This is a genomic window from Sphingomonas sp. (assembly GCF_965200135.1).
Classification (GTDB): Bacteria; Pseudomonadota; Alphaproteobacteria; order Sphingomonadales; family Sphingomonadaceae; genus Sphingomonas.
The window spans coordinates 273,876-329,458 of record NZ_CBDATK010000004.1 but is presented as its reverse complement, the minus strand read 5'-3'; the positions used below and the strand labels follow the sequence as shown (position 1 = coordinate 329,458).

Genomic DNA, 55,583 nt, shown 5'->3' with positions numbered 1-55,583 from the left:
TGGTCGTTCGGTCACCTGGCCGCGTGGCGGCGGTGATGGTCTCGCTATCGGCCGCGGGTACGCCCAGATGGGCGTTATCATGGCGCGGCAGACCGGTACTCGATCCGGCCCCGCTCCGGCTGCGCCGCGCCGATCGCCCGACGCTGCCCCTGAAACTCGCGGGCTCCGTCCGCCGCTCCTCCGGCGACGCGCTGGTAACCGGCTTGCTCGGCAAGGCGAGCAGTGCACGCGACCGCTACAACGAAGTCGTGGTCACCATGACCGATGGCAACGAGCCCCTAGAACTGGTCGTTCGCGCCTACGACGACGGCGTCGCCTACCGCTGGCGCTTCCATACGTCTGGCGACTTCGCCATCGCCGACGAGGACGCCGGATTCGGTGTCCCCGCATCCGCGCGCGTTTGGGCGGCGCCGGCAGGAAGTTTTACGTCATCCTACGAGGCCTATTACCGCACCGGAACGCTCGATCGGGCGGCAGCGGAGGGTAGGCTCATCACCTTGCCCCTGCTGGTCCGGCGCGGCGCCGTCTGGGCGGGGATCACCGAGGCGGCACTGCACGACTGGGCGGGACTGTACCTGGTGCGCCATGCCGGCAGGCCGGGGTTCGGCTCGCGGTTGTCGCCGCGCCCCGGTCGACCCGGAGTCGCGGTGACCGGCGGCCCCGGCGATCACGTGTCACCATGGCGCGTGGTGATGCTGGGCAACACGCCGGGAAGCTTGATCGAGTCGAATCTTGTGACCCTCCTCAACCCGCCGCCCGACGATCGCGACTGGTCTTGGGTAAAGCCGGGCAAGACCAGCTTTCCCTGGTGGAACGACTATGTCTGGGCTGGGCAGAAGTTCGCGCCCGGCCTGAACACCGCCACCATGCTGGCGTATATCGACTTCGATGCCGCGCACGGCATTCCCTATCACACGCTCGACGGGGTCAACGGCCAAGCTTGGTATGCCGGCCCGATCGCCCCCGACGGGAACGTCCAGGACCTCACCCGCGCCCGCGCGGGGATCGACATGGCCGCGATCTTGGCCCGCGCTCGCCTGCGTGGTGTGCGGCTGCGGCTATGGACGCACTGGGTGCCGCTGAAGGCGCAACTCGATGCCGCGCTCGACCAGTGGCAGCGATGGGGCATCGAGGGATTGATGGTCGACTTCATGGATCGAGACGATCAAGACATGGTCGCCTTCTACGACGAGATCGCACGCAAGGCGGCAGATCGCCAAATGACCGTCGTCTACCACGGTGCCTACAAGCCTACCGGTGAGAACCGGACCTGGCCGAACATGTTGAGCCGTGAAGCGGTTCGCGGCACCGAGTACGACAAGTTCGCCGACAATCCGGGCAGCACGCCGGAACATGAGGTGACTACGCCGTTTACGCGAATGCTTGCCGGGCCGATGGACATTCACCAGGGTGGCTTCGACGCGGTTTCGCCCGGCGACTTTCGCAACCGCAACAGTGCGCCGCAGGTGATGGGTACGCGAGCGCGGGCGCTGGCGACGTATGTGGTGGTGGAGAACGGGCTGCCGATGGTCGCCGACACCCCGGCACGGTACGTTGGCGCGCCCGAGTTCGGCTTCGTCGCCGCAACCCCGTCGACCTGGGACGAGACGCGCGTGCTGGCTGGCGAGGTCGGTAAGTATATCGTGATCGCTCGGCGAAAGGGCAAAGACTGGTGGCTGGGCGCGATCACCGATCGCAGGGCGCGCACCCTTACCGTCCGACTCTCGATGTTGAGGGGGGCCGGCTGGACGCTCGACGGCTATGCCGACACCGCAAACCGCAACGTCACCGGTCATATCGCCGCGCGGGTGGACGCCGGTCGACCATTGGTGATGCGGCTTCTCGGTGCGGGCGGCTATGCGGCGCGGCTCACCCAAGTCAGGTGAGTCGCGCCGGGTCGAGTACGATGTGCCGAATGCGCCGACGATCCCAGTAGGTGACGTGCACGAGCCCGTCCCGGCGTTGGATGACCGCCGGATAGGCATAGCCGTCGTGAAGCGGCGCGCGCTCCAAGGTCGGCGCTTGATGCCAATGAAGGCCATTGACGGAACGCGCGATGCCCAACGCCGGCCGCCGTCCTTCGGGCGATCGGGCAAATCTGCGCTGGGATGTAGACCAGCTGCTGTCGCCCGTCGGACGGGGTCACGACGTTGGCTGCCCCCTCCTCACTTCCCCCGAACCATGCGACGGCAATCGTGCCGTCCGCCAGGTCGACGATCGTCGAGGCGTGACACTGCGCGTAAGAGTGATGCCGGATCGATGGATTCGGAGGAACGGCCGGATCGGGCATCGCTCCACCGACTGCCGTAGCCGCGACGGACGGCATGCCTGCCGCCGTCAGCATTCCGCGCCGGTCAAGACCGACGTCATGTCTCCCTTCTAACGACCTGATCGGGCGGACACAGGGGTTCGCCGATGCCGCTGCGTGAAGCGGCGCGAAAAATGCGCGGCGCTGCGGAAGCCGCAGGCCATCGCGACCTCGGTGACGGACAGGCCGGTCGAACGCAGCAACTCCAGGGCACGATCGAGGCGTAGCGTAATGTAGACCTCGCCGATGCCGGCGCCGAGTTCGGCCTGACACAGTCGTTCGAGTTGGCGCAGCGATATGCCCGCCCGTTCGGCCAGATCGCTCCGCGACAACGGCTCTTCGATCGCTGCCTCCATCGCCGAGAGCATCGGCAGCAGCCGTCGGTTCGCCGTGTCGTGGCGAACGGCGACATCGGTCCGCTGGGCATCATGAGCACCGCGCAGCCCGGGCCGGATGAACCACTCACCCACCTGTTGCGCGAGCAGCCCGCCGTGATCACGCTCGATCAGAGCGAGCGCGAGATCGAGGCCCGCGGTGCCGCCCGCACAGGTCATGCGGCTACCGTCGATCACATAAAGGCCCTGTTCGAGCCGCAGGTCGGGAAACTCGGTGCGCAGTGCTGCGGCGTGTTCCCAGTGGATGGCCGCGCGCCGCCCGGCGAGCAGCCCGGCCCGCGCGAGCAAGAAGGGTCCGCCCGAAATGCCGCCGATGGCGACGCCGCGTCGCGCCTGCGCGCGTAGAAAGCCGAAGCAGGCCTCGTCGCGGAAACGTGCCGGATCCCCACCGGCGAAGACGAACAGCGTCTCGTGATCGCCGGCGTCGGCGATGCTGTGGTCGGCCACCAGCCGTGCGCCGTTCGACGCGATCACCTGGCCGTCGGTCAGCGCGATATGCTTCCAGTCGTATAGCTTGGTGCCCGCCAGCACGTTCGCGGCGCGAAACGGCTCTATCAGGGCAGCGTAGGACATGAGGGCGAAGCCGTCGATCAGCAGTAGGCCGATATGAGAGACGGCGTTGGTGGACATGCCGACGACGCATATAGACAAGCAGCGCAACGCCGAAGAAGTTACTTTCGACTTAGTGACGAAACGATACTCGATCCTCTCGCTCGCTGCCCAGGCGCTCGGCGGCAACCGCGGCTGGCGGCCGGTGTGGCGGGACGCGAGTCCGGCCGAAGGCTATGACATCATAGTCGTCGGTGGTGGCGGTCACGGTCTTGCGACGGCCTATTACCTTGCCAGGATGCATGGCATCCGCCGCGTCGCGGTGATCGAAAAGGGTTGGATCGGCGGCGGCAACGCCGGCCGCAATACCACTATCATCCGCTCCAACTATCTCCTGCCCGGCAACGTGCCGTTCTACGAATGGTCGATGAAGCTATGGGAGGGGCTCGAGCAGGAGCTGAACTATAACGCGATGGTCAGCCAGCGCGGTGTGCTCAACCTGTTCCACTCCGACGGCCAGCGCGACTCCTACGCCCGGCGCGGTAACGAGATGCGGTTGCAAGGGGTCGAATCCGACCTGCTCGATCGCGATGCGGTACGTCGACAAGCACCATTTCTCGACTTCGATACGGAGCGTTTTCCCATCGTCGGCGGACTTTACCAGGCACGCGGCGGCACGGCGCGGCACGATGCGGTCAATTGGGGCTACGCGCGCGCCGCCTCGGCGCTTGGCGTCGACATCATCCAGAATTGCGAGTTGACCGGATTTCTGCGCGATACGGCGGGGGCGGTAGTTGGCGTCGAGACGACGAGGGGCCCGATCCGTGCGGGCAAAGTGGGCATGGCGGTCGCGGGCAACAGCTCGCGTGTCGCTGCGATGGCGGGGCTCCGTCTGCCGATCGAGAGCCACGTCCTGCAGGCATTCGTCAGCGAAGGCCTGAAACCGATCATCCCCGGCGTGATCACCTTTGGCGCCGGCCATTTCTACATCAGCCAGTCGGACAAGGGTGGGCTTGTCTTCGGCGGCGATATCGACGGCTACAACAGCTACGCGAGCCGCGGGAACATGCCCGTGGTCGAGGGCGTGTGCGAGGGCGGGATGGCGCTGATGCCGATGATCGGTCGTGCCCGGCTACTCCGGAGCTGGGGCGGGGTCATGGACATGTCGATGGACGGCTCACCGATAATCGACACCACCCCGCTGTCCGGTCTCTATCTGAACGCCGGCTGGTGCTACGGCGGCTTCAAGGCCACGCCGGCCTCCGGCTGGTGCTTTGCCCATCTGCTCGCCACCGGTCGTTCGCACGACACCGCCACCGGCTTCCGGCTTGATCGGTTCCGCTCCGGGCACTTGATCGACGAGAAGGGGGCCGGCGCTCAGCCGAACCTGCATTGAGGCGAGAACGATGAGGATCCCCTGCCCCTATTGTGGCGATCGCGATGCGCAGGAGTTCGTCTACCGAGGCGATGCGGCGCCCCAGCGCCCTCACGACGAGGCGGCGTTCTTCGACTATGTCTATATTCGCGATAATCCCGCCGGGCCGATGCGCGAGCACTGGTATCACGCCCTGGGCTGCCGCAACTGGATGGTGGTTATGCGTGACACGCGCACCCACGAAATCCACGGCGCGGAGCTGACGCGATGAGCCGCCGGGCGAAGGGTGGGCTGATCGATCGGACGCAACCGCTGTCGTTCACCTTCGATGGCAGCCGGTATTCGGGTTTCGAGGGCGACACGCTCGCGTCGGCGTTGGTGGCGAACGATGTGCGACTGGTTGGCCGATCGTTCAAATACCATCGCCCCCGCGGCATCCTGACCGCCGGGTCGGAAGAGCCCAACGCGCTCGTCACCCTGCGCACCGGTGCGCATGCCGAGCCGAACACGCGGGCGACCACCATCGAGCTGTTTGACGGGCTGGTGGCGTACAGCCAGAACCGCTGGCCGAACCTGCGCTTCGACGTGATGGCAGTGAACCAGTTGTTCGGACCGATCTTTGCCGCAGGCTTTTATTACAAGACCTTCATGTGGCCGGCAGCCTTGTGGGAAAAACTGTACGAGCCGCTGATCCGCCGCGCCGCCGGCCTTGGCGCGCTCTCCGGCTTGCCGGATCCCGACACCTACGACCGCGAGCACGGCTTCTGCGACCTGTTGGTGATCGGCGGCGGCCCTGCGGGTCTGGCCGCCGCGCTGACCGCCGGACGCGCCGGCCTGCGCGTCATATTGGCCGAGGAGGACACTCGCCTCGGCGGACGACTGCTCGGCGAGCGTCACGAGATCGACGGGCAGGCGGGCGCGACCTGGTCGGAACGGATCGCCGGCGAACTGGGCGCGCTTCCCACCGTCCGCGTGCTTTCCCGCACGACCGTCGTGGGCGTATATGATGGGCCGGAATATGTCGCCGTCCAGCGCCTTTCGGACCACCTGCCCTCTTCGCCCGCCGGTCAGTCTCGCCAGCGGCTGTGGAAGATAGTCGCAAAGCGGGCCATCGTCGCAAGCGGCGCTTTGGAGCGGCCGCTGGTATTCGGCGGCAACGACCGACCGGGTGTGATGACCGCTGCGGGCATATCCACCTACGTCAACCGCTTCGCCGCGCTGCCGGGTCGGCGCGCGGTGGTGTTCACCTGCAGCGACAGCGGCTGGCAAACCGCAGCGGATCTGATGACTGCGGGCATCGAGGTGGCCGCCGTGATCGACCCGCGCGACACGGCGCCGCCGCAGGTAGAAGTGCTGCGCCGAGGGGGTGCCGAAATCCTGCTTGGCGCGGTCGTGACCGATGCGATCGGCGCGCCTGTCCGCAGCGTGGCGGTGAGGCTCGCCGGCGGCCGCACCCGCCGGATCGCGTGCGATCTGGTCGCGATGAGCGGCGGCTGGAATCCTGCGATCGGCCTCGGCAGCAACATGGGCGCGCGGCCGGTCTGGTCCGATGCGTTACAGACCTTCCTGCTGGACACGACATCGCCCGGCCTCGCACCGGCCGGAGCGGCAGCAGGACACTACTCGCTGGCCCGCGCATTGAACCACGGCGCCTCCCAGGCCGTCGCCGCTGCCGATGCGCTCGGCAAGGCGGCAACCGCACCGTCCTTCGCCGTTGCCGACGAGCCGGCCGGAGTCCGCCCGCTGTGGCACACGCCGGGTCGCGGCAAGGCGTTCGTCGATTTTCAGCACGACGTGACCGACAAGGACATCGCGCTGTCCGCGCGCGAGGGCTTCGTCTCGATCGAGCATCTCAAACGCTACACCACGCTCGGCATGGCGACCGACCAGGGCAAATCCAGCCAGCTCAACGGCCATGCGCTGCTCGCCACGGCGACAGGGAAGTCAATCGCGGAGGCGGGCACGGTGCTGTCGCGCGCGCCCTATCAACCAGTCGCGATCGGCGTGCTCGCCGGTCGTCATCGCGGCACCAGCTTCCAGCCGGAGCGCCGCACCGCCAGCCACGATTGGGCGGCCGTGCAGGGAGCCAGTTTCGTCGACGCGGGGATGTGGAAGCGCGCGCAGTGGTTCTCGCGGGCAGGCGAGCGCGACTGGCTCGATAGCGTCAACCGCGAGGTGACGGCGACCCGCGGCGGCGTCGGCATCTGCGACGTATCGACGTTGGGCAAGATCGACGTGCAGGGGCCGGACGCGGGCCTGCTCCTCGATCGGCTGTACATCAATACCTTTTCCACCCTGCCGATCGGCAAGGCACGTTACGGCGTGATGCTCCGTGAAGACGGGTTCGTGATGGACGACGGCACCACCACACGCTTTGCCGAAGACAGTTTCTTCGTCACGACAACGACGGTGAACGCCGCAAGGGTGATGCAGCACATCGACCATGCCCGCCAGGTGCTCTGGCCCGAACTCGACGTTCAGGCGACGTCCGTGACGGAGCAGTGGGCGACGTATTCCGTCGCCGGCCCACGATCGCGTGCGCTGCTTCAGGTCGTGCTCCCGGACGTGGACCTGACGACCGCGGCCTTCCCGTACATGGCGGCGGCGAGGATCCGCTGGAACGGTCTGCCGGCACGGCTTTTCCGCTTGTCGTTCTCGGGCGAATTGGCGTTCGAGATCGGCGTGCCGGCCGCTCATGGCGAGGCATTGCTGCGCCGCCTGTTCGAGGTCGGCGACCTGTTCGACGCGGTGGCCTACGGCACCGAGGCGCTCGGGGTGATGCGGATCGAAAAAGGACATCCGGCGGGTAGCGAGCTCAACGGCACCACCACAGCTACGGATCTCGGGATGGGCCGAATGATGTCGACGAAAAAGGATTTCATCGGCCGGGTCATGGCGGCACGTCCCGGTCTCGCCGATCCGACGCGACCGGCGCTGGTCGGGCTGCGACCGGTCGATCGCACGGCGAAGATCAGGGCCGGCGGGCACCTTCTTCGCACGGACGCGCCGCGCACCGCTGCCCATGACGAGGGGTACGTGACCTCCGCCGCCTATTCGCCGACGCTCGGCCACGGAATCGCGCTGGCGCTACTGACCGACGGCCCAGGGCGGCATGGGGAACGGATCGCGGTACACGATCCGGTGCGAGGCGCCGACGTCGAGGCGGAAGTCTGCCATCCCGTGTTCGTCGATCCCGAAAGTGCTCGCGTCCGTGGCTGAGGCCCTCGTCGTCACCTGTCGCGACGGGCTGGGGATCGCCGCCGTGATGGCGCGCAAGGGCATCGACGCGGCCGCGATCGGCGCAGCGCTCGAGATCGAGATGCCGCGCGGACCGCGAGCGATCTTCGCCGCCGATCGCACGGTGATCGGGACCGGCCCCGGCACCTGGCTTCTCCTCGCCAGCCCTGCCAGCGCCGATCACGCCGAGGTGGTGGCGCGGACGCTGACCGGCCTCGCCTCGGTCGCCGACCAATCGAGCGCCTATGTCGTGCAGCGGCTGTCGGGCGCGGGCGCGCGCAAATTGCTCCAGCGCGGCGTGGGCATCGATCTGCATTCCGACAGGTTCGGCGCCGGTTCGGCCGCGAGCACGGTGATCGCGCACATCGGGGTAATCCTGTGGCAGGTCGACGAGCGCCCGACTTACGATATCGCCACGTTTCGCAGCTATGCCTCGAGCTTTCGTCGCTGGCTCGACCACACCACGCCCACCCTCTGACATCCCCGTTCATCGCCGAGGACCCGATGGCTGCCGCCTATCTGCTCACCCTCTCCTGCCCCAATCGCCCGGGGATCGTCACCAGGGTCACCGCCGAGCTGTTCCGCCACGGCGGCGACATCAAGGAAGCACATCAGTTCGACGACGTGGAGACCGGCCGCTTCTTCATGCGTATCGCCGCCGCGCTGCCATCCGTGGAGGACGCCGCGGCGTTCCGGCGGGGGTTCGAGGCGTTGGCGGCCGAATTGAGGCTGGATTGGGCGTTCCGCCCCCGGGACGAGCAGCGCCGGGTGTTGATCCTCGCTTCGAAATTCGACCATTGCCTGGTCGACCTGCTCTACCGCCATCGCATCGGCGAACTAGCGATGCAGGTGGTCGGCATCGTGTCGAACCACCCGCGTGAAACTTACGCTGACACCGACCTCGGCACCATTCCGTTCCATTTTCTTCCTGTTACGGCGGAGACGAAGCACCAGCAGGAAGCCTCGATCAAACATATCGTCGAGGCGACGGGTGCGGAACTCGTGGTGCTCGCCCGCTATATGCAGATCCTGTCGGACGATCTCGCCGGTTTCCTCGAAGGACGCTGCATCAATATCCACCACAGCTTCCTGCCGGGGTTCAAAGGGGCCAAGCCTTATCATCAGGCGCATGCGCGTGGCGTCAAGCTGATCGGTGCCACCGCGCATTATGTGACCGCCGACCTGGACGAGGGGCCGATCATTGAACAAGACGTCGAGCGAATCAGTCACGCCGACAGCGCGGATGATCTGGTCCGTAAGGGCCGCGACATCGAGCGGCGTGTGCTGGCCCGCGCGGTCGCCCTGCATCTCGAAGGCCGCGCGCTCGCCAATGGCCAGAAGACCGTCGTTTTCCGGGATTGACCATGCCGCTGATGACATGACCTCTCGCTCCAACTAGACACTGTTTCGGTTGTGCCGGTGGAGCATCAGGTCATCTCAGTTCGATCGTTCTCTGGAGAAGGCGACGACCTTCCGACCGGATCAGCGGCACCGGCGGTCCCGGAACGGAACCTTGAAAAGGCGCTCGGCAATCAGGTCCGGACCGTGCGCCGGCAACATGATCTCTCCGTCGCCGATCTTGCCGCGGCTGCCGGCATCTCGAACGGTATGCTGTCGAAGATCGAGAACGGCGGCATCTCGCCGTCGCTTTCCACACTGCAGGCCATCGCCGCGGTGCTACAAGTACCGCTGTCGTCGTTATTCGCCTCCTTCGAGGAGCGGCAGGACTGCTCGTATGTCCCCGACGGCAAGGGTTTGACGATCGAGCGTCGCGGTACGAAGGTGGGGCACGTCTACCAATTGCTCGGGCACGTACTTCGCGGCGACGTCGCGGTCGAACCTTACCTCATCACCTTGCGCGAGAATGCCGCCGCACACACGGGCTTCCGCCATGCCGGTGTCGAGTTCCTCTACATGCTCAAGGGCTCGGTCGATTATCGCCACGGATCAGAGGTCTATCATCTTGCCCCAGGCGACTCCCTCCTGTTCGACAGCAGTGCGCTGCATGGACCCGAAACGCTGGCCAGCGAGGAAACTCGCTACCTGTCGATTATCATCTACCCCCGCAGCGAAATCTGAGTGCTGGCAGTTTCTTCACAGGAAAATGATATTCGTGAAGATTGACCGATCTCCAAGCAGAGGTTAGGCGTCAGGTTCACCTCCCAAGGACCTCGCGCAATGTGCGGCATCGTCGGTCTGTTTCTGAAAGACTCCGCGCTGGAGCCGCAACTCGGATCGCTGCTCGCCGGGATGCTTGAGGTGATGAGCGATCGTGGGCCGGACAGCGCCGGGTTCGCTGTGTACGGCGCGGGTGACCCCGGCCGTATCAAGCTGACGATACGTGGTGCCGATCTCGACAGTGTCGCAACCGCAATCGGTAGCGAGGTCGGAGCGGTGGTGCGCGACAGTCATCTGGTGCTGAGCTTTCCCGGCGACCAAGAGCAGCAGGTACGCGCCTGGCTCGCTGCCGAGCGACCCGACCTCGTCGTCATCGGTGCCGGGCAACGAATAGAGCTCTACAAAGAGGTCGGCAGACCGGCCGATGTCACCAGCCGGTTCGGGCTTGCGGGCATGGCGGGCACGCACGGCATCGGCCATACCCGCATGGCCACCGAGAGCGCCGTCACGACCGATGGCGCACACCCCTTCTCAACCGGCGCGGACCAATGCCTGGTGCACAACGGCTCGCTCTCGAACCATCGCTCGCTGCGCCGGATGCTCGAGCCTCAGGGCATCGCGTTCGCCACCGACAACGACAGCGAAGTCGCCGCCGGTTATCTCGCTTGGAAGCTGCGCGAGGGTTCCACTCTTGCCGAGGCGTTGGAAGATAGTCTCGGCGACCTCGACGGCTTCTTCACCCTCGTCGTCGGCACCGAGGGCGGCTTCGCCGTGGTCCGGGATCCGATCTCGTGCAAGCCGGCGGTCATGGCCGAAACCGACCGGTACGTCGCCTTCGGCTCCGAGTATCGCGCGCTGGTCGGGTTGCCAGGTATCGAGCATGCTCGCGTGTTCGAACCCGAACCGGCGCGCGTCTACGCTTGGGAACGCGCTCGATGATGGTGGTCGACCTTGCGGCCAGCACCAGGCGGGAACTGAACGAGCAGCTTCACCGGCTGCCCGCCGACACCAACCAGACCTTGTGGCGGGTCGAGAACCCCCACGGCCAGCACGCATTGGCCGTCGGGCTGAATACGCCGGTCACGGTCGAGATCGCCGGTCACGCCGGTTACTACTGTGCGGGGATGAACAGTCGCGCCACTGTAGTCGTCGAGGGTAATGCCGGGGTCGGGGTCGCCGAGAACATGATGTCGGGCAAGGTGCACGTGAAGGGCGACGCCAGCCAATCGGCAGGGGCAACCGCCAATGGCGGCCTGCTGGTGATCGATGGCGACGCGTCTGCACGCTGCGGCATTTCGATGAAGGGCGTGGACATTGTGGTGAAGGGCTCGATCGGACCGATGAGCGCGTTCATGGCGCAATCCGGAAATCTCGTCGTGCTGGGTGACGCGGGCGATGCGCTCGGCGACTCGATCTACGAGGCAAGGCTGTTCGTGCGCGGCAAGGTGAAGAGCCTAGGTGCCGACTGTGTCGAGAAGCCGATGCGCGACGAGCATCTCGTCGAACTGCGCCGGTTGCTCGAAGCTGCGGGCGTGACGGCCGTGCAGCCGGGCGACTTCAAGCGCTATGGTTCGGCGCGCCGGCTTTACAATTTCCACGTCGATCATGCGTCGGCTTACTGAGGCGCCGATGGACACCGACAAGATCCCACAAACGTTGCCTCGTCAATCGGCGACGTTCGATCCCTATACCTTGTCCGAAATCCGCCGTGCCGCGGCGACCGGCATCTACGACATTCGCGGCGCCGGCACGAAACGCGCGCTCCCGCACTTCGACGACCTGCTGTTTCTCGGCGCCTCCATTTCGCGGTATCCGCTTGAAGGTTACCGCGAGAAGTGCGCCACCGACATATGGCTCGGCACCCGCTACGCGAAAAAGCCGATCCATCTCGCCATCCCGATCACCATTGCCGGCATGAGCTTCGGTTCGCTGTCCGCCCAGGCAAAGGAAGCGTTGGGGCGGGGGGCCGGCGCGGCGGGCACTTCGACGACCACCGGCGACGGCGGGATGACACCCGAAGAGCGCAGCCAGTCCAAGATTCTCGTCTACCAATATCTGCCCTCGCGCTACGGCATGAACCCGGAGGATTTGCATAGGGCGGACGCGATCGAGGTGGTGATCGGCCAAGGTGCCAAGCCCGGCGGTGGCGGCATGCTGCTCGGCCAGAAGATCTCCGATCGGGTCGCGCAGATGCGTAACCTGCCGAACGGGATCGACCAGCGTTCCGCCTGCCGGCATCCTGACTGGACCGGACCCGACGATCTGGAGATTAAGATCGAGGAACTGCGGGAGATCACCGATTGGGAAAAGCCGATCTACGTCAAGGTCGGCGCGACTCGGCCCTATTACGATATCGCGTTGGCGGTGAAGTCAGGCGCCGACGTGGTCGTACTCGACGGGATGCAGGGTGGCACCGCGGCGACGCAGGACGTGTTCATCGAGCATGTCGGCATCCCGATCCTCGCCGCGATCCGCCCGGCGGTGCAGGCGCTCCAGGACCTGGGCATGCACCGCAAGGTGCAGCTGATCGTATCGGGCGGCATCCGCAACGGTGCCGATGTCGCCAAGGCGCTCGCGCTGGGTGCCGATGCGGTCGCGATCGGCACGGCGGCGCTGGTAGCGCTCGGAGACAACGATCCGGCTTTCGAGGACGACTATCGCGCGCTGGGCACCACCGCCGGGGCATATGACGATTGGCAGGAGGGGCGCGACCCGGCCGGCATTACCACGCAGGACCCGGTGCTGGCGGCCCGACTAGACCCGATCGCCGCGGGACGTCGGCTCGCCAATTACCTCGCCGTGCTGACGCTGGAGGCGCAGACGATCGCCCGCGCGTGCGGCAAGAGCCATCTGCACAATCTCGAACCGGAAGACCTCGTCGCGCTCACCATCGAGGCGGCGGCGATGGCGCGGGTGCCGCTCGCCGGCACCGACTGGATACCGGGCAAGTTCTGACGAAACGGGGGCGGCACGAATGACCATCGATCTGGCGAGCGTCGCCGAACAACAGGGCATCAAGTATTTCCTGATCTCCTACACCGACCTGTTCGGCAGCCAGCGCGCCAAGCTGGTGCCGGCCGCCGCGATCGGTGGCATGCAGAAGGCCGGAGCGGGCTTCGCCGGCTTCGCCACCTGGCTCGACATGACGCCGGCCGACCCCGACCTGTTCGCCAGGCCCGATCCGGACAGCCTGATCCAGCTGCCGTGGAAGCCCGAGGTGGGCTGGCTCGCCGCCGACCTGTGGATGAACGATTTACCGGTCGCGGCCTCTCCACGCAACGCACTCAAGGCGCAGATCGCCAAGGCGGCCGAACAGGGCCTGCAGATGAAGACGGGCGTCGAGTGCGAGTTCTTCCTGATCGCGCCCGACGGCACCGGCGTCGCCGACGTCGCCGACACCCAGGTGAAGCCCTGCTACGATCAGCAGGCGCTGATGCGCCGCTACGACGTGATCACCGAAATCTGCGACTGCATGCTCGCGCTCGGATGGCGACCGTACCAGAACGACCACGAGGACGCGAACGGACAGTTCGAGATGAACTGGGAATATGACGACGCGCTCGTCACCGCCGATCGGCAGGCGTTCTTCAAATACATGGTCAGGAGCATCGCCGAGAAGCATGGTCTACGCGCGACCTTTATGCCCAAGCCGTTCGTCCATCTGACGGGCAATGGTTGCCACATGCACGTCTCGGTGTGGAAGGGCGAGGACAACGCCTTCGTCGGCGGCGACGACGGTCTCTCGCCGTTGGGCCTGCGCTTTATCGGCGGCGTGATCCACTCGGCCGATGCGATGGCGGCGATGACCAACCCGACCGTCAACAGCTACAAGCGCATCAATGCGCCGCGGACGCTGTCCGGCGCGACCTGGGCGCCCAATTCGGTGACGTGGACGGGCAACAACCGCACGCACATGATCCGCGTGCCCGAAGGCGACCGTTTCGAACTGCGCCTCGCCGACGGGGCAGCCAACCCGTACCTGCTCGCCGCGGTGACGTTGGCGGCGGGGCTGGACGGCATCGCCAACCATCGCGATCCGGGCGCACGGCTCGACATCAACATGTACACCGACGGCCACATGATCGCCGATGCCAAGAAGCTGCCGCTCAACCTGCTCGACGCGTTGCGGTCGCTGGAGGCTTCGACGGTGCTGCGCGACGCGCTCGGCCCGGTCGTGCCGGCCTACCTGAAGCTCAAGCATGGCGAATGGAACGATTATGCGCGCCACCTGACCCAATGGGAGCGCGACACCACGCTCGATTGCTGAGCGGCGATCCGTCGAACGAAAGGGCTGAACGTGAAGGTCAAGGTGGGGATCATCGGGTCGGGGAACATCGGCACCGACCTGATGATCAAGATCCTGCGTCAGTCCGACGTGTTGGAGATGGCAGCGATGGTCGGAATCGATCCGGCGTCGGACGGGCTGGCGCACGCCGCGCGACTGGGCGTGGCGACCACCGCCGACGGGATCGACGGCCTCGTCGCCTTGCCCGTCTGGCCTGATATCGAAATCGTCTTCGACGCGACGTCGGCCGGCGCCCACCGGCGCCACAGCACGGTGGTTACAGATGCCGGCAGAGTAATGATCGACCTCACCCCCGCCGCGATCGGGCCCTATGTGATCCCGGTGGTCAACGGCGACGCCCATCTGGACGCCGCCAACGTCAACATGGTGACCTGTGGTGGTCAGGCGACGATTCCGATCGTCGCCGCGGTCGCGGCGATAGCGACCGTGCATTATGCCGAGATCGTCGCGTCGATCGCCTCGAAATCCGCGGGCCCCGGCACCCGCGCCAACATCGACGAGTTTACCGAGACCACCAGCCGCGGCATCGAGCAGGTCGGCGGCGCCGCTCTTGGCAAGGCAATCATCATCCTCAATCCAGCCGAGCCGCCGATGCTGATGCGCGACACGGTGGTCACGCTTTCCACCGGCGCGGACGAGGCCGCGATCGCCGCTGCGGTCGAGGCGATGGTGGCGAAGGTCAACGCCTACGTCCCCGGCTATCGGTTGAAGCAGCGCGTGCAATTCGAGCGCTTCGGCGCGAACAACCCGGTACGGATACCTGGCCATGGCATCTTCGAGGGGATCAAGACGACGGTGTTTTTGGAGGTGGAGGGCGCCGCGCACTACCTGCCCGCTTATGCCGGAAACCTCGATATCATGACCTCCGCTGCCCTCGCCACGGCCGAAAGGATCGCGACCCATCAGCTGATGAGGGAAGCGGCGTGATGTTCGATCCGACCTCGACCAACCTCTATATTCAGGACGTGACGCTGCGCGACGGGATGCATGCCATCCGGCACCGCTACGGCCTCGATCACGTCCGCAGCATCGCACGCGCGCTTGACGCCGCCGGGGTCGATGCGATCGAGGTGGCGCATGGGGACGGGCTGGCGGGATCGTCGTTCACCTACGGCTTCGGCGCGCATACCGACTGGGAATGGCTGGAGGCGGTAGCGGAGGTGCTGGATCGCGCAGTGCTGACGACTCTGCTCATTCCAGGCATCGGCACGATCGAGGAGCTGCGTCACGCGCATGCGCTGGGCGTACGATCGGTGCGGATCGCTACGCATTGCACCGAAGCCGATATCGCCCGCCAGCACATCGGTGCCGCGCGCGACCTCGGCATGGACGTGTCCGGCTTCCTGATGATGAGCCACATGTCGTCACCCGACGCCTTGGCACAGCAGGCGCTGCTGATGGAGGGGTATGGTGCGCACTGCATCTATGTCACCGATTCCGGCGGCGCGATGGATATGGACGATTATCGCGCCCGGTTGCTGGCTTACGACCGGGTGCTGAAGCCAGCGACGCAGCGTGGCGTCCACGCACACCACAACCTGTCGCTCGGTGTGGCCAACAGCCTGACCGCCGTGCAGGCTGGAGCGATCCGTGTCGACGCCAGCCTTGCCGGCATGGGCGCGGGCGCGGGCAACGCGGCGCTGGAGGTGTTCATCGCCGCCGCCGATCGCAAAGGCTGGAACCATGGCTGCGACCTGTTCGCCCTGATGGACGCCGCAGAGGAGCTCGTTCGCCCGCTGCAAGAACGACCGGTTCGGGTTGACCGCGAAACGCTGAGCCTCGGCTATGCCGGAGTCTACTCGTCATTTCTGCGCCACGCCGAACGGGCGAGCGCGGATCACGGCATCGATACCCGCGCCATCTTGGTCGAGCTGGGACGGCGGCGCATGGTGGGCGGGCAGGAGGACATGATCGTCGACGTCGCGCTCGATCTCGTCGCCTCTCGCGAGAATAGGGCGTCGCAAGCATGACCGCGTGCGGCGGACAACGGCGACCGGCCGACGTCGGCGAACACAGCAGAAACGCAGGATGGGGGATGCGAGGGCAGGAGATCAAGGCTCGACCGGCGCGTATCGCGGCTTCATGCCGCAATCCCCTCGCGCCCGGCTTGGGAGCTGCGATCCCGGTGATGCCCGCATGCGCCCAGGAAGCGCGGTACGCCCGCGGCGCTAAGGCGTTCGACCGCCGTTCACCGCTGGACCAGATTGGCAGGGCCGATCGCCTGCAGGCGAGCATGCCGTGGACGCGTCCTGCGGTGGATGCGTCGAACACTAGCGACTTCCGTCGCACCGACGATGAGGAAGGCCACAGGGTATCCAGCGCGCGGTCATCGGCAAAACGCCCCGACGCGGCCGCTGTAAGGACAGATCCCGATACAAGGTCGCAGACCGGTCGCGGCTCGCGTTTCCCGGCGAGAGGCCTGCGGTGATAGCGCGCGTCCTCCGCGCCAATGGTCAGCCGCGTCAGATCGTCGGGCGACCGTCCGACGCGCCGAACGCGGTAGGACTGATGCCGTGACGTCGACGTCCCCGCCCACCCGGTCGGACGTCGACTGAGCCGATCGAGCGGAAGGATCGCAACGATGGAGCGGGACATACGCGCCGACGCCCTCTTCCAGGAAGCACGAAATCTGCTTCAGGCCGCAGGCAGACCCGGCGAAGATTTCGTCAGCGATATCGCTGACCTTCGGCGATCTCCCGATCCGGGGCGCCTGCTCTTTACGGGAACGGTCGCCGATGACCTGACCGGCCCTGCGACGACGCGGATCTGCGATTACGAGCTCGCCACCGGCTCGATCAGAATGTTGACCGAGGGTCCCAACTCGGACCGGCACGCCCGCCTCTCGCCAGACGGGAATCTGATCGCCTTCCTGTCCGACCGCGACCGGGCCTCCGACTTCCAGCTCTTCTTCCTCGACACGCGAACGCAACGGCTGACCGCCGGTCCGAGGCCGCACGGATGGATCGAGTATTTCGAATGGTCGCCGGACGGCCGCAGGATCCTGCTCGGCGTCGCAGCTCATGGCGCCGACCTGTCCAGCGGTCAGGGCGCGACCGGAACGGACACGTTTCCTTCGAACGAGCCCAGCTGGATGCCGCAGGTGATCGGTCCCTCCCCGGACAATGCGTGGCGCCGCATCTGGATCGTCGACGTCGAGACGAGTGAGGCGCGCTGCGTATCCGGCGACGCCCTCGCCGTTTGGGAAGCCAGTTGGTGCGGCGACGACAGCCTGACGGCGATCGCGTCGCCCGAGCCGGACGAAGGTGCCTGGTATGCGGCGGCGTTGTCGCTGATCGACGTGACCACCGGCATGGCGACGCCGGTGTACACGCCGACGCACCAGCTCGCCGTGCCGAGGGGATCGCCGTCAGGTCGCTTCGTCGCGTTTGTCGAGGCGGTCGCCAGCGATCGCGGGTACGTCGCCGGAGACCTGCGTCTCTACGATCGGCGGGACCGATCGCTCACGTCGCTGGAAACAAGCGGCATGGACGTCACGTCGATCGCTTGGACCGGGGAGGACGAGTTGCTTGCGGCTGGCTATCGAGGTCTTTGCACCGTGGTCGCGACCGTCCGCGTGGGCGGCGGGCCAGGCCGGACGTTGTGGGAGGAGAGCGGCATCTCGACGTCGGGCAGCCATCCCGTCGTTCTCGGGCTCGATCGGCCCGACACCTTTGTCTTCGTCCGGGAAGGCTTCTTCGACAGACCGGGTATCGCCACCGTCGTCGATGGCATAGCGAAGATCGCGCCGACCGCGGACCCGGCGCCGCCATGGGGAGACATCGGGCAGGCGGAGGCGGTGCGATGGCAGGCGCCCGACGGCCTGACGATCGAGGGCTGGCTGCTTCGTCCCGGTGGTGAGCCCCCCTATCCCACCGTGATGGACGTGCATGGCGGGCCGATCGTACACTGGCGACCCTATTGGCTGGGCCGTGCCCCGCATGTCCTGATGCTGCTGCGCCACGGCTACGCGATCTTCATGCCGAACCCGAGGGGAAGCTCGGGACGAGGACAGGATTTCGCCGGCCGCGTGGTCGGCGACATCGGCGGCGCCGACACCGCCGACTTCCTCTCCGGGATCGACCACCTGATCACGGCGGGCATCGCCGATCCTTGCCGGCTGGGCGTGATGGGCCTCAGCTATGGCGGGCTGATGACCTGCTGGCTGACCACGCAGGACCGGCGCTTCGGAGCGGCGCTTTCGGTCGGCCCTGCGACCAATCATGTCAGCCATCATCTCACATGCAATATCCCGCAGTTCGTCCGCCTGTTCGTGCAGGATCATTACACCGACCTTACCGGTAGATACTATTCGCGCAGCCCGCTCCTGCACGCGCACCACAGCCGTACGCCGACGCTCCTCGTCGCGGGTGACCTCGATCGATGCACACCGGCGAGCGAGGCGCTGCAGTTCCACAATGCGCTCGTCGAGAACGGCGTGGAATCCTGGGTAGTTCGCTACCCCGAGGAGGGACACGGCGTCCACGGAGCATACGCCTCGGCTGACTTCGCTGCGCGCTGTGTCATGTGGTTCGAACGGCACATACCGACGCGCCGCTAGCCTGTCCGAACGCAGGGGCCGACGATCACATGCCGGTTGCGAAGAACCAGAAATTGACAAGGCCGATCGGCTATGTGATGATCTGTGATCACTCTTGGTGGCGCCATTTGTCAACGCAGATCGATGTTCAGCACAGCGCGACCGTCGGCTTGAGGAAGGTGCGGAACGATGATCAACAGGTTCGGTCCAGAAACGGCGTTGCTGGTGATCGATGCCCAGAAAGGGATCAACGACCTGGAGCATTGGGGCGGGCCGACCGGACGACGGAACAATCCTAATGCGGAAGACCGTGTCCGCGACCTGATCGGCGCATTCCGTAGTTGTGCGCTCACCGTGGCGTTCACCGTGCACGACTCCCGACAGGAGGTGTCGCCGTTGAAGCTGGGGACGCCGGGTGGCGAATTCCTCGACGGCATCGCCCCCCGCGACGGGGAGCTCGTCGTGATCAAGGACGTGAACAGCGGCTTCGTCGGCACCAGCCTCGAGATCGAGCTGCGGCGTCGTGGCATCAGTCGCCTGGTGACCGTCGGCTATTTCACGAATTTCTGCGTGGAGTCCTCGGTGCGGATGGCAGGCAACCTCGGCTACGATAGCTATATGGTCCCTGATGCTTGTGCCACCTGCAACCGTCTCGGCTTCGATGGTGTCGATTACGATCCGCAAACGGTCCACGACCTTGCCATTGCAAGCTTGCATGGCGAGTTCGGCACCGCTCTTCGCGTCGAGAACACGCTCGGCTTGCTGCGCGGTGACGCGCCGATGTTATCGCGACGACAAGCTAACGAATAAGTGCACCGATGTGGGCCGTATGCGAACGAAGTGACCCGCGCGTCGCAGGGTCGGCGGCACTGGTCCGGGGAGAGCATTGTGACCGAGAGTAAAACGCCATCGCGGCGGCAGGTGGTACAATCGCTCGGACTGGCCACAGCCTTGTCCAGCGCATGGGCTGCAAGTCCGGTGCGTGCTGCACTCGCGGCTACCGACGCGCTGCCGGTGCCGGCCGCCGTCGACGACCTGATCGCGCGCATGACGCTGGAAGAAAAGGCGGGGCAGCTCACGCTGCTGCCGGCGGCCTGGAGTGGCGGTCGGGCGACCGCGCTCAATCCGGCCGGTGTGGGCCACGATTTCGACGCGCAGATCGAGGACGCCGTCGCCGGCCGGCTGACGGGCGTGTTCAACGGCAACGGCGCGACGATGGCGCGCCGGATGCAGACCGCGGTGATGAAACGGTCGCGGCTTAAAATTCCGCTGCTGTTCGCCGCCGACATCATCCATGGCCATCGCACCATCTTCCCCACGCCTCTTGCTGAAGCGGCCAGCTTCGATCCCATGCTCGCCGAGCGGACCGCGCGCGCCGCCGCGTTCGAGGCGGCGGGTGCCGGGATCGATTGGACCTTCGCGCCGATGGTCGACATCGGCCGCGACCAACGCTGGGGCCGGGTCATGGAGGGTGCAGGCGAGGACGTGTTGCTGGGCAGCCTGTTCGCCGCGGCGCGATCGCGCGGCTTTCAGGGACACAGCCTCGCGGCCGACGACGCGATGCTGGCATGCGTCAAGCATTTCGCCGCTTACGGCGCGGCGGAGGCCGGACTCGACTACAATACCGTCGACGTTTCCGAGCGCACGCTGCGCGAGGTATATCTACGCCCGTTCAAGGCCGCGTTCGACGCAGGCGCGATGTCGACGATGGCGTCGTTCAACGAGCTGTCGGGGGTGCCGGCCACAGCCAATCGCTGGTTGCTCAGCGACCTGTTGCGCGACGAGTGGAAGTTCCCCGGGCTGGTGGTGTCCGACTACACGGGCGACGAGGAATTGATCGGTCAGGGTATAGCCACGGACGGTCGTGACGCCGCGCGGCTCGCCTTCCTCGCCGGCGTCGACATGAGCATGGCAAGCAATCTCTACATGCTGCACCTTCCCGGTCTGGTCCGCGACGGGGCGGTGCCCCTCGCAACCCTCGATCGCTCGGTGCGCCGGGTCCTCGCGACCAAGGCGCTGCTCGGCTTGTTCGACGATCCTTTCCGCCGCATCGATCCGCGGCGGGAGCGCGCGCGCTCCCGCCGTCCCGCGACGCTCGCATTGGCGCGCGAGGCCGCGCAGAAGTCGATCGTGTTGCTCAGGAACGAGCGCGGACTGCTGCCGCTCGCCAAGACGGCCAGGGTCGCGGTGGTCGGCCCCTTTGCCAGCGGACAGCACGACCTGATCGGCGGCTGGTGCGTCTATGGCGACGATGCATCGGCGATCGACCTCGCGACCGGGCTGCGGAACGCGGGCGGCACGATCACGACCACGGCCGGGTCGGGCGTCGAGGCGGCGCTGCCGGGCGGCATCGCGGCGGCGGTGGCGGCGGCGCAGGCGGCCGACGTGGTGCTGCTTGCCGTCGGTGAGAGCCAGGACATGTCGGGTGAGGCGCAGTCACGCGCCGAGATCGTGCTGCCGGCTGCCCAGCAGGCGCTCGCCGAGGCCGTGGCGGCGACGGGCAAGCCGATCGTCGTCATCCTCAAGAACGGTCGCGCGCTGGCGCTGTCCGGCGCGGTCGCGAATGCCGGCGCGATCCTGGTGACATGGCAGCTCGGCTCCGAGACGGGCAACGCGATCGGCGACATCGTCTACGGCAAGGTTTCGCCATCGGCGCGGCTGCCGATCAGCTTTCCTTTCTTGTCCGGGCAGGAACCCTATCACTACGATCACAAGCCGACCGGCAGGGCGCAGCCGCCTGGTCCGCCCCAGCCCTACAAGGCGCATTACCGAGAGGCCCCCAACGCAGCGCAGTTCCCATTCGGGCACGGGTTGACCTATGGCGAGATCGCCTATTCGGCGCTGCAGATCGACGGTGACGGCAAGCTCGCCTGGGACGGTGCCATTGAGATCGCCGCACGGGTCACCAACATTGGCACCCGCGCCGCGGAGAAAGTGGTCCAGCTCTACATCAACGATCCCGTCGCCAGTGTCACGCGGCCGGTCCGCGAACTCAAGGCGTTCCGCAAGGTGGCGCTGGCGCCGGGTGCCTCGGTGCTGGTGCGGTTCGTGCTGAGACGCGAGGACCTGACCTTTATCGGCATGGACCTGAAGCCGACGGTCGAGCCGGGCGTCTTCAACCTGTGGGTGGCACCGTCGGCACAGGGAATGGGGGTGTCAGGACGCTTCGAACTCGTTCGGTGACGACAGGTCGGCGTCGACCCCCGGCGAGGAACGGTAGATATCGTAAGCAGCTCTTTTGGCGGAATTGACTATGGAAACAGGGATGGACATCAACCGACGCACGCTGCTTCGCGCCGCCGCCGGGGCAGCGGCAACGGCAACGAGCCGGCCGTCGCTGGCGCAGTCCCCAGCAGCGACATGGCCGCCTGGCGAACACATCAGGCTCTGGCCGAAACGCCCGCCCAACGCGCCGGCCCGCCTGCCGACACCCCGACTTACCCTGAACGGACCTGCGGACCGCCGCGAGCTATGGCTGACGGGGGTCGCCGAGCCGAGCGTGAGCGTGTTCCGGCCGACCAGGCCGGACGGGCGTGCGCTTATCTCGATTCCTGGCGGTGGCTACCAGTTTCTGTCGATCGAAAATGAAGGCTTGAACGTCGCCAGGACCTTCACCCCGTTGGGCTTTACCGTTTTCGTACTCAGCTATCGCCTGCCGGGCGAGGGGTGGACCGAGCCACAGGACGTGCCGTTGCAGGATGGTCAGCGGGCGATACGACTGATCCGGGCAAACGCGGCATCTTTCGGGATCGATCCGGCCAAGATCGGCGTGATCGGCTTTTCCGCCGGTGGACTGCTTGCGGCGTCCCTCGCCGCCGCTTGGGACGACCCCGTCTATACCAAGGTCGACGCGATCGACGAAGTGGACACACGTCCGGATTTCGCCGGCCTGGTATATCCGGTGACATCGGGGGACCGCATGCGCGTCGGCACCGGCCCCGCCGGGCGTTTCGACCCCAAGCGCCGGCTGGGAGCGCAAACCCCGCCGCTGTTCATCGTGCATGCGCTCGACGACCCTATCGTGCCGTTCAGCGAGCCTTTGGACATGCTGCAAGCGGCACGCGAGGCCCATGTGCCGGTCGAGGCGCATTTCCTGCAACAGGGGGGGCATGGTTTCGGCCCCAGTTACCTGTCGACCGATCTGCCCGGCTCGCGATGGCCCACACTGTTCGATCTCTGGGTGCAGCGTGCCCTGGCCAGGCCGATCGCTGCGCCGTCATGACCGGGCGCATATCACGCCGCTGGACATCGGGCGTCTGGACGATGTTCATCAGCTGCTTCCCGACGAGCTTTACGGCATCGGCGGGGATGACCGAGGTCTGGCCTTGCATGGTGCGGATGACAGTCTGCGGTTCCGCCACGACGCCGTAGCTCAGCACGATCTCGCAGAGGCATCGCCGTGTGTTGGTCAGCCCGTAATTTCGGCGAGACGCACTACGGACGAAGCAGCGTAGACCGAACGCACTAAAGCCGCCGGAAACGATCCGGCGGCTTCCCGACTGCTGGAGTTCAGCTCCGATCGGTGACGTAGGATCGGTAGCGCTGGCCGCCCATCGCGGTGTCGCGACTACCGTAGAGGATGCCCTCGTCAGCCTCGTCGACGCCGTTGGTCGGAGCGGCATAGTCCCAGCCCTCCGACCGCCACTGCTGCGACCGGGAGTCGAGATCGACCGTGTTGGCCTCCTCGAGCGCCTGGACCGCGGCCGGTGTCTTGTCGTCGTCCACGTCAGCGGTCAGCAGGAACCCGCCGCGGCGGATGCCCTCCTCGTAGGTATGCCGATCCTCGTGCGGCACGAACACGTTCTTGATCGAAGCCCACAGTCCCTGGTCCTCACCGGTCGAATAGTCGCCCGAGGTCTTGTGGGTGGTCTGGTCGTGGACAGCGACCGAGCCGGCGTCGACCCCTGACTGGCGGAGACGCTCGGCCCCCGCGTCGGCGTCGGCCTTCGTGTCGAACAATGCGGTGATGGTGCGTGACATGTTGATCTTCCTTCCTCGGTGCTTAGCGCTGGGTGACGACGAGTTCGGTGCGGCGGTTCTGCGCCTGACCGGAGGCGGTGCTGTTGGTATCGACCGGGTCGGCGTCGCCGCCGCTGGCGGTCGCGATGCGGCGGGGGTCGATGCCCCTGGAGACGAGCGCCGCCTTGACGCTGTCGGCCCGAGCCTTGCCGAGCGCGACGTTCGCCGCCGCGCTACCGCGGGTGTCGGCGTAGCCGGCGATGCGGATGCGCGCGTTCGGATACTGCTTCAGCGTCGCCGCGACCGCGTCCAGGTCGGCGACGTCGGCCGGGCGAATGTCGCTCCTGGCGGTGTCGAAATTGAGCTTCTCGAACGTGAACGTCTGCGGAGTCGGGCCGGTGCCGGCCAGGTAGGTGCCCAGCCCCGACGTCGGCGAGAGCACGGTCGACTGCGGCGCGTTCGCGGTCTGGGCGACGACGGTGCTGGTCGTGGTCGTGGTCGTCTCGATCGCGTCTCGATGCCCGCAGCGGCTGAGCGCCAGCAACAGCGCAAGGACACCCAGCGCTAGCAGCAGCCAAGCCAGCCAGTTCACCTTCTTCTTCTCGACGTGAATTGCTCTTGGCGGCGCACCGTCCGTCCGCTTGCCGTCGTTCTCAGCCATTCCGACTCTCCTGTTGGGGTGCGCTGTCCGCCGGTCTGACGACCGCGCCGGTTCTAAGTTACGCGCAGAGCGACGCCGATCCCGCCGCGGGGACCGGCGCACCCTGCCTGCTACTTAGTCCCGTATCAGCGGACCGAGCCGCGACGGACGAGATTGACAATCGCGAGCAGTACGATCGCGCCGAGCAGCGACACGCCGATCGAGGTGACGCTGAGCTCGCCGCTGGTGATCGGCGCGCCGCCGATGAGCGGCGTGACGATGAAGCCGGCCAGCACCGCGCCGACGATACCGACGACGATGTTGAGGAAGATGCCCTGCTGGCCATCGGTCCGCATGATCATGCTGGCGACCCACCCGATGAGGCCGCCGACGACGAGGAGAATGATGAGACCCATGTTTGCACTCCGAGGCGACGATGCGGCGGACACGATTGTCGTGCCGCATGCGCCTAGTTCCGGTGCATCAACTCACCGTGCGACCACGCGTTCAACGAGCGCGCTTCGAGCCGCGCAGTCGACTGATGTAGGTGTCACGATAAGGTTGGTTGTTTTGCAGCATTCTTGGTTGTCCGCCAGGAACCGAGGGCTGGGGTCGCGGCTTGTCGCTTCATGACAGAAGCCGATACGACGAGACCTCGCTCCCCCACCCTGAGACATCTGGAGCAGCTGATGGCCGGACTGACGGCAGGAGTGATCCTGATCGACCCGTCCGGCACGCTCGTCGGCGCTAACGAGGCTGCGCTGCGCATGCACGGCGTGACGCGCCAGGAAGAACTCGGCGGCACCGTGGACGACTATTGCCAGCGGTTCTGCCTGCGCTACCGCAACCACCACCGCCTGGCGAAGCGCGAATACCCGCTGGTGCGCATGCTCGCGGGCGAGAGCTTGCCGGACCTCGTCGTCGAAGTGGCGCCCGTCGGCACCAACGAGCCGCGCTGGACACACGAGGTCCACGATGTGGTGATGGACGAGGACGGCGGCGATCCCGACTGTCTGGCGCTCGTGATCCAAGACGTGTCGGAGCGGTACGATGCCGAGGCCAGGTTCGAGGCCATGTTCCAGGCCAATCCGGCACCGGCGCTGATCCTGAGGCTCTCCGACCAGCGCTTCATTCGGGTGAATTCCGGGTTTGCCGAGCTTTGCGGTTGCGCGCGGGACGCGATCGAGGGCCGGCACCTGCGCGATTTCGACATCCTCGCGAAAACCGACCGTCACGCGGTGGTCGCCGAACGGCTTGCGGCGGGCGCCACCATCCCGCAGGTCGAGGCGGAGCTGTCGTTACCCGACGGGTCGAGCAGGCTCGTTGTCCTCGCCGGGCAGCCGATCGAGGTTGCCGACCAGCGTTGCCTCCTCTTCACCTTCGCCGACCTCGAGCCGCGTCGCCGCGCGGAAGGCGCGTTGCGGGACAGCGAGCATCGGTCGACCACGATATTCCGCTTGGCACCGGCGGCCATGGCGGTCACCGCCGCCGACGATCAGCGCATCATCGAGGTGAACGAGGCGTTCGTCCACATGACGGGCCGTTCGAGCCACGAACTCGTCGGACGCAACGTCGACGACGTCCAGCTGTGGAACGACGCCGCCCAACGGCGGTCGATGGAGCAGGAGATCGACCGGCGCGGCGGCGTGCGGACCTGCGACGTGCGCGTGCTCCCCAAAGCCGGGAACCCGATCGACTGCCTGGTCTCAGCCGAGGCGATCGACGTGCGGGGCGAGCGACGTGTGCTGTGGCTCTACCAGGACGTGACCGCGCGGCGGCACAGCGAGTTGGAACTGGTCGGCGCGATCGAGGCGGTGATGAAGGACGCCAGCTGGTTCAGCCGCTCGATCATGGACAAGCTCGCGACCCTGCGGGGAACCGACGGCGCCGAGCCGCAGGCGACACCTGAACTGAGCAGGCGCGAGCGCGAGGTGCTTGAGCTGGTCTGCCAAGGGCTCGACGACAAGGCGATCGCCGGGCGGCTCGAGCTGACCAGCAATACCGTTCGCAACCACGTCTCCAGGCTCTATGCCAAAATCGGCGTCAACCGCCGCAGCGCGGCGGTGATCTGGGCGCGCGAGCGCGGGATCGGCTCTCGATCCGCCTCTAAGGGTCAGGATTCATCGAGGTGAGGGCTGCGATCTGATCCAGGCTCCGTGAGGAGACCGGGGATGCGCGATCCGTATCGGCTGACGGACGAGCAGATTGCGCTTCTGCGGCCGTTCTTCGGCGGGTGCTGAGCGGCATCGTCCTCGTCGACCGCGACGGGCTGCGCTGGCGTGACGCGGCGAGCGCCGACGGTCCGCACAGGACGCTATACAATCGGTGGCAGCGCTGGGGCCTCACGCCGTCGCCGATGCGAACGGCCGTCCCTTGAGCTTCTTCATGACCGCAGATCCCGCAACGAGCCGGTCAAGTACGACAAGCGGCGCTACCGGCGCCGCAGCGAGATCATGGTCGGCCGCCGCAAGGACGGACGCCGCGTCGCCACCCGCCACGACCGCTGCCCCACCATCTTCCTCTCCGCCATCGCCCTCGCCGCCACCGGCGGTGCTAGGTCCGACTCAAGGCCGAGATGACGTAAGTTGAAAACCTTCCTCGACCTTCGCCGCATATTGATCCGTACCGCTTGTCGGGTGCACCGGCCGTCCGGTAGAGCCGGCCCATGCAGGGGGAGCCGGTGCACTGGTGGCAGACACGGGGCTTCGTGGCCGCGATGGCGCTGCTCGCATGCGTGCCGCTGCTCTGGCCCGACATCCCGCCGCTGGTCGACCTGCCCGGCCATATGGGCCGCTATCGCGTCGAGCTGGCGATGGCGTCGGACCCTGGCCTCGCGCAATGGTATGATTTCCGCTGGTCGCTGATCGGCAATCTCGGCATCGACCTGTTGGTCCTCCCGCTGGCGCCGATCTTCGGGCTGGAGTTGGCGGTCAAGCTGATCGTCATGGCGATCCCGGCGCTGACCGTCGCCGGGCTGCTGTGGATCGCGCGCGAGGTGCATGGCCGCATCCCCGCCACCGCGCTGTTCGCGCTGCCGCTCGCCTATTGCTACCCGTTCCAGTTCGGGTTCGTGAACTTCGCGCTGTCGATGGCGCTGGCGCTGATCCTGTTCGCGCTGTGGCTGCGGCTGGCGCGCGCCGGGCGGCTGCGGCTGCGCGCGGCATTGTTCGTGCCGCTCTCGTGCCTGTTGTGGGTCTGCCATACCTTCGGCTGGGGCGCGCTGGGCGTGCTCGCCTTTTCGGCGGAGATGATCCGCCAGCACGACCGGCTGAAGGAAGGGCATAACGGGCATTGGCTGGCGAGCTGGCTGCGCGCCGCGCTGGGTTGCGCGCCGCTGGCGCTGCCGATGGTGCTGATGGTGCTGTGGCGCTCGGGGGATCATGTCTCCGGGCAGACCGCGGACTGGTTCAACTGGCAGGCCAAGCTCAACTGGGTCGAGATGGTGCTGCGCGACCGCTGGATGACGTTCGACCTGCTGTCGGTCGGCGTGTTGTGGCTGGTGCTGGTGCTGGGGCTGCTCGATCGGCGGGTAGAATATTCGCGCCATCTGGCGCTCTCCGCGCTGTTCCTGTGCGCGGTGTTCGTGGCGTTGCCGCGCATCGTCTTCGGGTCCGCCTATGCCGACATGCGGCTCGCGCCGTTCGTCTTCGCGGTGGCGCTGATCGCGATCCGGCCGCGCCCCGGCCTGTCTTTCCGGGGCGCCTCGACCTATGCGGCGCTAGGGCTGGCGTTCTTCGGCGTAAGGCTGGCGGGGACGACGGCGAGCTACTGGCTGTACGATCAACGCTATGACCAGGCGCTCGCCGCGTTCGATCATGTGCCGCAGGGCGCGCGGGTGGTGACGTTCGTCGGGCGGCGCTGCACCGACGACTGGGCCTATTCGCGGCTGGAGCACATTCCCGCGATGCTGATCGTGCGGCGGCTCGCCTATTCCAACGACCAGTGGTCGATGGCGGGCGCGCAGCAACTGACGACGCGCTACGTCGCGGCACAGGGCTTCGCGCACGACCCGTCGCAGATCGTGACCGACGTGAAGTGCCGGGGCGAGTGGTGGCGGCCGGTCGACCGGGCGCTCGCGCGGTTTCCGCGCGATGCGTTCGACTATGTCTGGATGCTGCAGCCGCCGCGCTTCGATCCGCGGCTGACGGCGGGGATGACGCCGATCTGGCGTGATGGGCCGGACACGCTGTATCGCGTCGACGATCGCCGTCAGCCCGAGCCGGTCGAACCGCCGCAGCCTCCTCAATTCACGCCGGCCCAACTCAGCAAGCCGCCCCGCCCCCGCGCCTGAACGGGGTCAGCTCGCCCAGATACGCCTGCTCCTGCTCCACCGCCGCGCGTTCGCGGGCGACGAAGTCGGCGACGGCGGCGCGGAAGCCCGGATCGGGCAGGTAATGCGCCGACCAGGTCGGCACCGGCTCGTAGCCGCGCGCCAGCTTGTGCTCGCCCTGCGCGCCCGCCTCCACTGTACCCAGCCCGCGTGCGATCGCAGCGTCGATCGCCTGGTAGTAGCAAAGCTCGAAATGCAGGAACGGCACCTCTTTGGTGCACCCCCAATAGCGCCCGTACAGCGTGTCGCCGCCGATCAGGTTGAGCGCGCCCGCGACGGCAACCCCGTCGCGCTCGGCGAGGATCAGCAGCACGCGGTCGCCCAGCGCCTCGCCCAGCAGCGGGAAGAAGGCGCGGGTCAGATAGGGCTGCCCCCATTTCCGGTTGCCGGTATCCTGATAGAAGCGCCAGAACGCCGCCCATTCGCGCGGGCCGATCTCGGCGCCGGTCAGGTGGCGGATCGTCAGTCCGTCGACGGCGGCGGCGCGTTCCTTGCGGATCGCCTTGCGCTTGCGGCTGGCGAGCGTGGCGAGGAAGTCGTCGAACGTCGCATAGCCGCGATTGCGCCAGTGGAACTGCGTCCCCTCGCGGATCAGCCAGCCCGCCGCCTCGAACAGCGGCACCTGTTCGGGCGTTACGAACGTCGCGTGCGCGGAGGACAGCCCGTGCTGGTCGGTCACCGCCTCTAGCGCGGCGATCAGCTTCGGGCCGGCGGCGGGATCGCAGAGCAGCAGGCGCGGGCCGGGCACGGGCGAGAAGGGGGCGGCGACCTGTAGCTTCGGATAATAGTTGCCACCGGCGCGGCTCCACGCATCGGCCCAGCCATGGTCGAAGACATATTCGCCCTGGCTGTGCGTCTTGACATAGGCGGGCGCGACCGCCGCCGCCGCGCCGTCGTCACCATCGACGATCAGGGGCACCGGTTGCCACCCCGTCCGCCCGCCGACGCTGCCCGACGCCTCCAGCGCGGCGAGGAACGCGTGGCCGACGAACGGATTGTCACCCGCGCAGGCGTCCCACTCGGCGGCGGGAATCGAGGAGACGCCGGGGGCGAGGCGCGCGGTGACGGCGGTCATTGGGGGGCTATGTAGGCGCGGAACCGGTCGGGACCACCCTTCTTCTCCATCGAAACCGCAGGAGGGGGATCAGTCCCGCACGGCGAACACCGCATCGACCTCCACCGCCGCACCGCGCGGCAGCGCCGGGACGCCGACGGCGGCGCGGGCGTGGCGGCCGGCCTCGCCGAACACGTCCTGCATCAGCTCGGACGCGCCGTTGGCGACCTCCGGCTGCTGCGTGAAGCCGCCGGTCGAGTTGACGAACACGCCCAGCTTGACGACGCGCTCGACGCGGTCGAGCCCGACGGCCGCCTGCACCTGCGCCAGCAGCATCAGGCCGCACAGCCGCGCCGCCGCCTGCCCCTGCGCGACGTCGACGTCCTCGCCCAGCCGTCCGGTCACGACCTGCCCCTCGCGGAACGGCAGCTGTCCCGACACGTGGAGCAGCCCGTTCGCGAGTACCGTCGGCACATAGGCGGCGACCGGCGCGGCGGCGGTGGGCAGCGTGATGCCGAGTTCTTCCAGGCGGCGGTCGGTCTGCGTCGTCATGCGTCTTCCTTTGCGTGGGCGGCGGGCTGGCCGGCGGCGAAGCGCGCGGCGATCCATGCCTGCGCCTCCCGCCAGTCGTCGATCCGGGCATGCGCGTCGGCGGCGGGCGGCATCGCGGGGGCGAGTTCCGGCTCCGACACCATGTGCAGGCGATGGACCCCCGGCGCGTGCTTCGCGACCGAGGTGTGATGGACGGGCAGGTCGTCGACGAACACCGTCACCGACGGCTCGTATTCGGCGACCAGCGCTGCGACCGGCGTGCCCTTGCCGCCCTGATTGCAGACGACGCGGTGATGGATGCCATGCGCGGCGAGCTGATCGAGGCGTGGCTGCCGGCACTCGTCGGCGAGATTGGTCAGTACGACGATGTCCGCCGTCTCCGCCAGTGACGCCAAGGCGTCGGCAGCGTGCGGCACCAGCGTCTGCCGCGCCATCTCGCCGGGGAAAAAGCCGTGGAGCAAGCCCCACATCTCTTCCTGCTGGAGCGGTTCGACGGTGTTCCGCCGTTTGATCGACTGCTGGAAATCGCCCGCGCCGATCGTGAAATCGATGTCGTGATGCTCGTCCAGCCAGGTGCGGAAATGCTTCACCATGTGGAGCAGCACCTCGTCGCAATCGGTGATGAGGAGGGGGCGCCTGTCCTGCGCCTGACGCTGGGTCATGCGTCCATCGCCGCGGCGGCGCGCGCCAGCGCCTCCGGCCGCACGTCCAGGTCGGCGGCGCACGCGATCAGGTCGGGCTCATGCGCGAGCAGGAACGACAGGCAGGCGCCGAGCACCACCGGATCGCCCAGCCGATCGCGCAGCGCGTCCGCCTCCAGCCCGGTCGTCGCCAGCAGCCGCTCGGCACGATCCTGATCGGTCAGCGTCCACGCCAGCGCGCGCAGGCCCAGCGTGCCGGCGTCGGCCGTCGTCTCGGGTTGGCGGATCAATGCTTTGCGCCTAGCGTCGTGAACCGAAGGACCATGGGGGGCGGCGTGGCAAAGAAGGTGCTCGTTGTCGAGGACAACGAACTCAACCTCAAACTGTTTTCCGACCTGCTCCGCGCGCACGGGCACGAGGTGGTGCCGGTCCGCGACGGGCGCGAGGCGGTGGCGGTGGCGCGCGATTTCGTGCCCGACCTGATCGTGATGGATATCCAGATGCCCTACGTCACCGGGTTCGAGCTGATCGTGGCACTCAAGGCCGACGACGATTTGGCGGGCATTCCGGTAATGGCGGTAACCGCCTATGCCGGTCGCGAGGACGAGGACCGCATCCGCGCGGCGGGCGCGGCGGCCTATGTTTCCAAGCCGATCAGCCTGGCTAGATTCATGGAAACGGTGAACGGGCTGCTGTAGGCGCAGGCCGCTCAAGGCGGCAAGCACGCCGGTGCCTGGCGAAGCCGGTAGCGCCTGGAGCCGGCAAGCGGGCGGGCGAACCGCCCGGCCTGATCGACGGCGGCGGGTCTGCCGTCGCTGCTGCGGATCGGAGTGCCGGTAAGCGCCGCGGCAAAGCCGCGTCGTTGGTCGTCGCTGCGCTACGCCGGCCGAGTTCGCGCGAGTCTTGCGCCAGCGTGGCGCAAGCCGCGCTTTATTTAATCTTCGCTTCCTTGAACTCGACGTGCTTGCGCACGACGGGATCGTACTTGCTGAAGGTCAGCTTCTCCGTCTTCGTCCGCGGATTCTTCTTCGTGACGTAGAAGAAGCCGGTGTCGGCGGTGCTGACGAGCTTGATCTTGACGGTTGTTGGCTTGGCCATGACTCGATCTCGGTAAAAGCAAAGCGAGCGGCCGGCAAAAGCCGCCGCTCGGGACAGTCGCGGCCCATGGCCCAGCCCCCGGCGCGAGTCAACCGTGCGTGCCTTAACCGGGGTGTAACAGCCGTCTGGCAAAGTCTCCGCGAGATGGAGAGTTCGACATGGCGGACCTTGATTCGGTACGGCTGGAACTGACGACACGGATCGCGGCGATCGACGGGCGCGCTTCGTCCCTGCGCGCGGGCGAGATGGCGCTGGCGGTCGACGAGATCAGGCACATCGCGCATCATGCCGGGCTCAACCCGACCGTCACCGTCGCACACTTCATCGAGGCGGCGCTGGCGCGGGGCGAGCGCGGGGTGCTGGTCCATGGCTGGCTGCAGATGCTGCGCGACGCGGTGGGTGCCGAGCGGCAGGACGTCGCCGCCTGCGACAGCTTCGCCGCCGCCTGCTCGATCCGCCTAGCGGCGTGACCCTTATCGGACGCGATCGGCGAACCGGCAGGCTGACGCCTGCCTTGCGATCGCGATAGTGGACGCGCTGATGGCGGCGCTGGTCGTCGCCGCGCTGGCGCAGGTCGGCGACCGTCCGGCGTGGCTGGCCGCGATCCTGGCCGACCGTTACCGCCAGCCGGGGGTCGTGATCGTCGCGGCGGCGGTGGCGCTGGCGGCGGCGAGCGCGATCGCGGCGGCGCTTGGTGCGCTGCTGGCCCCGAAGCTGACACCGGAGGCGAAGCAGCTGCTGCTCGCGCTGGCGCTGCTGCTCCAGGGCGGCGGCGCGGTGTTCGCCGTCAAATCGCCGGAGCGGCTCGACGGCTGGCGGCTCGGCGCGGCGGCGACCGCGACGCTCGGCCTGTTCATCCTGCTGTTCGGCGAAGGCGTCCAGCTCGTGGTCGCCGCGCTGGCGGCGCGGACGCCGGTGCCGGCGCTCGCCGCGGTCGGCGCGACGCTGGGGGGGCTGGTCCCGCTGGCGGCGGCGGCGCTGCTCGGCGAGCGGGGCTGGACCGCGCTGCCACTGGTGGCCGCACGCCGCGCGATCGGGGCGTTGTTCTTGCTGGCGGCGCTGTGGCTCGGGCTGGGGGCGCTGCGGCTGCTATAGCCGCGCCCGCACGAACGCGACCCGCTCGGCAACCGCCCCGCGCGGCAGCTCGACCAGCGTGTAGCCGTAATCCGCATAGGTCGAACGCATCACCGCCTCCGTCGCGCGCGCGACCTCCGGCGACTGTTTGCGCTCCGCGTCGTGCGTGTAGATCTCGGCCCAGAACGGCGCCAGAAACACGCGGGCGTTGTATCGCGTCGCCCGCGCCGCCGCGTCGAACGCCGCCGGCACCGCCAGCCCCGACACGCGCAGGAAGCCGACCACATCGGGCACGCCGCGATCCAGCACCGTCACCTTGCCGCCCGCCAGCGCGGCCGCGTGCGCCGCCACCTCGCACGGCAGCATCAGCGCGGCGAACGCCCGCTCGTCCACCCAAGGCAGCGCGGTCCCGCCCGCCGCCACCTGTTCACGGATGATCGCCCGCCCCACCTCGTCGCTGGTCGCCACCCCGGCGGCGGCGAGCGCGTCGATCAGCGTCGACTTGCCCGACCCCGGCCCGCCCGTGATTATGTGAAGGCGGTCGGTGGCGGTCACCGGTCCGGTGCAGGACCCGGCAGCGCCAACACCGCCCGCGCACCGGCGTGGAGCCGGCCGTCGCCGAACAGCGCGGCCCAAGCGCCGTCGCAGAACCGCTCGGCCCGGTTGTACGAGCGCAGCGTGTTGAACAGCGTCGTCCGATCCATCCGCCCCAGCTGTCCCGCGTCGATCGCCTCCCCGCCGTTCGCCGCCCGCCATGCCTGCGTAACGGCCATGTAATCGCGCGTGTCGACGCCGCCCCAGCCGGCCGCGTCCAGCGCGGTCCAGTAATCGGCGATCGTCGCCGTGTAGACCGGCCATGGCATCACGGTCTCGCGCGTGCCGTCCGGCCGCATCTGCGCGTCCCCATCCTGCCAGGTCACCACCTCCTCCCGGGTCGACGGGTGCGCGGCCAACCAGGCACGCAGGGCGGACAGGTCTCCTTCCACGCGCCTACAGCCCGAGTGACGCGCGGAGGAATGCGTCGGACTTCGCCAGCAGCTTCGCACGCGCGCTCGCGTCCAGAAGGTAATGGTCGAGGCCGCGATACTCGACATAGGTGACCTGCTTGCCGTCGTGCTTCAAGCGGCCGGCCATCGCACGCGACTCGGCGACGCCGACGTTGACGTCGCGGTCGCCGTGGAACAGCAGCACCGGTGCGGTGATCGCCGACGCGTTCTGCAACGGTGACCCGGTGCGGACGTGCGGCCCCGGTCCTATGAACGCGTCGACGCGACGGAAGTTAGTGAAATCGCGCGATTCGGCGCGCAGCATGTCGAGGTCGGTGACCGGCGCCACCGCGACGATCGCCTTGAACAGCGCTGGGTCGAGCACCGCCGATTGCAGCGCCGCGTAACCGCCATAGGACCAGCCGAAGATCGCGAGCTTGCCCGGCGCGGCGATCCCGGCGCGGCCGAGGTAGCGGCCGGCGTCGTTGACGTCGCCGATCGCGGTCCGCCACGAGCGGAAGCCGTTCTGCTGGAACCAGCGGTCGCCATAGCCGGTCGAGCCGCGGAAATTGGGTTGCAGCACCGCGAAACCGCGCGCCGCGAAGAACTGCGACAACCAGTCGACGCCCCACTCGTCGCGTGCACCGGGCCCACCATGCGGCAGCACGATGGCGGGCAGGTTCTTGCCGTCGGAGCCGGGCGGCAGCGTCAGATAGGCGGGGATGGGCGTGCCGTCGGCGGCGGGAAAGGTGATCGCGCGCACCGGCGACAGCCTCGTGCCGGCGAGCTCGGGTCGTACCGGCAACACCTCGCCCAGGTGCCGCGTCGCCTTGTCGTAGACATAGTAGCGGCCCGGATCGCGGTCGCCGCCGATGAACAGCAACAGCTTGCTCTCGTCCGCGCTCGCGTCGACGAACGAGATCAGCGGCTGGTCGGGCAGCGCGCGGCCGAGCGCCGCCTGCAGGCGCATGAGATTGGGATCGAAGAAACGCGTCTGCCGCACGTCGGTCGCGAAGCTGACGCCGACGACGCGCTGTTGCCGGCCGACCTGGATCAGGCCGTCGACATCGACATCGGCGCGGTCGAGCACCAGTTTACGCTTGAGCGTTCCGTCCAGCGCCACGCGGAACAGCGCCACCCGCCCGTTCTGCCGGTCGAACCCATAGGCGACATTGGCATTCAGGTCGACGGCATACGGGTAGAATCCGCCCGCGTCCGACACTTTCGACAGCGGCAGCCACTCGCGTGAGCCGGGCCGACGATAGAGATAGGTCATCGTCGCCGCGTCTACCCGCCGCCGGTCAGGCCGCGCAGTTCCATAATCCGCACCGTACCATGGCCGTCGGCGATGTATTCGACCGCCCCCGGCCGCGCCGGCTCGACGACGGAGCGGGTCAGGCGGGTCGTGTCGAGGCGTTCGACCCCGAGGCCGGCGGCGCTGGAGGCCAGCATCGTGCCGGTGCTGCGTTCGGGTACGAACTGGCGGGTGATGAGCACGCCGCCGCCGGGGCCGCGGCTCATGTCGATGATGGTGCCGCCCTGCTGCGCGAAGCCGATGGCGTCGCTGCTCTGGGCGCTCAGGACCTTCAGGTTCCTGCCGTCGCTGTCGACGGCGAACAGCCGGGTATAGCCCAGCCGCTTCGACATGCCGTTGTCGACCGACATGTAGAGGTCGCACACCAGGCGGGTGTCGGTCGACCAGGCGCACGACGACAACCGGTCGGGGTCGCCGGTCGAGCGCAGGATCACCACCGGCTCCCCGCCCTTCACCGGATCGGCGACCTCCAGCACCTCGCCGCGGCCCGACGGCGCGATGATCGCGACGTGGGTGCCGTCGGGCGAGAGGCTGATCTGGCTGACCGCCTCTCGCGCACCGAACGCCCGCGCGACCGGTGCGACATCCGTGGCGGCCACCGCCATGATGGCGAGAATGGTGAACATGCGAGATCGCCTCCCCTTGCGGCGAGGCTAATCGTGCTTGGGGTGGGGATCAATCCGGTGTGCCGACAACTCCGACCCACCCGCTTGCGCGTGTCCCGGCGCTGCGGCACACCCTCGCGCATCGTTCCGGAGTGACCGCATGTCCCGCCTGCCCGCCCTCCTGTTTCTCGCCACCGCAGCCCCCGTGCTCGCCCAGACGGCGCCCGCCATCTCGGTCGACACGCTGCGGTCGGTGACGCGCGAGCTGTCGTCCGACGCCTATGAGGGCCGCGCGCCGACCACGCCGGCGGAGGCGAAGACGGTCGCCTACATCATCGAGCGCTTCAAGGCGGCGGGCCTTCAACCCGGCAACGCCGGCGGCTGGACGCAGGACGTGCCGATGGTGGAGCTGACCGCGCAGGCCGTCCGACCGCTCACCTTCACCGGCGGCCGTGCCCCCGTGACGATGGCGTATCGGACCGACATGGTCGCAGCCACCTATCGCGTCACGCCGTCGATCGCGGTCGCGGACTCGCCCGTGGTGTTCGTCGGCTATGGCATCACCGCGCCCGAGCAGCGGTGGGACGATTATGCCGGCGTCGACGTGCGCGGCAAGACGGTGGTGATCCTGGTCAACGATGCCGACTGGCGCACCCCTGCCTCCGGGACGCGTGCGGGCCCGTTCGAGGGTCGGGCGATGACATGGTACGGGCGCTGGCCCTACAAGTTCGAGAATGCCGCGAAGCATGGCGCGGCGGCGGCGATCATCGTCCATGATACCGAACCCGCCGCCTATCCCTGGGCGGTGGTGCAGTCGAGCTGGACCGGTCCGCAATACGAACTGGACGAGACCGGCGGCCATCTGGACCAGAGCCAGGTGATCGGCTGGATGCAGCTCGCCAAGGCGAAGGAGCTGTTCGCGAGCGCGGGTCAGGACTTCGATCGCCTGAGCACCGCCGCCGCGCAGCGCGGGTTCAAGGCGGTGCCGCTCGGCGTCGCCATGTCGACGGGCTTCACGAACGCGGTCCGCCGTTCGATGTCGAAGAACGTGATCGGCGTGCTGCCGGGCACGTCGACGCCGCAGGATACGGTGCTCTACACCGCGCATTGGGATCACCTGGGCCGGTGCGACGCCGTCGACGGAGACGACATCTGCAACGGCGCGCTCGACAACGCCAGCGGCGTCGCGGGGCTGGTCGCGCTGGCGGAGGCGCATGCCAAGGCCGGGCCGGCGCAGCGCTCGATCGCGTTCCTGGCGGTGACGGCGGAGGAATCGGGGCTGCTCGGCTCGCGTTATTATGCCGAACATCCGGTGTTTCCGCTCGCCCGCACCGTCGGCGGGGTCAACATGGATGTCCTCAACGTCGCCGGGCGCGCCCGCGACTTCGTCCTGACCGGCGCCGGCAAGTCCGAGATCGAAGACCTGGCCCGCCCCTTCATCCTGGCGCAGGACCGCGTCGTCGGCGCGGAGCCCAACCCGGAGCGCGGCGGCTATTACCGGTCCGACCATTTCTCGTTCGCGCGACTGGGCGTGCCGATGCTCGACGGCGGCTCGGGACAGGACCTGCGCGTCGGCGGAATCGCGGCGGGCCATGCGGCGGCGGAGGATTATACCGCGCACCGCTATCACAAGCCGCAGGACGAATATGACCCGGGCTGGGACTGGACCGGCGCGGTCGAGGACCTGCGGATCTATTACGGGCTCGGGCGCAAGCTCGCCGACACGCCGGGGCTGTGGCCGAACTGGTACCCGACCGCCGAGTTCCGCGGCGTCCGCGACCGCAGCCGGGCGGAGCGCTGACGCCGTGCCGACCCGCCCGCCCCACCCCGAATGGGCGCCGCACGCGGCCGTCTGGATCGGCTTTCCAAGCCACGCCGAGCTGTGGGCGGACGACTTGGAGCCCGCGCGTGAGGAGGTCGTCGCCTTTGCTCGCGCGGTCCATGCCGACGGGCGCGGCGAGCGCGTGCTGCTGGTCGCCGCCGACGCCGAGGCCGGGATCGCGGCCACGGCGATGGCCCCGTTCGCGCAGGTGGTGGTGGAGCCGTTCGGCGATATCTGGTTGCGCGACACCGGCCCGATCGTCGGCGGCGACGGCACCGCGCGGCTGTTCCGCTTTAACGGCTGGGGCGGCAAATACGACCTGCCCGGCGACGACACGGTCGGCGCGCGGCTGGCGCGCGGGCGCGGGCTGACGGCGTTCGGCGCGGACTGGGTGCTGGAGGGCGGCGCGCTTGACGGCGACGGGACAGGGACCGTCGTCACCACCGAACAATGCCTGCTCAACCCCAACCGCAACGGGTTGATGGCCAAGGCGGAGATCGAGACGCGGCTCGCCGCCGACCTGGGCTACACGCAGGTGGTGTGGCTCGGCGAAGGACTGCTCAACGACCACACCGACGGCCATGTCGACAACCTCGCACGCTTCGTAGCGCCCGGCGTGCTGGCGGTGCCGGAGGCGGCGGAGAACGATCCCAACTGGCAGGTCTATCAACACGCGCGCCGCGATGCGGAGGCGGCCGGGCTGCAGGTGGTGACGGTGCCGTCGGCGGGCCGCGTCCTGCGCGACGAGCAGATCGTGCCTGCGAGCTATATGAACTTCTACATCGGCAACGCGGCCGTGGTGGTCCCGACCTATGGCACCCCCAACGACGCCACCGCCGTGGCCGCGATCGGCGCGCTGTTCCCCGGTCGCGACGCGATCGGCCTGCGCGCGGACGCGATCCTGACCGGCGGGGGGAGCTTCCACTGCATCTCGCAGCAGGTGCCGGGGTGAAGGAGCCGACGCTACAGGTGCGGGTCGCCCCCGGCGTTCCGTTCGCCTTACGCTTCGTCGGGGTCGGCATCGGGTTCTCGCCGTTGCCGCGCTGGTGATCGTACTGACTGGCGGCGAGATCTGGGACAAGGCAGCCGACCGCACGATGACGCTGCGCGAAATGCTGCGGATGGCTATCCTGCTGGCGAGGCGCGGTTGGGGGCTTGTGGTGGGCCGGCGGTAGGCTACTTCGCCGGAACGGTGACACGCACAGGCTGTCGCGCAACGCGAACGACACTATGTAGCCGCGCATGACCCAGATCACCGTCGCCGCCCTGCAACTCGGCTTTACGCCCGACCTCGACCGCAACATCGCGCATGTCTCGCGGCTGGTCCACGAGGCCGCGGCGCGAGGCGCGCAGGTGATCCTGCCGCCGGAGCTGTTCGAGGGCGAGTATTTCTGCCGCGTCGAGGACGAGGGGATGTTCGCGAACGCCAAGCCGGTCGGCGAGCACAAGGCGGTGCTGGCGATGCAGGCGCTCGCCGAGGCGTTGCACGTCACGATTCCGACCAGCTTCTTCGAGGCGGACGGGCCGCACCACTACAACAGCCTCGCGATGATCGGCCCGGACGGCGAGGTGCAGGGCGTCTATCGCAAGAGCCATATCCCGGACGGGCCGGGCTATGAGGAAAAGTTCTATTTCCGCCCCGGCAACACCGGGTTCAAGGTCTGGCCCGGCGGCAAGGACATTGCGGGAACTACGCTCGGCGTCGGCGTCTGCTGGGACCAATGGTATCCCGAAACCGCGCGCGCGATGATGCTGATGGGCGCGGAGATACTGTTCTACCCCACCGCGATCGGGTCGGAGCCGCACGACACCAGCCTCGATACGGCGCGGCTGTGGCGGCGCGCGATGGTCGGGCATGCGGTGTCCAACGTCGTGCCGATCGTCGCCGCCAACCGGGTTGGGATCGAACACGGCCAGACCTTCTACGGCACCAGCTTCATCGCCGACGAGCGCGGCGACATCCTGGCGGAACTCGACCGCGAGGAGGAGGGCGTCATCATGGCCACGATCGACCTCGACCGCGTCAGGCGTCACCGTGCCGCCTTCGGCTTCTTTCGCGACCGCCGCCCGGAGCTGTACGGGCGGCTGGTGCAGGACATCTAGCGCGCCGTCGCGGCCTTGGCGACAAAGCGCGCGGTCAGGTCGGGCTGCGTCACCGGCAGCATGTGGCCGCCGGCGGTCAGCTCCAGCCGCGCGCGCGCGATCTGCGCGGCGGTGGTCTCGCCGTTGGTGTGAAAGTCGAGGATGTTGTCCTCGCGCCCATAGAGAATCGAGACCGGCAGCGTCAGCTCGCCATAGCGCGCGGCGATGCCCGTCAGCTCGTCCGCCGCCGCCTGCATCTCGAAGATCGCGGCGTAGACGTTACCCGGCCGCAGCGCGAGCACGCCGCCGCCCCTGATGCCGAAATCGTCGGGCACCGGCTCGGGCGCGAACACGGCTGCCGTCGTCCGCGTCCCGGTCAGTGCCCCCATCGGCACGGCGACCAGATTGGCGATCAGCGTGCGTGCCACCTTCGACGCCCCGCCCGCCGCCAACCCCTTGAACGCGGCCGGCACCTCGGTCTGCGGCTGCGTCAGCGGCGCGATCAGTGCCAAGCCGCTGACCAGCCCCGGATGATCGAGCGCCAGCGATAGGCTGATCGCGCCGCCCAGCGAATGACCGACCAGCAACGGCTTCTCGATGCCCAGCTCACGGATCGCGCCGGCGATCAGGTCGGCCTGCGCCTTCAGCCCCGGCTCGACGCCCGCCAGCACGGTCGAATAGCCCGAACGTGGCCGGTCGATGACGATCAGCCGGTGATGCGCGGACAGCCGCTCGGTCAGCGCATAGGTGAAGTTGCGGAGCTGGCCGCCAAGTCCGTGCACCAGCACGATCGGCGGTCCCCCAACATCATTGGCGCCGATGTCGACATAGTGGAGCCGGGCGCCGTCGACCTCGACGAATCGTCCGTCCGCCGGGACCTGCCGCTCGGCGCGCCGTCCCGCCCAGTGCGAAAAGGCCGCCAGCCCCGCCCCCGCCAGCGCGACGCCCGCACCGATCACCGTTGCCTTGTTACGCGCCACATTCCGTCTCCTTCAGCTTGATCGCCCGCGCGAACACCGCGTCGAACATGGCCGTCGTCAGCTTGCCGGTGTTCTGGTTGTAGCGCGAGCAGTGGTAGCTATCGATCAGCAGACGCCCGTCGGGCAGCCGATGTTCCGCAAGGTGCCCGAACTTCGCCGCGCTCAGCTTCAGCCCGAACGTGCGGCACACCGAGTCATGCGCGATCTTGCCCAGCGCGACCAGCACGCGCACGTCGGTCAGGGCGGCGAGCGGCGCCTCCAGGAACGGGCGACAGGTCGCGATCTCGGCGGGGGTCGGCTTGTTCTCCGGCGGCAGGCAGCGCACCGCATTGACGATCACCGATCCGGTCAGCGTCAGCCCGTCCGCCAGATCGGCGGCATAGGTGCCGGTCGCGAGCCGATGGCGCAGCAGTGTCGCGTAGAGCAGCTCGCCGGCGAAATCGCCGGTGAACGGCCGCCCGGTCCGGTTCGCGCCATGCTTGCCCGGCGCCAGCCCGACCACCGCCAGCCACGCCGCCGGGTCGCCCCACGCCGGCACCGGCGCGTTCCACCAGCTTGGATGCTCGACGCGCAGCGCGTCGCGGAACGCCACGAGGCGCGGGCATAGCGGGCAATCGTGCGGCGGCTCGGTGGCGGGGAACGGCGACGATGCGGCGGGCATCGCGGTGCGGTAGGGAGGCGGCGTGGGCACCACAACCTATCTCGTCGCGCTCGGCGCCAACCGCCGCAGCCGCCACGGCAGCCCGGCGCAGGCGGTCGCGGCCGCGATCGCACGGCTCGACGGCGTCGTCGCCACCTCGCCGATCGTGGCGAGCGCGCCGCTCGGCCCGTCGACGCGGCGCTTCGCCAACGCGGCGGTGCTGGTCGAAAGCGACCTCGCGCCGCCGGCGATGCTCGTCAGACTCAAGGGCATCGAGCGCGATTTCGGGCGTCGGCGCGGGCGACGCTGGGGGGCGCGCGCGATCGACCTCGACCTGATCCTGTGGTCGGTCGGCGTGTGGCGCTCGCCCGGCCTGACGGTGCCGCATCCCGCGTATCGCGAGCGCCGCTTCGTCCTTGATCCGCTGCTCGCCATCGCGCCCGGCTGGCGCGATCCGGCCGACGGACTTACCGTCCGCCATCTCCAGCACCGGTTGACCGCATCGCGGCCGGTGAATAGGCGCGAAGACCCGCTGATGGGTCCGTAGCTCAGTCGGTAGAGCAAGCGACTTTTAATCGAGAGGTCCCGGGTTCGAGCCCCGGCGGACCCACCAGCGGCCATTGTCACTCGCACAAGCTGACAGTGACATCGGCACGCCCGATGATGGCACCGGCAGGATCGCGCCTAGCCGCGAGCGGTCAGACCGCTGGCGCACCTCGTCATTGTCAAGAACGGAACCCTGTCGTGTCGACGACGGGATGCCTGCGGGTTCGACCGCGACCTCAATTAAATCGCGGCGGGCCGCCTCGACCAGACGCTCGGGCATTCGACGCAATCCACCAGCGTCTTCCGCACACAGGCAGAAGCCGGTCGCCTTGCCTTCAATGGTCCTATCCCTGCAAGCGATAGGGTTTCAGCGCCACCCGGCCGTTGGACCAGCGCGGCATCCGCACCTGACGTAGGACATCGAAGTAGAAGTCGTCGGTCGTCGCCATGCCGTCGAGCACGCGTCCGGTCTGCCAACCCGCATCGGCGAAGCGCTCGCGCAGCCACGCTTTCCGGCGATCGGCGTCCCAGTCCTGCTCGCCGCCGGGCGGCTGCTGCACCGAGAGCATGGCTCGGGCGGTGCCATGCCGATCGGGCCGGAGCGACACGCTGCGACCGCCCGGCGCATTGTACCAGCGCCACAGCCGGTCATCGTCGGCCTCGCGCGGGATGGTGAAGTAGGCGCAGCCGGGCCAGGTCGCCGCGCAGGATTGCCATCTCGGCGGTCGGTCCGTCCGCACCCGTATCGGCGGTGAGGAACTGTGCGGCGACCTGGCCGTCCTCCTCGACCAGGCCGTACCCTCGGTGCCGTGATCCAACGCCGCCTGCTCGAGACCTATCCGGCGCAAAACCTCGCGGCCGACACCGCGCACGTCGATGTTCTGGCCGCCGTCACGAAAGCCGGGCGTCCGCTCGACCACGGTGACGTCGAGGCCGGCGCGTCCCAGCCACCAAGCAGCGGTGGTGCCGGCGACGCTCGCGCCGGTGATCAGGATACGATCGCGCATCGGGACGGATATTCCTCGGCATGCTCAACGATCCGGGCTGCAGAAGCGCTCCGGCGGAGCAGGATACGGCCTGATTTATATCATTATTTCGGGATGTTCGCGGCTTGGCGACGGACCCCATTGCTACGTCGATGACGTTGCTGGCGACATCCGCGACCGCCAGGTCGATCTCCGCCGCGAGGGCGACGACGTGCTTGCCGCCGCCCTGCCTCACCTCGCCGCGCGGGAGCAGATCGCCGGTCAGGGCCACGCCAAGCTGCTCGGCGGCTCCCGCCCAGCGGCGGTGGAGCAGGATGCCCGCACATCGCTTCGGCATGCTCAGCGGTCGGGTTTCGGGGACAGCGCAGCGGCACGCACGGTGCGGGCGGCCAGCAGGTCGTCGAGGGTCACCGGGGCGAAGCCGTGCACGTCCACCCCGACATCGAACTGCCGCGGTATCGGCTTGAGGCGGCCATGGCTATGCCCGTGCAGGTTCAGCGCGCCCTTGTGCTGCCCGTTCCAGCTGCGGAACGGGTAGTGGCACAGGACCAGTCGTCGGTCGTCCGCCTCGATTTCCGCATAGTCACCGACGCTCGCCCAGCCGGGCGCCTCGAGCGTTGCGTCGGGATCGTTGTTTCCGCGCAGTAGGTGCTTGGTGCCGCATAGCCGGGCGAGGAGGGCCGGCACGTCGCCCGGTCGCCTGGCGACGTCGCCAAGGTGCCAGACGACATCGTCCGGCCCGACCGCCGCGTTCCAGCGCTCGACAAGAACGTCGTCCATCTCTGCGGCGCTCGCGAACGGCCGCCGCTGGATGTTGATCGTGCGGTGGTCCCCGAAATGGGTGTCGGCGGTGAAAAACATCGTCATACCGTGCATGAACGCCCGTGGGCCTGGACAGGTGGCGATCCTACCGGACCAGCGCCTTGGATTGTCGCGGTCGCGCCTGCTGCCCCGCACCGTCGCCCCGCTCGCAAGGCCGACGGTGAAGTCGCCCGAACGCTCGACAGCCACCTTGCGGATGGCGTCGACCTGAACGACCAGCCCGCGATGGATGCGGACGAAAGACTCGCCTGGGCCCGCGACGAACTGGGCGACGGTGGCGAGGTCCTTGCGGTGTTCGTAGACGGTCCGTCCGCCCTAGGCGCATCGCCCCGACGCAGGCCGTTGCGGTTGACGACGGTTCCTCGAACACGTTCGAACGCCAGTGCAGAGCTAGCTGTCGTTGAAAGCGACGGACGAATGGATCACTCGTTTTCCTCGATCGTCGGTGCCGCGAACGAATCAGGGCCCGGAGTCCGCGAATATTTGATGGCGTGGGCGACGCCCCGGTAGCTGCCCAGCTTGGGATGGGCGATCGAGCGGACGATGTTTTCGGCGCGAACCTGCGGATGGTCGAACATGTCGTCGATCGGTCGTACCGCCGAGCATGGTACGACATCGCCGAGCAGACCCTCCCATTCGACCGCCGTGCGACTCAACAAGGCTTGGCGCAGAACCGGCAAGAGCTCGTCGGAACGCGCTGCACGCTTGCGAACCGAATCATACCGGGAATCGTTGGCGAGGTGGCACAATCCCGTGCGCTCGCACAACGCCTTCCAGAAATGTGCGGTATTGGCCGACAGGTACAGGTAGCCGTCGGCGGTGGGGTGCAGCCCGGTGATGCCGCCGGATCGCATGTCGCGCGCGATGTCGTTCGCCTCCCCCTGCGCTTGAACCATCCGAGCCGACTGCATCGCCAGCGCGCTCCGCAACAGCGACACGCCGACATATTGACCGACCTTACTCCGCTCGCGCTCGAACAGGGCGGAGGCGACGCCGGCGGCGACCAGCGCCGCCGCATAATAATCGACCGGCGAGCCATAGGTCAGCTCCGGTAACGGCGGTTTGCCCTGCAGCACGCACATGCCGGTGAACGCCTGCAGCACCTGATCGTACCCGGCCTTGCCGCGCATCGGCCCATCCTCGCCATAGCCGGATACGACACAGTAGATCAGGCGGGGGTTGAGCGCCGCCAGCCGGTCGTGATCGATCCCGAGCCGCTCCGCGACGCCCGGCCGGAAATTGTGCACCAGAACGTCCGCCTCGACCACCAGATCGAGCAGCACCTGCCGTTTCGTCCGATCCTTGAGGTCGAGCACCATGCCCCGCTTGCTGCGGTTGACCCCCAGAAACGCGCGGTTCTTACCGTCGAGGGTAGACGGATAGGCACGCAGGTTGTCGCCGCCGGGCGGCTCGACCTTGATGACGTCGGCGCCCTGGTCGGCCAGCAGCGAACAGCCGTAGGGGCCGGCGATATAGGCGCTGAGATCGAGCACGCCGATCCCGGTGAGCGGCCCCGGCGGGCCGAGGCGGTCGGGATTGGCGAAGCCGGACGGACGCCCGGTCGGCGATGTCTTCACGGTCAGGTGCCCGGTTGCGAGTAGGGATAAGGCGCAAACAACCCCCGCTGCCACGAGCGGGGATCGCGTTCGATCCGGCTGGTCGTGTCGAAGACCATCGTCGCCCGTTCGTCCAGCGCATAGGGCTGCCAGGGCGTTGATCCCGGCGGCGTCGGATCGCCCGTTGAGCGGCCCCCACCGGGTGGTCCGGGTGGATCGTTAGTGCATTGTCGTCTCCACCGCTTCTGGTGCGGGCGGCCGGTAACCCAGGCTGCTGTGTGGCCGGACGGTGTTGTAGTGGCGCCGCCATGCCTCGATCAGCACCTTGGCCTCGGCGAGGCTGTAGAAGATCTCACCGTTGAGCAGTTCGTCGCGAAGCGAACCGTTGAAGCTCTCGTTATAACCGTTCTCCCAAGGTGACCGCGGCGCGATGTAGAGCGTTCTCACGCCGATCTGGCCGAGCCAGGTCTGAACCGCGGTGGCGATGAACTCGCTGCCGTTATCCGATCTGATGTGCGCGGGCGGACCTCGCGCGATGAACAGCTCGGCCAGAGCTGCCAGCACGTCTTCGTGGCGGAGCTGGCGTGACACGACCAGCGCCAGGCACTCGCGACTGGCCTCGTCGATGATGGTGAGGATGCGGAACTTGCGCCCGTCGTGGGTGCGTTCCTCGACGAAGTCGTATGCCCAGACATGCCCCGGATATTCGGGCCGCAGCCGAACGGACGAGCCGTCGTTTAGCCATAGCCGGCCGCGTTTCGGCTGCCGCTGCGGCACCTTCAGGCCCTCGCGCCGCCAGATCCGTTCCACCCGTTTGTGGTTCGCCGACCACCCCGCCGCGTGCAGCAGAGCGGTCACCCGGCGATAGCCGTAGCGCCCGTACTGCCCGGCCAACGCGACGACGTCTTCCGTCAACGCTCGTTCGTCGTCTGCCCCGCACGGCACCTTGCGCTGCGTCGACCGGTGCTGGCCAAGAACGCGGCACACGCGTCGCTCGGATACGGTCCAGCACCTCTTTCACCTGGTCGATGCAGCGCCGACGCCGTGCGGGGCTCAGAAGTTTCCCCGTGCCGCCTCCTGCAAGATCAGCTTGTCAGCGTCAGGTCCGAGATCGCACGCCGCAGCCGCAGGTTCTCCTTCTCCAGGTCCTTCATCCGGCGAGCCTGATCTGTCTTCAGGCCGCCATACTCCTTGCGCCAACGATAGTAGGTCTGCTCGCTGACCGCGATCCGCCCGCATGCCTCGGCCGTCGTCCCGCCCTGGCCCAGCACGATCTCAACTTCACGCAGCTTCCCGATAATCTCCTCGGGCTTGTGCTTCCTGGCAGGCTTTCGTCGTCACTTCCTCGGTCCAGACTGTCATAGTCGATGGACCACTCAGAAGGGGGCAGCTCAGTGCTGCCGCTCAATATGACGGGCTGATCGCAGCGCAAGGCAAGCAGTAACGGAAAGCGCGGATTCGCCGCACGACGCAGGTCTGGTAAGGCGGCCCGAGCTACCTACGCCTTTGGCCCACGCATCGCTGCACTGTAGCAACGATCGGTGGCATGATCGTTAGTCGTTAGGTGCGCTCGGGCTCAGCCGCCTCTTCATCCGCATTGGCACCAGCGACCTGGCTCTCCGTCGGTTGCGCGAAATCAGCCTGTTTTCCCGCACCCGGCCGTGCACGCCGTTCGTTGGAGCAGCAATATTATGAAATAGAGGATTACCCATGGCCGAAGCAGATCCCGCCCTTCAGTCCACGCATCGCGGCGGCGGCGAAACCCACCAGATCGCCGATGACGATCATCCGGTTCTCACCACGAACCACGGTACGCCGATTAGCGACAACCAGAACCAGCTGAAGGCCGGCGCGCGCGGCCCGGTGCTGCTGGAGGACGAGGTCTACCGAGAGAAGATCAATCATTTCGACCATGAGCGCATCCCGGAGCGGATCGTCCATGCCCGCGGCTCCGCCGCGCATGGCTATTTCGAGTGCACCGAAAGCCTCGCGGACATCACCTGCGCCGACCTGTTCCAGAAAAAGGGCCAGCGCACGGAGGTGTTCACCCGCTTCTCGACGGTCGCGGGCGGCGCCGGGTCGGTCGACACGCCGCGCGACGTGCGCGGGTTCGCCGTCAAATTCTACACGCGTGAGGGCAATTGGGACCTGGTCGGCAACAACATCCCGGTGTTCTTCATCCAGGACGCGATCAAGTTCCCCGACCTGATCCACGCCGCCAAGATGGAGGCGGACCGAGGCTATCCGCAGGCCGCGACCGCGCATGACACCTTCTGGGACTTCATCAGCCTGATGCCCGAATCGACTCACATGATCATGTGGGCGATGTCGGACCGGACGCTGCCGCGCACCTTTGCCAACATGGAGGGGTTCGGCGTTCACACCTTCCGGTTCGTTTCGAAGGAGGGGAAGAGCACCTTCGTCAAGTTCCACTGGAAGCCCAAGGCGGGCCTCGCCTCGACGATCTGGGACGAGACGGTGAAGATCGCCGGCGCCGACCCGGATTTCCAGCGCCGCGACCTGTTCGAGCGCATCGCGCGCGGCGACTATCCCGAGTGGGACCTTGGCGTGCAGTTGTTCGACGAGGCGTTCGCCGACAGCCAGCCCTATGACGTCCTCGACGCCACCAAGATCATTCCGGAGGAGGTGCTGCCGGTACGGATCGTCGGCAAGATGGTGCTCGACCGCTATCCGGACAATTTCTTCGCGGAGACCGAGCAGGCGGCGTTCGTGCCGAGCCATGTCGTGCCCGGCATCGGTTTTTCGAACGATCCGCTCCTGCAGGGTCGGCTGTTCTCCTACACCGACACGCAGCTGTCGCGGCTCGGCTCCGTCAACTTCCACCAGCTGCCGATCAATCAGGCGAAGGGCACCGCGAGCGGCTGTCCGTTCCTGAACCAGCAGCGTGACGGCCACATGCAGATGCAGGTGCCCAAGGGCCGCGCGAATTACGAGCCCAACAGCCTCGCCAAGGCGGGCGAGCCGGCCGGTTATCGCGAGGACCCGGAGGGCGGATACAAGACCTTCCCGTCCGAGGAGGAGGGCCAGAAGCTGCGGGTCCGGCCGGAGAGCTTCGCCGACCATTACAGCCAGGCGCGGCTGTTCTTCCGGTCGATGGACCCGGCCGAGCAGTCGCACATCGCCTCGGCGCTGGTGTTCGAGCTGAGCAAGGTCTCGCTGGAGCACATCCGCCTGGCGATGGTCGCGAACCTGCGCAACGTCGACGAGGGCCTGGCCGGCCGTGTCGCCGATGGACTGGCGATGGACCTGCCGCCCGCTTCCGCGACCGCGGCCCCAGTCATCGACATGGACCCGTCGCCGGCGTTACGGATCATCCGCGGGCCGCTGGAGAAGCATACGCTGGAGGGCAAGACGGTCGGCATCCTGATCGCCGACGGCACCGATGCGGCAGCGCTCAACGCGCTGACGAGCGCGATCGCCAAGGCAAAGGGCGTGGCCAAGATCATCGCGCCCAAGGTCGGCAAGGTGCCGCTGTCGGACGGCTCCGCCGTAGCCGCCGATGCGCAACTGTTCGGGCAACCATCGGTGACGGTCGATGCCTGCGCGTTGATCCTTTCGGCGGATGCTTGCGCCAAGCTCGTCAAGGAAGGCGCGGCGGTGCAGTGGGTGATGGATGGCTTCGGTCATCTCAAGGCGATCGGTGCCAACGCCGAGGCCAAGCCGCTGCTGGATAAGGCGGGGGTCGAGGCTGACGAGGGCGTGACCGATCTCGCCGCATTCCCCGAAGCGGCTAAGCGGCGGTACTGGGATCGAGAGCCGAAGGTGCGCACGCTAGCGTGAAAGCCGAGGTGACCGGCTGCTCCAATCGGAACGCCGGTCACTTTCGCTCAGCTAAGAAGTTCGGCGACCCTACCCCGCTCTAACGAGCCGAGCTTGAATTTGCCGAAAGCGAGGAGATGGTCGACATCTCGCATGTCGCCAATATCATCGACACCTATCGTCGCCTGGGCTTCGCCACGGCGCTCGACGACCTCGGCGCAGGAAATGCCGGCCTCTCGCTACTGGCACGACTGAAGACCGACATCATCAAGCTGAAGATGGTGCGCGGCATCGACGCCAGCCTGCCTCGTCGCATGATCGTGGAAGGCTGATCGCCATGTGCAATCGGATGGGCATTACGGTGGGGCGGAGGGGATCGAGACGCTGGCAGAGTATGAGTCGCTGCGGGCCATAGGCGTGCGTGACATGCAAGGCGTTCTGATGACCCGCCCCGGCTTCAAGGAATGGCTGGCGCCCGCGCTGCCTGAGGCAGAGATGCTGGGCCGGAGCGCATAGCGACTCGTTTCGCGCGACCCGGATGCGGGCTCGCGCAAGAAAACGGTGCGCGACGCGACGGGCTGTCGGGGGACCACAGGTCGCGCGCGAAGCTGCCTCAGGCAGCTATCACGCAGTTCCGCCCGGCTTCCTTGGCGCGGTAAAGCGCGGCGTCCGCCTCCTCGATTGCCATCGCGTGTGTTGTCCCGCACAGAGCCGCCACGCCGGCAGAATAGCTGATGCGGCCCATCGGCTCGTCCGTTTCGCGCAGCTTGAAATGGCGATCGCCGAGCGCGTCCTTCGCCGTCCCCAGCAAGGTCACGGCGGAATCCACATCACACTTGGCCACGACCATGAATTCCTCGCCGCCCCACCGCCCGACGAAATGTCCGGCCAGCGATTCCGCCAGGCTGGTCGCGACGGCTTTAAGGACGCGATCACCAACGGCATGGCCATAGCGATCGTTGTACGATTTAAAGCGATCGATGTCGCAGATCGCGACGATGTGCCCGGTATCGTCCGGAGCAATACGCGAGAGATGCGTCTGGATCCCGCGGCGGTTCGGCAGGCCGGTCAGCGCGTCGCGCTCGGCGTCGTCCTGCGCTTCCTCTAGTTTTTGGCGCAGCTGATCGACCTGCATGGTGGTCGTGGCAAGCTCGCGCTCGGATCGCTGCGAACGCTCGAGCGTCGCCGCCAGCAGCTCCAGCAACGTCGTCGGATCAACACGCGCAACATCGTCGATGCACCCTGCCAGCTCGCGGCTGAACTCACCTGTAACCGCCGTCGCCGACGCGGCAAGATCCGCGAGACGCAGCGTCTGATGCCGCAAGGTATCAGCACCCGCGTCGCGCGGCGTCGTTGGAAGCGGGCCGGCGCGGCCGAGGAACGTCTCGTGCAGCGCATCCGCCTCGGCCTGCGTGATCCGCACACCCCCGTCGATGATCGCCGCGATCACCTTGCCAAGTGCGAGGTGCGTATCACCGCAGTAAGCGAAGCTCAGCGCATAATTCTGCGGCGAAGGCGGCAGCCGTTGCGCCGCAAGAAACGCAAGTGCCCGTTCGGAAGTGACAAGGATCGCCTTCATGAGCGAGCCGCGTACCGACGCTTGGTTAAAGCCCGGTAGCGACGACGGCGCCTGAGGTAACCTAAGTGATGGGCGCCACGGTTCGTCAACGGGGGAGTCCGGCTTCATCCAACCATGCGCAGCCGGGTAGGCTTCAACGCGGTAGCGCACGCCCGGCTCGGCGAGCGTTGCCTAGAATCGCGCCGCCATCTCTGGCGGCAAGGAGCCGTCATTGACCGCGGCGGCGATGTAGAGGTCGGGCTGAATGCCAGGCGCCAACAGGTGCGGCCTGGTCGGCTGGTCGGTTGCGAGACGGCCGCCATGGAAGCTGCCACCGCCGCGAAGCGCCGGGGCCAAAGTACCCGCTGCGGCAATCGCCATGCCGCCACCCATGCAGAAGTTCCCCGCGCCAACCTTGATGCCGGCCAAATCGCGGGCAGGGTCCCTCGCCAGTCGCAGGCGTGAACGGCTGGCAGGAGCAATCGCCCTCTTCCGTCCGGATCGTCAGTCGTTCATGCGCCTCCTCTGTTCCCGCTACGCTCTGTAGGTGCGATCATGACCAATCGTGTTCTCATCTTCTACGGTTCCTACCGCTCAAACCGGCAGGGTATACGCCTGGCCGATTATCTCGTGCGGGCTCTTCGCGAGCGAGACGCCGAAGTCGAGCTAATCGACGCCAGAGCAGTCGGACTGCCGATGCTCGATCGCATGTACAAGGAGTACCCGCCCGGCGAGGCACCTGAAGCATTGGAGCGGCTCGCGACCAAAATCCGCGCTGCGGACGCCTTCATCTTCGTGGCGGGGGAATATAACTGGGGACAGCAGCCAGGTCTCAAGAACCTGACCGACCACTTTCTCGAGGAGTGGTATTGGCGACCGGCCGCGATCGCGAGCTACTCGGCGGGTCGCCTCGCCGGCGCCCACGCAAGCGTCGCCTGGCATGGCACGCTTTCCGAAATGGGCATGGTCGTGATTTCGAGCACGCTTAGTGTCGGCGCAATCGGTCATGCACTTGACGAGCATGGCGCTCCGACAGGTGATGGAGGCGCGGCACTTGCCCAGGCATTCCCGAGATTTGCCGACGATCTCGCTTGGTGGACTGCCGCCGCCCGCGAGCAGCGCGCACGTTCCGCTCCGCCCTACTGACCACGCCTACCCACTTGTGGTCGTTCAGCGGTGTTCCGACGCCTTCCTGGACGCGGTCAGCCATTCATCTCATGCTTGTGTCGCAGCACTGCGCTCTGAGCCCACACCATGGCCCGAGCTGTCAGTTTCGGCACAGTTGTGATCGCTGGAGGCAACGACCATGAACAGGGAATGCGTTACCCGATCGTCCGACGCTTATCGCCGCGCTCTTGTAAGCGGACGCCTGTTCATCTGACGAGCCGCTACCGGCGCGAATGGACCTGAGCCGGATTGATCATCATAGAGCCAGATGGGTCGTTAGGAAGTAAGCATGTCGTTCTCACTTTATGATGCCGTCGTTCCATCGAACATCCAAACCCTGTCTGCGCTCGTCGGGGTACTGGGGAAGGCCGAGGTCTTCTGCAGCGAAGGCGGGCGATCGGAAACGGATCTGATCGACGCGCGGCTGGCGCCCGACATGTTGCCGTTCGGCTATCAGGTGAAATCCTGCGTCGTCCATTCGGCCGGAGCACTGGAAGGTGCCAGCGCCGGCAGCTTCTCACCGGACAAGTCCAGTTGGCCGACTGACTTTGCCGGCCTCCGCCAGCTTCTGCAGCAAACGATAGCCCGGTTGAACGAGCTGGATCACACCGCCATCGATGCCCTGATCGATCGTGACACCACCTTTATCGCAGACGAGTTCAAGCTCCCGTTCACCGCCGCCAATTTCCTACTCTCATTCGCGCAGCCCAACTTCTATTTCCACGCGACCACCGCTTACGCGATCCTGCGAGTGAAAGGTGTCCAGCTCGGCAAACGCGACTTCATCGGGTTGCCGCGGGTCAAGCAGTAGCGTCGCGGTGGCGGTTGCCCGGGACTACCATGGAACCCGATTTCTCGTTGTCGACCTGGCGTTTGCACGGTGGACTCGGCTGATTTCTAACCTAAGTTCGTCGACGGAGGCAGGCCATGATTGAAGCACGGTGGAACGGATCGCTGATCGCCAGCAGCGACGACACAGTCGTAGTGGAAGGCAACCACTACTTCCCGCTGGATGCCGTCGATCCCGAGGTGCTCCGGCCGAGCAGCACGACGTCAGTTTGCCCATGGAAGGGCACGGCGCACTATTACAGCCTGTATGTAGATGGTGCTGAGAACCGCGATGCTGCTTGGTACTACCCCGAGCCGAACCAAAAGGCGCAGAATATCCGAGGTCGTGTCGCGTTCTGGAAAGGCGTGACGGTCGCCTGATCGGCGGCGATCGTGAAGTTACTCGCGGCGGCAACAACCCATATCCCGACGTTGAGACTGCGGACGCGCCTTCCCGACACCAGAGATTGCTGATTGGAAGGTCGAACTGGCTGATCTCCAAGTGGGCATTCGGCCGCTATCGCTATACCGCCCGGCTCAAGGCCGGGGTGCGAAGAAACGGGCGGGAAAGCAGCAGCGGCGCTTGGTACGACGTTTCGTTACCTTTGGCCTTACGACGACCCGACGTCAGCATGGTTCACGCCCGCACCAGGCGCAGCGGCAGGCCGTCATTGGGTCGCGGGATCGGGAAATGCTGCCACGTCGCGCCCGCGCCGTCGTCCAGCACGATGCGATAGTCCTTGAGCAGATGCGCGACCAGCAGCCGCACCTGCATCGTCGCGAAGTGCAGCCCGATGCACATATGCGCGCCACCCCCGAACGGCACCCAGGCGAAGCGGTGCCGCCCGCGCGACGCCTCCGGTGTAAAGCGCAGCGGATCGAACCGCTCGGGCGCCGCCCAGTAATCGGCCGAATGATGCGTCCAGCCGACGCTGATCCCCACCTGCGTCCCCGCCGGGATCGTGTAGCCTTCCCACGCAAAGTCGCGCAGCGCCCGGCGCGGCAGCGACGGCACCGGCGGCACGATCCGCAGCGCCTCCTTGAACGCCCATTCGGTCTCCACCAGCCGGTCGAGCTGCGCCGGGTAATCGCCGTCCAGCGCGCCGACCTCCGTCGCCAGCCTGTCCTGCCAGTCCGGGTTGCGGCCGAGCAGCATCACCAGGCTGGTCGCCGACGAGGTGATCGTGTCGTGTGCGGCCATCATCAGGAAGTTCATGTGATCGGCGATCGCGGCCGCCGACAGCGGCCGGCCGTCCTCGTCCTCGGCGCGGCAGAAATGCGAGAAGAAGTCCTGCCCGCCCGCCGCACGGCGCTTCGGCACCTCACGCTCGAACAGCTCGATCAGATAGCGGCGCCCCTCGACGCCGCGCTTCATCAGCGTGCCGGGCCACGGGCGGCGGATGGGGGCGACCGACGCCTGCACCTCGTCGACGAACGCCTTGTTGATCCGTGCCGCCTCGTCGCCCAGCTCCATCCCCAGGAAACAGTCCGCCGCCAGGTCGAGGCTCAGCTGCTTGATCGCGTCATAGAAGCGGAACGGGCCGCGGTCCGCCCATTGCGCCACCGTCCGCGCGATCCCCTGATCCAGCCGGTGCGCATAATGGCGCATCGGCTCCGGCTTGAACGCCACGCCCAGCACCTTGCGCTGGCCACGATGGTGATCGAAATCCATCAGCATCAGCCCGCGCGGGAACAGCAGGTTGAGCAGCGGCCCCCAGCCCTGTTCGGACGAGAACAGCCGATCGCGATCCATCAGTACCAGCTCGTTCGCGTCCGCCCCGAGCATCATCACCGACCGCTCGCCGAACGCATTGTTGCGGTACACGCGCCCATGCTTGGCCACCATCGCGTCGCCGAACGCCTTGGGGTTACGCAGCATCTTGAGCGTGGTGCCGACCAGCGGCCAGCCGTCCTCGCCGGGCAGCGCGTCGAGCGCGCGGCCGTTCAGGCGTGGCAGCCAGTGCGGGTTCCCGGCATAGGTATGGGCGAGCGCCATCAGCCTTCCTCCAGCTTGCGTTTCAGGTCGGCGAGCCCGCCGAACGGGCGGCCGTCGTTGCGCGCGGTCTCCTCGTCCTTGACCCCCGCCTCGGCCAGCGCGGCGTCGGCGTCCGGGCTGCGCGGAAAGGGATCGAGCGCCAGCGCCATCGTCGCCGCCGCCGCCTCCCCCAGGTCGATCGCGCCGTCCTCGACCGGTAGCAGGTCGAGCGCGTCCTCCGACAGTTCGGCATCGTCCGCCGTCTCGATCCGCTCGACGAAGCGCAGCGTCACCGCCTCCTCGATCACGGCGGGCAGCGGCTCGCCGGTCGCGACGCACGCCTGCGTCACGGCGGCGGTGACCGTACCCGTCGCGACGATGCCGGCCTCGTCGCGCCGCACCGAGAAGCGCGCGCCGAGCCGGTCGACCGCGAGCAGCCCGAAGCGCCGCGCCAGGCCCGCGCGTTCGCCGTCGGCGGCGGCGATCTCGATCGCGCGATCGGTCACCCCGATCTGATCGACCCGCTCCGGGCGGCTGAACTCCGGCGTCACGGGACCGTCCCCTCCAGGATCGTCGCCAACGGCAGGGTCGCCAGCTTCGCCCGCAGCTGCCCCAGCGCATCGGCGGCATGGTCGACCGCCTCGGGCGCAGGCGCGGTGCCGCGATACAGGTTGCGGATCAGCGCCGGGCGGATGTCGCCCGCCGCCCAGCCGTCGCGATACGCGCCCAGCCGCCCGCCCAGCATCGCCATCATCCGCCCGA

56 protein-coding genes, 1 tRNA gene and 3 pseudogenes (2 of these 60 cut by a window edge) are annotated in these 55,583 nt (G+C 67.5%); 34 read left to right on the top strand and 26 right to left on the bottom strand.

Annotated features, from left to right (window positions below; all coding sequences use genetic code 11):
- A protein-coding gene (locus ACOFKS_RS03775) for a glycoside hydrolase family 97 protein (protein ID WP_419807951.1) crosses the window boundary here: on the top strand, positions 1-1,886 show its 3' portion. 34 nt of this gene lie to the left of the window's left edge; the window shows 1,886 of its 1,920 coding nt (coding positions 35-1,920); its start codon lies off the left edge, out of view; its stop codon occupies positions 1,884-1,886.
- Here the strand turns inward: ACOFKS_RS03775 and ACOFKS_RS03770 are convergent.
- Together ACOFKS_RS03770 and ACOFKS_RS03765 are read right to left on the bottom strand one after the other, a co-directional pair.
- A complete protein-coding gene (locus tag ACOFKS_RS03770) occupies positions 1,879-2,064 on the bottom strand; it encodes a hypothetical protein (RefSeq protein WP_419807903.1) in 186 nt (61 codons plus the stop codon). The two genes, ACOFKS_RS03775 and ACOFKS_RS03770, sit on opposite strands and share 8 nt — an antisense overlap.
- A 315-nt stretch (positions 2,065-2,379) precedes the next feature.
- The gene (locus tag ACOFKS_RS03765) at positions 2,380-3,333 is read right to left on the bottom strand and encodes a GlxA family transcriptional regulator (RefSeq protein WP_419807902.1); all 954 of its coding nucleotides are present in this window, start codon (positions 3,331-3,333) and stop codon (positions 2,380-2,382) included.
- Here ACOFKS_RS03765 and ACOFKS_RS03760 point away from each other — a divergent pair.
- From ACOFKS_RS03760 to ACOFKS_RS03685, 16 genes are all read left to right on the top strand, one after another.
- Positions 3,332-4,648, top strand: a complete 1,317-nt coding sequence (locus ACOFKS_RS03760) for a sarcosine oxidase subunit beta family protein (RefSeq protein WP_419807901.1) — start codon at positions 3,332-3,334, stop codon at positions 4,646-4,648. The two genes, ACOFKS_RS03765 and ACOFKS_RS03760, sit on opposite strands and share 2 nt — an antisense overlap.
- Before the next feature lie 10 nt (positions 4,649-4,658).
- Positions 4,659-4,898, top strand: coding sequence for a sarcosine oxidase subunit delta (locus ACOFKS_RS03755; RefSeq protein ID WP_419807900.1), 240 nt, complete (start codon positions 4,659-4,661; stop codon positions 4,896-4,898).
- On the top strand, positions 4,895-7,846 hold the full coding sequence (locus tag ACOFKS_RS03750; RefSeq protein ID WP_419807899.1) for a sarcosine oxidase subunit alpha family protein: 2,952 nt from the start codon (positions 4,895-4,897) through the stop codon (positions 7,844-7,846). The genes ACOFKS_RS03755 and ACOFKS_RS03750 overlap by 4 nt, the downstream gene beginning before the upstream one ends.
- A complete protein-coding gene (locus ACOFKS_RS03745; RefSeq protein WP_419807898.1) occupies positions 7,839-8,342 on the top strand; it encodes a sarcosine oxidase subunit gamma in 504 nt (167 codons plus the stop codon). Before ACOFKS_RS03750 ends, ACOFKS_RS03745 begins: the two co-directional genes overlap by 8 nt.
- 26 nt (positions 8,343-8,368) lie before the next feature.
- A complete protein-coding gene (gene purU, locus ACOFKS_RS03740) occupies positions 8,369-9,226 on the top strand; it encodes a formyltetrahydrofolate deformylase (protein WP_419807897.1) in 858 nt (285 codons plus the stop codon).
- Between the two features lie 57 nt (positions 9,227-9,283).
- Positions 9,284-9,943, top strand: coding sequence for a helix-turn-helix domain-containing protein (locus ACOFKS_RS03735; protein ID WP_419807896.1), 660 nt, complete (start codon positions 9,284-9,286; stop codon positions 9,941-9,943).
- A 99-nt stretch (positions 9,944-10,042) separates the two neighbouring features.
- Positions 10,043-10,921, top strand: a complete 879-nt coding sequence (locus ACOFKS_RS03730) for a class II glutamine amidotransferase (RefSeq protein ID WP_419807895.1) — start codon at positions 10,043-10,045, stop codon at positions 10,919-10,921.
- Positions 10,918-11,604, top strand: coding sequence for a protein glxC (locus tag ACOFKS_RS03725; protein ID WP_419807894.1), 687 nt, complete (start codon positions 10,918-10,920; stop codon positions 11,602-11,604). Before ACOFKS_RS03730 ends, ACOFKS_RS03725 begins: the two co-directional genes overlap by 4 nt.
- A 7-nt stretch (positions 11,605-11,611) precedes the next feature.
- The gene (locus tag ACOFKS_RS03720) at positions 11,612-12,937 is read left to right on the top strand and encodes an FMN-binding glutamate synthase family protein (protein ID WP_419807893.1); all 1,326 of its coding nucleotides are present in this window, start codon (positions 11,612-11,614) and stop codon (positions 12,935-12,937) included.
- Positions 12,938-12,956: 19 nt separating this feature from the next.
- The gene (gene glnT, locus ACOFKS_RS03715) at positions 12,957-14,249 is read left to right on the top strand and encodes a type III glutamate--ammonia ligase (RefSeq protein ID WP_419807892.1); all 1,293 of its coding nucleotides are present in this window, start codon (positions 12,957-12,959) and stop codon (positions 14,247-14,249) included.
- Positions 14,250-14,273: 24 nt separating this feature from the next.
- On the top strand, positions 14,274-15,215 hold the full coding sequence (locus ACOFKS_RS03710) for an acetaldehyde dehydrogenase (acetylating) (RefSeq protein ID WP_419807950.1): 942 nt from the start codon (positions 14,274-14,276) through the stop codon (positions 15,213-15,215).
- Positions 15,215-16,258, top strand: coding sequence for a 4-hydroxy-2-oxovalerate aldolase (gene dmpG / locus ACOFKS_RS03705; RefSeq protein WP_419807891.1), 1,044 nt, complete (start codon positions 15,215-15,217; stop codon positions 16,256-16,258). Before ACOFKS_RS03710 ends, dmpG begins: the two co-directional genes overlap by 1 nt.
- A gap of 830 nt (positions 16,259-17,088) precedes the next feature.
- On the top strand, positions 17,089-18,846 hold the full coding sequence (locus tag ACOFKS_RS03700) for a S9 family peptidase (protein WP_419807890.1): 1,758 nt from the start codon (positions 17,089-17,091) through the stop codon (positions 18,844-18,846).
- A gap of 168 nt (positions 18,847-19,014) precedes the next feature.
- A complete protein-coding gene (locus ACOFKS_RS03695; protein ID WP_419807889.1) occupies positions 19,015-19,635 on the top strand; it encodes a cysteine hydrolase family protein in 621 nt (206 codons plus the stop codon).
- Positions 19,636-19,872: 237 nt separating this feature from the next.
- On the top strand, positions 19,873-22,008 hold the full coding sequence (locus ACOFKS_RS03690) for a glycoside hydrolase family 3 N-terminal domain-containing protein (protein WP_419807949.1): 2,136 nt from the start codon (positions 19,873-19,875) through the stop codon (positions 22,006-22,008).
- A gap of 82 nt (positions 22,009-22,090) precedes the next feature.
- Positions 22,091-23,047 carry an alpha/beta hydrolase gene (locus tag ACOFKS_RS03685; protein ID WP_419807888.1) on the top strand — a complete coding sequence of 319 codons (957 nt, stop codon included), beginning with the start codon at positions 22,091-22,093 and terminating at the stop codon, positions 23,045-23,047.
- A 287-nt stretch (positions 23,048-23,334) separates the two neighbouring features.
- On the opposite strand, the gene ACOFKS_RS03680 is transcribed toward ACOFKS_RS03685, so the two are convergent.
- From ACOFKS_RS03680 to ACOFKS_RS03670, 3 genes are all read right to left on the bottom strand, one after another.
- Positions 23,335-23,805, bottom strand: coding sequence for a hypothetical protein (locus ACOFKS_RS03680; RefSeq protein ID WP_419807887.1), 471 nt, complete (start codon positions 23,803-23,805; stop codon positions 23,335-23,337).
- A gap of 22 nt (positions 23,806-23,827) precedes the next feature.
- On the bottom strand, positions 23,828-24,445 hold the full coding sequence (locus tag ACOFKS_RS03675) for an OmpA family protein (protein ID WP_419807886.1): 618 nt from the start codon (positions 24,443-24,445) through the stop codon (positions 23,828-23,830).
- A 125-nt stretch (positions 24,446-24,570) separates the two neighbouring features.
- On the bottom strand, positions 24,571-24,840 hold the full coding sequence (locus ACOFKS_RS03670; protein ID WP_419807885.1) for a GlsB/YeaQ/YmgE family stress response membrane protein: 270 nt from the start codon (positions 24,838-24,840) through the stop codon (positions 24,571-24,573).
- Between the two features lie 273 nt (positions 24,841-25,113).
- Between ACOFKS_RS03670 and ACOFKS_RS03665 the strand changes: the two genes are divergently transcribed.
- From ACOFKS_RS03665 to ACOFKS_RS03655, 3 genes and pseudogenes are all read left to right on the top strand, one after another.
- Complete coding sequence (locus ACOFKS_RS03665; RefSeq protein WP_419807884.1) at positions 25,114-26,556, top strand: PAS domain S-box protein; 1,443 nt, start codon at positions 25,114-25,116, stop codon at positions 26,554-26,556.
- Between the two features lie 39 nt (positions 26,557-26,595).
- Positions 26,596-27,003 (top strand): annotated as a pseudogene (locus tag ACOFKS_RS03660) (hypothetical protein).
- 86 nt (positions 27,004-27,089) lie between these two features.
- Positions 27,090-28,715, top strand: coding sequence for a hypothetical protein (locus tag ACOFKS_RS03655; protein WP_419807883.1), 1,626 nt, complete (start codon positions 27,090-27,092; stop codon positions 28,713-28,715).
- Here the strand turns inward: ACOFKS_RS03655 and ACOFKS_RS03650 are convergent.
- From ACOFKS_RS03650 to ACOFKS_RS03635, 4 genes are all read right to left on the bottom strand, one after another.
- Entirely contained in the window at positions 28,687-29,829 is a 1,143-nt protein-coding gene (locus tag ACOFKS_RS03650; RefSeq protein WP_419807882.1) for a GNAT family N-acetyltransferase, read from the bottom strand. The two genes, ACOFKS_RS03655 and ACOFKS_RS03650, sit on opposite strands and share 29 nt — an antisense overlap.
- Positions 29,830-29,898: 69 nt before the next feature.
- Complete coding sequence (locus tag ACOFKS_RS03645) at positions 29,899-30,360, bottom strand: RidA family protein (RefSeq protein ID WP_419807881.1); 462 nt, start codon at positions 30,358-30,360, stop codon at positions 29,899-29,901.
- Positions 30,357-31,022 (bottom strand): HAD family hydrolase, encoded by a 666-nt coding sequence (locus tag ACOFKS_RS03640; RefSeq protein ID WP_419807880.1) that lies wholly within the window; start codon positions 31,020-31,022, stop codon positions 30,357-30,359. The genes ACOFKS_RS03645 and ACOFKS_RS03640 overlap by 4 nt, the downstream gene beginning before the upstream one ends.
- Positions 31,019-31,291: a DUF3572 family protein gene (locus tag ACOFKS_RS03635; RefSeq protein WP_419807879.1), complete on the bottom strand. Its 273-nt coding sequence runs from the start codon at positions 31,289-31,291 to the stop codon at positions 31,019-31,021. Before ACOFKS_RS03635 ends, ACOFKS_RS03640 begins: the two co-directional genes overlap by 4 nt.
- A 45-nt stretch (positions 31,292-31,336) precedes the next feature.
- Here ACOFKS_RS03635 and ACOFKS_RS03630 point away from each other — a divergent pair, with 45 nt between their 5' ends.
- Complete coding sequence (locus ACOFKS_RS03630) at positions 31,337-31,699, top strand: response regulator (protein WP_419807878.1); 363 nt, start codon at positions 31,337-31,339, stop codon at positions 31,697-31,699.
- A 232-nt stretch (positions 31,700-31,931) separates the two neighbouring features.
- Here the strand turns inward: ACOFKS_RS03630 and rpmG are convergent, their stop codons facing one another.
- On the bottom strand, positions 31,932-32,099 hold the full coding sequence (gene rpmG, locus ACOFKS_RS03625) for a 50S ribosomal protein L33 (protein ID WP_419807877.1): 168 nt from the start codon (positions 32,097-32,099) through the stop codon (positions 31,932-31,934).
- A gap of 158 nt (positions 32,100-32,257) precedes the next feature.
- Here rpmG and ACOFKS_RS03620 point away from each other — a divergent pair, with 158 nt between their 5' ends.
- The gene (locus ACOFKS_RS03620) at positions 32,258-32,569 is read left to right on the top strand and encodes a hypothetical protein (RefSeq protein WP_419807876.1); all 312 of its coding nucleotides are present in this window, start codon (positions 32,258-32,260) and stop codon (positions 32,567-32,569) included.
- A gap of 58 nt (positions 32,570-32,627) precedes the next feature.
- Complete coding sequence (locus tag ACOFKS_RS03615) at positions 32,628-33,194, top strand: TMEM165/GDT1 family protein (protein WP_419807875.1); 567 nt, start codon at positions 32,628-32,630, stop codon at positions 33,192-33,194.
- On the opposite strand, the gene ACOFKS_RS03610 is transcribed toward ACOFKS_RS03615, so the two are convergent.
- The 4 genes from ACOFKS_RS03610 to ACOFKS_RS03595 are packed head-to-tail and all read right to left on the bottom strand — an operon-like array spanning position 33,189 to position 36,100.
- Positions 33,189-33,728, bottom strand: coding sequence for an AAA family ATPase (locus ACOFKS_RS03610; RefSeq protein WP_419807874.1), 540 nt, complete (start codon positions 33,726-33,728; stop codon positions 33,189-33,191). The two genes, ACOFKS_RS03615 and ACOFKS_RS03610, sit on opposite strands and share 6 nt — an antisense overlap.
- Complete coding sequence (locus tag ACOFKS_RS03605; protein ID WP_419807873.1) at positions 33,725-34,267, bottom strand: DUF6508 domain-containing protein; 543 nt, start codon at positions 34,265-34,267, stop codon at positions 33,725-33,727. Before ACOFKS_RS03605 ends, ACOFKS_RS03610 begins: the two co-directional genes overlap by 4 nt.
- Complete coding sequence (locus ACOFKS_RS03600) at positions 34,164-35,435, bottom strand: alpha/beta hydrolase family protein (protein WP_419807872.1); 1,272 nt, start codon at positions 35,433-35,435, stop codon at positions 34,164-34,166. Before ACOFKS_RS03600 ends, ACOFKS_RS03605 begins: the two co-directional genes overlap by 104 nt.
- Before the next feature lie 11 nt (positions 35,436-35,446).
- Positions 35,447-36,100 (bottom strand): hypothetical protein, encoded by a 654-nt coding sequence (locus tag ACOFKS_RS03595; RefSeq protein ID WP_419807871.1) that lies wholly within the window; start codon positions 36,098-36,100, stop codon positions 35,447-35,449.
- 139 nt (positions 36,101-36,239) lie between these two features.
- On the opposite strand from ACOFKS_RS03595, the gene ACOFKS_RS03590 reads away from it, so the two are divergent.
- The 4 genes from ACOFKS_RS03590 to aguB all read left to right on the top strand — a co-directional run bounded on the left by ACOFKS_RS03590 (position 36,240) and on the right by aguB (position 40,004).
- Entirely contained in the window at positions 36,240-37,880 is a 1,641-nt protein-coding gene (locus tag ACOFKS_RS03590; RefSeq protein WP_419807870.1) for a M28 family peptidase, read from the top strand.
- Between the two features lie 4 nt (positions 37,881-37,884).
- On the top strand, positions 37,885-38,853 hold the full coding sequence (locus tag ACOFKS_RS03585; RefSeq protein WP_419807869.1) for an agmatine deiminase family protein: 969 nt from the start codon (positions 37,885-37,887) through the stop codon (positions 38,851-38,853).
- A gap of 94 nt (positions 38,854-38,947) precedes the next feature.
- Positions 38,948-39,076, top strand: coding sequence for a hypothetical protein (locus ACOFKS_RS03580; RefSeq protein ID WP_419807868.1), 129 nt, complete (start codon positions 38,948-38,950; stop codon positions 39,074-39,076).
- A 67-nt stretch (positions 39,077-39,143) separates the two neighbouring features.
- Positions 39,144-40,004, top strand: a complete 861-nt coding sequence (gene aguB, locus ACOFKS_RS03575) for an N-carbamoylputrescine amidase (protein ID WP_419807867.1) — start codon at positions 39,144-39,146, stop codon at positions 40,002-40,004.
- Here aguB and ACOFKS_RS03570 read toward each other — a convergent pair.
- Together ACOFKS_RS03570 and ACOFKS_RS03565 are read right to left on the bottom strand one after the other, a co-directional pair.
- On the bottom strand, positions 40,001-40,963 hold the full coding sequence (locus ACOFKS_RS03570) for an alpha/beta fold hydrolase (RefSeq protein ID WP_419807866.1): 963 nt from the start codon (positions 40,961-40,963) through the stop codon (positions 40,001-40,003). The genes aguB and ACOFKS_RS03570 overlap by 4 nt on opposite strands.
- A complete protein-coding gene (locus tag ACOFKS_RS03565) occupies positions 40,953-41,624 on the bottom strand; it encodes a uracil-DNA glycosylase (protein ID WP_419807865.1) in 672 nt (223 codons plus the stop codon). The genes ACOFKS_RS03570 and ACOFKS_RS03565 overlap by 11 nt, the downstream gene beginning before the upstream one ends.
- 22 nt (positions 41,625-41,646) lie before the next feature.
- Between ACOFKS_RS03565 and folK the strand changes: the two genes are divergently transcribed.
- A complete protein-coding gene (gene folK / locus ACOFKS_RS03560) occupies positions 41,647-42,150 on the top strand; it encodes a 2-amino-4-hydroxy-6-hydroxymethyldihydropteridine diphosphokinase (protein ID WP_419807864.1) in 504 nt (167 codons plus the stop codon).
- Positions 42,141-42,216, top strand: a tRNA-Lys gene (locus tag ACOFKS_RS03555). The genes folK and ACOFKS_RS03555 overlap by 10 nt, the downstream gene beginning before the upstream one ends.
- Positions 42,217-42,493: 277 nt before the next feature.
- Here the strand turns inward: ACOFKS_RS03555 and ACOFKS_RS03550 are convergent.
- From ACOFKS_RS03550 to ACOFKS_RS03530, 5 genes and pseudogenes are all read right to left on the bottom strand, one after another.
- Positions 42,494-43,156, bottom strand: coding sequence for an FAD-dependent monooxygenase (locus ACOFKS_RS03550; protein ID WP_419807863.1), 663 nt, complete (start codon positions 43,154-43,156; stop codon positions 42,494-42,496).
- 318 nt (positions 43,157-43,474) lie between these two features.
- Positions 43,475-44,002, bottom strand: coding sequence for a metallophosphoesterase (locus ACOFKS_RS03545; protein WP_419807862.1), 528 nt, complete (start codon positions 44,000-44,002; stop codon positions 43,475-43,477).
- Between the two features lie 78 nt (positions 44,003-44,080).
- A pseudogene (locus ACOFKS_RS03540) lies at positions 44,081-44,197 on the bottom strand (hypothetical protein); the annotation flags it as partial.
- A 182-nt stretch (positions 44,198-44,379) separates the two neighbouring features.
- Positions 44,380-45,534 (bottom strand): CaiB/BaiF CoA transferase family protein, encoded by a 1,155-nt coding sequence (locus tag ACOFKS_RS03535; protein WP_419807861.1) that lies wholly within the window; start codon positions 45,532-45,534, stop codon positions 44,380-44,382.
- Between the two features lie 198 nt (positions 45,535-45,732).
- Positions 45,733-46,814: pseudogene (locus ACOFKS_RS03530) on the bottom strand (IS3 family transposase).
- A gap of 409 nt (positions 46,815-47,223) precedes the next feature.
- On the opposite strand from ACOFKS_RS03530, the gene ACOFKS_RS03525 reads away from it, so the two are divergent.
- Entirely contained in the window at positions 47,224-49,314 is a 2,091-nt protein-coding gene (locus ACOFKS_RS03525) for a catalase (RefSeq protein WP_419807860.1), read from the top strand.
- A gap of 116 nt (positions 49,315-49,430) precedes the next feature.
- Positions 49,431-49,625 (top strand): EAL domain-containing protein, encoded by a 195-nt coding sequence (locus ACOFKS_RS03520; RefSeq protein WP_419807859.1) that lies wholly within the window; start codon positions 49,431-49,433, stop codon positions 49,623-49,625.
- Between the two features lie 281 nt (positions 49,626-49,906).
- On the opposite strand, the gene ACOFKS_RS03515 is transcribed toward ACOFKS_RS03520, so the two are convergent.
- Complete coding sequence (locus tag ACOFKS_RS03515; protein WP_419807858.1) at positions 49,907-50,872, bottom strand: GGDEF domain-containing protein; 966 nt, start codon at positions 50,870-50,872, stop codon at positions 49,907-49,909.
- A gap of 171 nt (positions 50,873-51,043) precedes the next feature.
- A complete protein-coding gene (locus tag ACOFKS_RS03510) occupies positions 51,044-51,280 on the bottom strand; it encodes a dienelactone hydrolase family protein (RefSeq protein WP_419807857.1) in 237 nt (78 codons plus the stop codon).
- Positions 51,281-51,406: 126 nt separating this feature from the next.
- On the opposite strand from ACOFKS_RS03510, the gene ACOFKS_RS03505 reads away from it, so the two are divergent.
- From ACOFKS_RS03505 to ACOFKS_RS03495, 3 genes are all read left to right on the top strand, one after another.
- Positions 51,407-51,997: an NADPH-dependent FMN reductase gene (locus ACOFKS_RS03505; RefSeq protein ID WP_419807856.1), complete on the top strand. Its 591-nt coding sequence runs from the start codon at positions 51,407-51,409 to the stop codon at positions 51,995-51,997.
- A gap of 310 nt (positions 51,998-52,307) precedes the next feature.
- Complete coding sequence (locus ACOFKS_RS03500) at positions 52,308-52,829, top strand: DUF1993 domain-containing protein (RefSeq protein ID WP_419807855.1); 522 nt, start codon at positions 52,308-52,310, stop codon at positions 52,827-52,829.
- A gap of 116 nt (positions 52,830-52,945) precedes the next feature.
- Complete coding sequence (locus tag ACOFKS_RS03495) at positions 52,946-53,227, top strand: DUF427 domain-containing protein (RefSeq protein ID WP_419807854.1); 282 nt, start codon at positions 52,946-52,948, stop codon at positions 53,225-53,227.
- 256 nt (positions 53,228-53,483) lie between these two features.
- Here ACOFKS_RS03495 and ACOFKS_RS03490 read toward each other — a convergent pair whose 3' ends face one another.
- The 3 genes in view from ACOFKS_RS03490 to ACOFKS_RS03480 are tightly spaced (each overlapping or abutting the next) and all read right to left on the bottom strand, a layout consistent with a single transcriptional unit that may run on beyond the window.
- Positions 53,484-54,842: a cytochrome P450 gene (locus tag ACOFKS_RS03490; RefSeq protein ID WP_419807853.1), complete on the bottom strand. Its 1,359-nt coding sequence runs from the start codon at positions 54,840-54,842 to the stop codon at positions 53,484-53,486.
- A complete protein-coding gene (locus ACOFKS_RS03485) occupies positions 54,842-55,372 on the bottom strand; it encodes a YceD family protein (RefSeq protein WP_419807852.1) in 531 nt (176 codons plus the stop codon). Before ACOFKS_RS03485 ends, ACOFKS_RS03490 begins: the two co-directional genes overlap by 1 nt.
- Positions 55,369-55,583 carry the final stretch of a ubiquinol-cytochrome C chaperone family protein gene (locus ACOFKS_RS03480; RefSeq protein WP_419807851.1) on the bottom strand. The gene runs 307 nt beyond the window's last position, so 215 of the gene's 522 nt are visible here — the last part of the coding sequence; the start codon falls outside the window, past its right edge; its stop codon occupies positions 55,369-55,371. The genes ACOFKS_RS03485 and ACOFKS_RS03480 overlap by 4 nt, the downstream gene beginning before the upstream one ends.

Excerpts from the sequence above, each read along its gene's own strand:
- ACOFKS_RS03550 (WP_419807863.1), bottom strand. The coding sequence starts at position 43,156 with ATGCGCGATCGTATCCTGATCACCGGCGCGAGCGTCGCCGGCACCACC.
- ACOFKS_RS03690 (WP_419807949.1), top strand. The coding sequence starts at position 19,873 with ATGACGCTGGAAGAAAAGGCGGGGCAGCTCACGCTGCTGCCGGCGGCC.
- ACOFKS_RS03525 (WP_419807860.1), top strand. The coding sequence starts at position 47,224 with ATGGCCGAAGCAGATCCCGCCCTTCAGTCCACGCATCGCGGCGGCGGC.
- aguB (WP_419807867.1), top strand. The coding sequence starts at position 39,144 with ATGACCCAGATCACCGTCGCCGCCCTGCAACTCGGCTTTACGCCCGAC.
- ACOFKS_RS03755 (WP_419807900.1), top strand. The coding sequence starts at position 4,659 with ATGAGGATCCCCTGCCCCTATTGTGGCGATCGCGATGCGCAGGAGTTC.
- ACOFKS_RS03725 (WP_419807894.1), top strand. The coding sequence starts at position 10,918 with ATGATGGTGGTCGACCTTGCGGCCAGCACCAGGCGGGAACTGAACGAG.
- glnT (WP_419807892.1), top strand. The coding sequence starts at position 12,957 with ATGACCATCGATCTGGCGAGCGTCGCCGAACAACAGGGCATCAAGTAT.
- ACOFKS_RS03500 (WP_419807855.1), top strand. The coding sequence starts at position 52,308 with ATGTCGTTCTCACTTTATGATGCCGTCGTTCCATCGAACATCCAAACC.
- ACOFKS_RS03760 (WP_419807901.1), top strand. The coding sequence starts at position 3,332 with ATGCCGACGACGCATATAGACAAGCAGCGCAACGCCGAAGAAGTTACT.
- ACOFKS_RS03490 (WP_419807853.1), bottom strand. The coding sequence starts at position 54,842 with ATGGCGCTCGCCCATACCTATGCCGGGAACCCGCACTGGCTGCCACGC.
- ACOFKS_RS03505 (WP_419807856.1), top strand. The coding sequence starts at position 51,407 with ATGACCAATCGTGTTCTCATCTTCTACGGTTCCTACCGCTCAAACCGG.
- ACOFKS_RS03650 (WP_419807882.1), bottom strand. The coding sequence starts at position 29,829 with ATGACCGCCGTCACCGCGCGCCTCGCCCCCGGCGTCTCCTCGATTCCC.
- ACOFKS_RS03495 (WP_419807854.1), top strand. The coding sequence starts at position 52,946 with ATGATTGAAGCACGGTGGAACGGATCGCTGATCGCCAGCAGCGACGAC.
- ACOFKS_RS03620 (WP_419807876.1), top strand. The coding sequence starts at position 32,258 with ATGGCGGACCTTGATTCGGTACGGCTGGAACTGACGACACGGATCGCG.
- ACOFKS_RS03670 (WP_419807885.1), bottom strand. The coding sequence starts at position 24,840 with ATGGGTCTCATCATTCTCCTCGTCGTCGGCGGCCTCATCGGGTGGGTC.
- ACOFKS_RS03595 (WP_419807871.1), bottom strand. The coding sequence starts at position 36,100 with ATGTTCACCATTCTCGCCATCATGGCGGTGGCCGCCACGGATGTCGCA.
- ACOFKS_RS03655 (WP_419807883.1), top strand. The coding sequence starts at position 27,090 with ATGCAGGGGGAGCCGGTGCACTGGTGGCAGACACGGGGCTTCGTGGCC.
- ACOFKS_RS03665 (WP_419807884.1), top strand. The coding sequence starts at position 25,114 with ATGGCCGGACTGACGGCAGGAGTGATCCTGATCGACCCGTCCGGCACG.
- rpmG (WP_419807877.1), bottom strand. The coding sequence starts at position 32,099 with ATGGCCAAGCCAACAACCGTCAAGATCAAGCTCGTCAGCACCGCCGAC.
- ACOFKS_RS03685 (WP_419807888.1), top strand. The coding sequence starts at position 22,091 with ATGGACATCAACCGACGCACGCTGCTTCGCGCCGCCGCCGGGGCAGCG.
- purU (WP_419807897.1), top strand. The coding sequence starts at position 8,369 with ATGGCTGCCGCCTATCTGCTCACCCTCTCCTGCCCCAATCGCCCGGGG.
- ACOFKS_RS03565 (WP_419807865.1), bottom strand. The coding sequence starts at position 41,624 with ATGCCCGCCGCATCGTCGCCGTTCCCCGCCACCGAGCCGCCGCACGAT.
- ACOFKS_RS03750 (WP_419807899.1), top strand. The coding sequence starts at position 4,895 with ATGAGCCGCCGGGCGAAGGGTGGGCTGATCGATCGGACGCAACCGCTG.
- ACOFKS_RS03520 (WP_419807859.1), top strand. The coding sequence starts at position 49,431 with ATGGTCGACATCTCGCATGTCGCCAATATCATCGACACCTATCGTCGC.
- ACOFKS_RS03640 (WP_419807880.1), bottom strand. The coding sequence starts at position 31,022 with ATGACCCAGCGTCAGGCGCAGGACAGGCGCCCCCTCCTCATCACCGAT.
- ACOFKS_RS03590 (WP_419807870.1), top strand. The coding sequence starts at position 36,240 with ATGTCCCGCCTGCCCGCCCTCCTGTTTCTCGCCACCGCAGCCCCCGTG.
- ACOFKS_RS03730 (WP_419807895.1), top strand. The coding sequence starts at position 10,043 with ATGTGCGGCATCGTCGGTCTGTTTCTGAAAGACTCCGCGCTGGAGCCG.
- ACOFKS_RS03695 (WP_419807889.1), top strand. The coding sequence starts at position 19,015 with ATGATCAACAGGTTCGGTCCAGAAACGGCGTTGCTGGTGATCGATGCC.
- ACOFKS_RS03605 (WP_419807873.1), bottom strand. The coding sequence starts at position 34,267 with ATGTCGAGTATCGCGGCCTCGACCATTACCTTCTGGACGCGAGCGCGC.
- ACOFKS_RS03765 (WP_419807902.1), bottom strand. The coding sequence starts at position 3,333 with ATGTCCACCAACGCCGTCTCTCATATCGGCCTACTGCTGATCGACGGC.
- ACOFKS_RS03720 (WP_419807893.1), top strand. The coding sequence starts at position 11,612 with ATGGACACCGACAAGATCCCACAAACGTTGCCTCGTCAATCGGCGACG.
- ACOFKS_RS03600 (WP_419807872.1), bottom strand. The coding sequence starts at position 35,435 with ATGACCTATCTCTATCGTCGGCCCGGCTCACGCGAGTGGCTGCCGCTG.
- ACOFKS_RS03645 (WP_419807881.1), bottom strand. The coding sequence starts at position 30,360 with ATGACGACGCAGACCGACCGCCGCCTGGAAGAACTCGGCATCACGCTG.
- ACOFKS_RS03675 (WP_419807886.1), bottom strand. The coding sequence starts at position 24,445 with ATGGCTGAGAACGACGGCAAGCGGACGGACGGTGCGCCGCCAAGAGCA.
- ACOFKS_RS03700 (WP_419807890.1), top strand. The coding sequence starts at position 17,089 with ATGTTGACCGAGGGTCCCAACTCGGACCGGCACGCCCGCCTCTCGCCA.
- ACOFKS_RS03680 (WP_419807887.1), bottom strand. The coding sequence starts at position 23,805 with ATGTCACGCACCATCACCGCATTGTTCGACACGAAGGCCGACGCCGAC.
- dmpG (WP_419807891.1), top strand. The coding sequence starts at position 15,215 with ATGTTCGATCCGACCTCGACCAACCTCTATATTCAGGACGTGACGCTG.
- ACOFKS_RS03515 (WP_419807858.1), bottom strand. The coding sequence starts at position 50,872 with ATGAAGGCGATCCTTGTCACTTCCGAACGGGCACTTGCGTTTCTTGCG.
- ACOFKS_RS03545 (WP_419807862.1), bottom strand. The coding sequence starts at position 44,002 with ATGACGATGTTTTTCACCGCCGACACCCATTTCGGGGACCACCGCACG.